The sequence below is a fragment of the Saccharibacillus sp. CPCC 101409 genome, from assembly GCF_030518235.1.
Classification (GTDB): Bacteria; Bacillota; Bacilli; order Paenibacillales; family Paenibacillaceae; genus Saccharibacillus.
The window spans coordinates 57,672-114,826 of sequence record NZ_JAULSA010000007.1 but is presented as its reverse complement, the minus strand read 5'-3'; the positions used below and the strand labels follow the sequence as shown (position 1 = coordinate 114,826).

Below are 57,155 nucleotides of genomic sequence, written 5' to 3'. Positions count from 1 at the left end.
GTGACTTTGGCCCAGAACGGATCGTTCAGCCACGGCAGCCCGCCGAGTCCCATCCAGCGCAAATACTGGTTGATCGGCCCGAACTGGTCGTTGAGCAGGTTCTTCATCACAAGCAGCGAGATAAACTGCGGAATCGCATACGGGATAATGAACACGGTGCGCCAGAACGCTTTGAAGCGGATGCCGTGCTGCTCGATCAGGAGCGCGACGAAGATGCCGCCGAAGTATGTGGTGATCGTCGCCAGAATCGCCCAGATGACCGTCCATGTCAGCACGCCGAAGAACGTATGGCTCCACGCTTTGAGCGTCAGCAGGTTCTTGAACGTGGCGAAGCCGACCCAGTCGACGAGATTCTTCGGCGGGATATGATCGGGCGCCGCATAGTTGGTGAACGCGATCAGGACCATGAACAGGATCGGCAGCACCGTGAAAAAGAGCACCCCGACCGTCGGCAGCGACAGCATCAGATAAGGAAAACCTTTGTCCGAAGCATAGCGCAGCGTTTCGCGGACCGTCGGCGCGGCATTGCCCTGTTCGCGCAGCCGGCCCACTGTGTACGCGTCGCGTACGTTCAAGATGTAGAACGCGATGAACAGCGCGAGAAACAGAAATGCGACAAGCCCGTAAATCATCATAAAAATCGAGTGGTCGCCCGGCACGTTTTTGTACAACCGGCCGACTTTCTCCAGATGCGCCGGCGTGTCCCCGAGCGTAATCAGTCCCGCCAGGTTGGCAGACAAACGCGTAACGATAAAATAAATGCCGAGCGCTTCCGCCAGCAGGAACAGCGCGCCTTTGACGTACTGCCGGTTATACAGCTGGCCGAGCCCCATGCAGAGCACCGACAGCCAGGCCGCCGAGCGCGCGTGTCCGCCGCCGCGGGCGCCGCTTCCTCCTTCCGGAAGATCGGCCGTTTTGGATGGGTTCATCGGATAGTCCGTCCTTTCCCCGCCGAACATCCGGCAGACCACCGGCGGTCCGCCCAAGGCGTCCGCGCGGTGGTCTCAAGCCGGCCGGCGTTATGCTTATAAATGGTTATTGTCCGGTCGTGATATTGCTCTTCATCTGTTTGACCATGTTGTCCATCGCTTCTTTCGGATCTTTGCCGTCGTTCCAGATCGTGGAGATGGCGGCTTCCATCGGCGACCAGTACTGCGCGATCGCCGGAATGGACGGCATCGGCACGGATTTCTCGAACTGCTGCAGGAATACGCTGGACAGCGGATCGTTCTTCACCGCGTCGGACGAAGCGGCTTCGGTGTTGGACGGCAGCGAGCCGGTCATTTCGAAGTTCTTCTGCTGGCTTTCCGCCGACGAAGCGAAGTTCGCCCACAGCTTGGCGGCGTTCGGGTATTTGGTGTCCGCGCTGACGTAATACGCTTTGACGCCGGAGAACGGAGTCATGTCTTTGCCGTTTGGCAGCTTCGGATACATCGCCACCGCCAGGTTCGGCGTGGATTCCTTGAGCGACGCGATATCCCACGGGCCGCTGATGTTCATGGCGAGTTTCTTGTCGGCGAACAGCGATTTCTTGATGTCGCCGTTGATGTCGGACGTCTTGAGCGGCAGAATATCATGCAGCCCCTGGATAAACGCCGCCGCTTCGATGCCCTGCTCGTTGTTCAGACCGATATCGGTCGGGTCGGTGCCGTCCTGGCCGAAGATGTACGAGCCGAAGCCTCCGAAGAACGGGAACGCGTAGTAGCCGTTGGCGACTTCCCACATGATGGCGTACTTGTTCGCGGCTTTGTCGGTAAACGTGCCGGAGAATTCTTTGACGCCGTCCCAATCGGCCGGAACACTGTCGATCAGGTCTTTATTGTAGAACACGGCGGTCGTTTCGACCGACTTCGGATAGCCGTACAGGATGCCGTCGTACGTCAGCGCATTGACGGCCAATTCGCTGTTGTCCGCGCGCGTTTCTTCTTCGAACCAGTCGTTCGGCATCAGGATGCCGGCCGACGCGCCCTGACCGACCTGGTCGTGCAGGCCGGCGAATACGTCGGCGCCCACACCCGCCGGACCGTCCGTCACCATCTGGGCCATCGCTTTATCGGCGCCTACTTCGCTGAACTGGACTTCCACGTTGTATTTTTCTTTAAAAGCGGCCGCCCGGTCTTCGATAAACGCTTTCTGGTCGCCGCTGTCCCAGACTTTGAGCACCGCGCCTTCTTCCGGCAGCAGTTCTTCGTCTTCCGCCGGCTGCGCCGCCGGATCGTCCGTCGTGCCGTTATCCGTCGTCGCGGCCGTGCCGCCCGTGTTGGGCGAGTCCGTGCCCGTAGTCTGCGACCCGCTTCCTCCGCATGCCGTCACCATCAGCGCCAGAATCAGCGCAACGACCAAAATCCCCCATTTTCTCGTACCCCGCATTTGACTGCCACCTTTCCGTTTTGTTTGGACGCTTCGCGCCCCGTTCTGTCCGCAGACCGATCCGGCAGATTCACATCGCGTTAGTGCAAACGTTTGTCCCAAAGACCGCAGAACTTCCCCTTGGTTCGGCTATGTATTGCGGTCGTTCGAATTCTCGCGCCTATTTCGTATGTATTTCCGCTTACCGCCTGCTCTGAAACTGCTCTGCGACTGCTTCCAACCTGTGTCCACGCCTTCGACCCCTTGTAAAAATTTGAAGAAAGCGCTTTTATTCCTTCCACATCATAGCCGATTGTTTGTCATTGTTAAAACGTTTGCACAACTTGTATTTCCTCGTTTTGTCCGCTTTCTTGCTTTGTTTCTTTTCCCTGCTTCCTTTTTCTCGTCCATGCTGACTTTTTCGCGACCGCTCAGGAAAGATTTTCAACCTTTTGCAAATCTTCCGGGAAATGTCCTTCTGCTTCACTCGGCGCCGGCGCGGGTTGTAAATTGGAAAAGCGCATTTACAAGGTTCGCGCTTTGAATTAACATGAAGGCACACCGAAAGCGCCTTCCCGCCCGGAAAAGCGCGGCAAGCGGCACCGAAAAAGGAGGCTGTCCATTGTCCGTCACCATCAAGGACGTCGCCAGAAGAGCGGGCGTTTCGCCGTCCACCGTGTCCCGGGTTCTCTCCAATCATCCGCGCATCAGCGCCGCAACGGCGCGCAAAGTGCGGGAGATCATGGAGGAAATGGGTTATCATCCGAACCTGATGGCGAAAAGCCTTGTCTCGAAGACGACAAAAAGTATTTGCGTGATTCTGCCGAAGCCGGCGGAAGAACTGTTTTTGAATTTGTTTTTCATGGAGCTGATCCGCGGGATCGTCGCCCAGGCGGCGCGTTCCGGCTACGACGTGCTCATCAGTTCCGGCGCGAACGAAAGCGAGGAAGTCGAAGCGGTCGCGCGGCTGGTCAACGGCCGCCGCGTCGACGGCGCGGTGCTGCTGTATTCGCGCAAAGACGATCCGGTCGTGGAATTCCTGCAGGAGCGGAAATTCCCGTTCGTGCTGGTGGGGCGCAGCGAGCGCCATCCGGATATCCTGTCGGTCGATACCGACAACGTCCAGGCGGCGTACGACGCGGCGCGGCACCTGATCTCGCTCGGGCACGAGCGGATCGGCTTCGTCGGCGGGCCGCCGAACATGGTCGTGTCCATCGACCGGATGGAAGGCTACCGGCGCGCGCTCGAAGAAGCGGGGCTGCCGTTTCGCCGCGACTGGGTCGTCGAAGGCGAGTTCCTCCAGGACAGCGGCTACCGCGCCATGTCCCTGCTGATGAACCTGCCCGAGCGGCCCAGCGGCATGCTGGTTGTGGACGACTTCGTCACGTTCGGCGTGATCCGCGGCCTGAACGAGCTGGGCTACAAGATTCCCGGCGATCTCAGCATCGTCAGCTTCAACAACCTGGCGCTGGCCGAGCTGTCCAGCCCGCCGATCAGCAGCGTCGATATCGGCATCTATCACCTGGGCTACACCGCGTCGCAGACGCTGATCCGCTGGATCGAGGCTTCGCCCGAAGAGCGGACGCCGGTGCGGCATATCATCCCGCACCGGCTGATCGTGCGCGAATCTTCGCTGTACGCGCCCGGCGGCAAAGCCTGATGGCGCGATCGCCGCGCGTATCGCCGCGCCGAACAAGCCCGCTCGAGCAGCGGACGCCGCTATGCGGTTCGCCGGACCGAAAAGGCCGGCGAACCGCAATCGCCGCAGCGCGAGCCGGTTAACCCGGCTCGTTCCGTACGCTTTGCTTTATCCGTTTAATCCGTTCGGCTGTACCGCCCGGCCGGAAGCGGAAGCCCTGGCGCTCCCGCTTCCGGTCAGGTTTTTAATAAATCGTTCAAACGTTTGCACATCTTCATCGACAAGGAGAGATCACCGCACATGAAACCCTATCTGAAAGTCAACGAATGGCGCATCGTGGAAGAAGGCTTCGATCCGGCTTTGAACGAGGTTTCGGAAAGTGTATTCAGCATCGGCAACGGTTATATGGGCCAGCGGGCCAACTTCGAGGAGCAGTACGGCGGTCCGTCGCTTCAAGGCAGCTATATGGCGGGCGTGTACTATCCGGACAAAACGCGGGTCGGCTGGTGGAAAAACGGCTATCCCGAGTATTTTGCCAAAGTGCTGAACTCCGTCAACTGGATCGGCATCGACGTCGAAGTGGACGGCGTGCAGCTGGATCTGTCGCAGTGCGAGGTGCAGAACTTCACCCGCACGCTGGATATGCGCGAAGGCACGCTGAGCCGTTCGTTTACGGCCGTGCTGCCGGGCGGGCGCCGGCTGCGCGTGGAATCGCTGCGCTTCGTCAGCGTGCCGTTCAAGGAAATCGGCGCGATCCGCTACGCCGTAACGCCGCTCGACGGACCGGCGCAGCTCAAGCTGACGCCGTATCTCGACGCGGACGTCGTCAACAAGGACTCCAACTACGAGGAGAAATTCTGGGAAGAGATTGCGCAGGAAGCCGGCGTGGATTACGCGCGGGTCGAAGTGAAGACCCGAAAGCTCGATTTCCGCGTCGCTTCGCATATGCGCTACGATCTGGAAGCGGCGGATGTGCGAAGCGGCGGCGCCGGACAAGCGGACGCGGACAGCGCGGACGGTTCCGATCAGCCCGAAGGCGAGATGCACGTCGAAGCCGACACGCATACGCGCGGCAAGTTCGCCGGCCTGTCGCTTTCGCTGCGCGCCGAAGCGGATCAGACGATCACGCTGTATAAATATGCGGCGCACGTCACTTCGCGCGACCATGCGCCGGAGACGCTCGCGGACAAAGCACGCGAGTTCGCCGAAGACGCTCAGGAACGCGGCTTCGACGCGCTGCTTGCCGCCCAGCGCGAAGCCTGGGCCGAGAAATGGCGCGACGGCGATATCGCCATCGAAGGCGACGCCAAAGCGCAGCAGGCGATCCGCTTCAACATTTTCCAGCTTCACCAGACGTACACGGGCGAAGACGACCGGCTCAATATCGGGCCCAAAGGCTTCACGGGCGAGAAATACGGCGGCAGCACCTACTGGGACACGGAAGCGTACTGTTTGCCGTTCTATCTCAGCACCGCCGATTCGAGCGTCGCGCGCAATCTGCTGATCTACCGCTACAAACACCTCGGCAAAGCCAAGGAAAACGCGGCCAAGCTGGGCTTTTCCAAAGGCGCGCTCTACCCGATGGTCACCATGAACGGCGAAGAATGCCACAACGAATGGGAGATCACGTTCGAAGAGATCCACCGCAACGGCGCGATCGCCTACGCCATTTACAACTATGTCGAGTACACCGGCGACACGTCCTACCTCGGCGAATACGGATTCGAAGTGCTGGCGGAGCTGTCGCGTTTCTGGGAAGAGCGGGTCAACCATTCCGAGCGCAAAGGCTATATGATCCTCGGCGTCACCGGCCCGAACGAGTACGAGAACAATGTGAGCAACAACTGGTACACCAACCGCATGGCCGCCTGGACGCTGGAATATACCGGACAGGTCGCCGCCGAGCTGAGAAAAAACGAGCCGGAAGCGTACGAGGCGCTCATTAACCGCATTTCGCTGAGCGAAGCCGAACTCGGCAAGTGGGCGGATATTTCGAAAAATATGTATCTGCCGCAGGACGACGAACTGGGCGTGTTCCTCCAGCAGGACGGTTTTCTCGACAAAGAAATCCTGCCGGTGTCCAAGCTCGACGCCCACAATCTGCCGCTGAATCAGAAATGGTCGTGGGACCGCATCCTGCGTTCGTGCTACATCAAGCAGGCGGACGTGCTCCAGGGTCTCTTTTTCCTGGGCGACCGCTACGATCTCGATACGAAAAAGCGCAACTTCGACTTCTACGAGCCGATCACCGTGCACGAATCGTCGCTGTCGCCGTGCGTGCACGCCATCCTGGCGGGCGAACTGGGCTATACGGACAAAGCGTACGAGATGTATCTGCGCACCTCGCGGCTCGATCTGGACAACTACAACAACGACACCGAAGACGGCTGTCATACGACCAGCATGGCCGGCACGTGGATGTCCGTCGTGCACGGCTTCGGCGGCCTGCGGGTGCGCGGCGGACGCCTCGTGCTGAACCCGTTCAGCCCGGAAGAATGGACGTCGCTGTCGTTCAAAGTCGGCTTCCGCGGCGCGCGTCTCAAAGTCACCGTAACCGGCGGCAGTACCGTCGTCGAGAACGAAAGCGAGTCGCCGGCTTCGCTGACGCTGTACGGTCGTGAGGTCGAAGTGCCGGCCGGCGGCAGCGTTTCGGGCGAGCGCGAAGCTTAAGCCGTTCCCGGGACCGGCGATGCAGGCGGTTTGAACGGTAAAACCAGGCGGGAAAACCGGGCGGGCGAAACCGAACATCCGACGGAGGGGATAGAGGCCGGTCACCCGTTCCGTGTTTGCCGGCCGGCCAGGGCGTCCCTTTTGCGGGGACGTCCTTTTTGGCGCGGCTGCCTTCTCCGTTCAACCCAACGCGCTCTTCTTCTCTAACACGCTCCTCTTCGCCAACGCACTCTCCTTCGCTAACGCGCCGCTCTTCGCTAACGGAAATCAGCGACGTTAATCGAGGGTTTGAGCCTGCTTTTCCAACCTGACGGAAGCCAGCGACGTTAATCGGCCCGCGACCCGGCATAAACCGCCTATTTTGCTCAAATAAGTGCGCCTCGTTCCGTTAGAAATTTATACGAGCCTAAAAACCGCAAATAACGTTTCCTGTTTCCGTTAGCGGCCAGCCCGCTTGTTTGGGCACCGACCCGCTTTCATTTTCCATCCTCGTTCCACGCTCTCTTTCTGCTTTCTTTCCGCTCTCATGCCGATTTCGTTCTGCTTACTCGCCAATTCTCCGCCGATTCCTCCCGCCGACGTTTTTTCTTCGCGTTCCCGCGTCTTTTCCTTGCTAATTTCCCCGCTTCCTTTTATCATGTAACCGTTAACATCCATCCTTTTACAGCCGATACATATATCAAGCGATTCAGCATCTTCTCTGGGATGAAAGAATATGCTTGTTTTTGCAGAAAAAATGATTGATTTGTCGCTGATTGGAGTAATAATTGAATGGAAATCTTTTGGAAAGTGACAAGAGTATCGGGGGGACGATGCGCCGTTCTTCGGCTTTGTCACCGGTTGACTCGGGACAAAGTCCGGCATCTTTCCTTTGCTATTCGGAAGCGGGGTGCTTAAAATTTGAGAAGAGGACGAGATCAAGTGAGCGGTGCCACCGGCTGCTTTTCGTCTAAACCCCGTTTCCGGGGAAATGGTATCGTTTTCAAAAATGTGGGGTTGCAAAAGGAGGAATCCGCGTGGACAAACCTACCGGGCGACTGCTGCCGATTCTGAAGCTTCTTCTCGCTTCGAAAGGCCGGTTCGTTACGGTAAGGGATCTGTCGGATGAACTGGACGTCAGTGAAAGAACGGTCAAACGCGAACTTCCCGGTGTGGAACACTGGCTCTCGGCAAGAGGAGCCCGGTTGATCCGCAAACCCGGGGCCGGAGTCAAACTCGAAGCCGCGCCGGAACAACTCGATTCTCTTATAGAAGAAATGAGCGCGGTAAGTACCATCAGGGAGTACAGCCGTGACGAACGGCATTACTTTCTGATCAGCGAGCTGCTGCTCGCGGACGAGCCCGTCAAGTCGTACCGTTTCGCCTCGCAGTTCAAAGTTACCGAAAGCACGCTGAGCACCGATCTCGACCGGGCGGAAGAATGGCTGGAGCCGTTCGGCCTGCGGCTGGTCCGCAAGCCGGGATACGGCGTTTACGTCGAAGGCAGCGAAAGCCGTATCCGTTCGGCGCTGATCCAGCTGGTTTACGAAAGTATCGCCGAAGACCAGCTGGCCGGGCTGCTGAGCAGTCCGCCGAGCGCCGCCGCTTCCGACCCGGCCAGAGTGAGGAGCCACATCCGAAGCCGGCTGCTCAATCTGATCGACGAAGGAGCCGCCGAACGGCTGCAGCTGCTGGTCGAAGAGCTGGAAAGCAGCCTCGACCTGAAGCTGACCGACAGCGCCTACGTCGGACTCGCTGTCCATCTGGCGCTCGCCCTTCAGCGAATCCGCTCCGGACAGCGAATCGTGATCGACTCGCGCGTGCTTGCAGATCTGAAGACGCTCGGCGAATTCGACAAAGCCCGCCGGCTTGCCGGCAGGCTCGAAGAAATGCTGGGCATCGACATTCCGGAAGACGAGATCGGCTACATCACGATGCACCTCAAAGGCGCCGAGACCCGGTTGGACGGCGAAGCGGACAATTATTACGACCATGTCAGCTTCGAACTGGTCCGCCTGGCCCGCAACATGCTCAAAGCCGCCGAAGCGGAGTTCGGCTACGAACTGAAGGGCAGCAGCAAACTTTTTGCCGGATTCGTCCATCACCTGGGCCCGGCCGTCGAACGGCTGAGGCTCGGACTGGATATCCGCAATCCGCTGCTGCGGCAGATTCGCGAACAGTACGAAGACGTATTCGGCATCGCGGCCAAGTGCTCGGAGATTCTCGCCGCTTACGTCGACCGAAGCGTTCCCGATTCGGAAGTCGGTTATATCGCGATGCATCTCGGCGCGATGAGCGAGTACGCGAGAGCCGAACGCCCTTCGCCCAAAGTGCTGATCGCCTGCGCAAGCGGGATGGGCACTTCGGGACTGCTGCTGGCGAGGGTCCGCAAGGAATTCCCCGTCTTCAACCTGATCGGCCTCGCTTCCGCTTCGGAAGCGGCCGTCAGCAGGGAAGCGGATTTCATTATCTCGACCGTCGACGTCGAGACCGATACGCCCGTCGTGCGAGTGTCGGCCCTGCTGTCCTTCCAGGACGTCGAGCAGATCCGGCGCTTCGCGGACGAGACGCAGCGCAAATCCGTCAAGAAGAAACGCCGGACGGAGCTGCATACCGATCTCGTCGGCACGCTGGAAGAGCATCGCCAGACGCTCGAAGGCATTCTGGATCTGGTCAAGCATGTCGATATCGACAGCGATCTTCCTTCCCGCGACGTGGACGAACTGATCGGCGCGATCGCCAAACGCTTCACCGGAAACACGGCCGACGCCGCCGTGCTCGAGCGCGAACTGCACGAGCGCGAACGGCTCGGCGAGACCGTCCTGTCGCAGGACGGACTCATCCTGCTTCACTGCCGCTCCGAAGTGGTGGCCAAACTTACGCTCGGCATTTTCCGGTTCCCGGAAGGAATCGCCGCCGAGTCGGAAGACAAACAGCCCGTTCGGCTCAAAGCGGCCCTGCTGCTGCTCGCTCCCAAGAGCAGCGGCAAGTCCTACCTCCAGGCGGCCGGCGAGATCAGCAAATCGCTGATCGACAGACCCGGATTCGCCGCCCGGCTCGCTTTGTCCGAACCGGACAAGCTCAAAAGCGAGATCGCGGACATGATGCGAGAGCTTTATGCAAGAAAAATAGAACAATATACATTGGAGGTTGAACAACTATGAGCAGCATTTCCACGCCAGCCAAAGCCGGCGGCGCAAGACAGGGCGTCCAGAAATTCGGCCGTTTCCTGAGCGCAATGGTTATGCCGAATATCGGCGCGTTTATCGCATGGGGCCTGATCACCGCCCTCTTTATCCCGACGGGCTGGTGGCCGAACGCCGATCTGGCCAAACTCGTCGGTCCGATGATCAACTATCTGCTGCCGCTTCTGATCGCATACAGCGGCGGTAAAATGGTCGCCGACCACCGCGGCGGCGTACTCGGCGCCATCGCCGTTATGGGTGTTATTATCGGCGCGGACGGAACCCCGATGTTCCTGGGCGCCATGATTATGGGGCCTCTCGCCGGCTGGGTCATCAAACAGTTCGACCGTGCCGTCGAAGGCAAGATTCCGGCCGGTTTCGAAATGCTGATCAACAACTTCTCGGCCGGTATCATCGGCGCGGCGCTGGCAATCGGCGGTTTCTACGGAGTAGGTCCGGTTATCAGCGGATTTACGCACCTGCTGGAATCCGGCGTGCAAACGATCGTAAACTGGGGCCTGCTGCCGCTCGTTTCGATCTTCGTCGAGCCCGGCAAGATTCTGTTCCTGAACAACGCGATCAACCACGGGATCTTCACTCCGCTGGGCACCGATCAGGCGCTGTCTACCGGCAAGTCGATCTTCTTCCTGCTCGAAGCCAACCCGGGTCCGGGTCTGGGCGTCCTGCTGGCGTACTGGGTATTCGCCAAAGGCTCGATCAAAAGCTCCGCTCCGGGCGCGATTATCATCCAGTTCCTGGGCGGTATCCATGAAATCTACTTCCCTTACGTGCTGATGAGACCGGTTCTGATCCTGGCCGTTATCCTGGGCGGAATGTCCGGCGTATTCACGCTCAACCTGCTGAACGCGGGTCTGGTATCGGCCGCTTCCCCGGGCAGTATCCTGGCAATCATGGCCGTAGCGCCTAAAGGCGGACACCTTGTCGTTCTGGCCGGCGTAGCCGTAGCCGCTATCGTATCGTTCCTGGTCTCCGCGTTCTTCCTGCGCAACTACAAAGCGGACGACGAAGATCTGGCTAAAGCGCGCGAAGCTTCGCAGGCTATGAAAGGCAGCAATGCCGGCGTTGCCGCTTCCTCGACAGCGGGCACAACCGTGCGCGTAAACGGCAAAGTAGAAAAAATCGTCTTCGCCTGCGACGCGGGCATGGGTTCGAGCGCAATGGGCGCTTCGTCTTTCCGCAAAAAAGTCAAAGCGGCGGGCCTGCCGATCAACGTAACCAATACTGCGATCGATAATATTCCGTCGGACGCGGATATCGTCGTCACCCAGCAAACGCTGACCGACCGCGCCAGAGCGAAAGCTCCGAACGCGCATCACGTTTCGATCGACAACTTTATCAACAATCCGGTTTACGAAGACCTGATCGAAGAGTTGAAAGCTTCCCAGGCCGGCGGATCGCCGGCAGAACGCAACACGACGGCGACTACGCCGGACGCGCAGTGGGATATCGACAACGCGCTGGACAAAGCCGCTCCGGGCGCCGGAAGCAGCGTCGTTCACTCGGATATCCTGCGTAAAGAAAACATCCGCCTCGGCCTGCCGAGCGTCAGCAAAGAAGAAGCGATCCGCGAAGCGGGCAGACTGCTTTCCGCATCCGGCTACGTTAGACCGGGTTACGTGGACGCCATGATCGAACGCGAAGGCGTGGCTTCGACTTACATCGGCAACGGCGTGGCGATCCCTCACGGCGTCGGCACGGCGAAGAACGAGATCGAGAACTCCGGCATCATCGTGCTCCAGTATCCGAACGGCGTCGAATTCGAAGCCGGTACGGCTTACCTGGTTGTCGGCATTGCCGGCGCGCGCGGCGAACACCTGAAGATTCTGACGAAGATCGCCGAAGCGATCGAGGACGAATCGACGGTGCAGCGCCTGGCCAAGACCAACGATGTCGACGATATCTACAACACGCTGAGCGTACAACCCGAATAAGCTCGACCCCCGCCAACAAGCCGGAAAGAGAACCCCTCTCTTTCCGGCTGCGGCGTTTGGAACCGCTGTGCGAACAACCTTTCTTTTCTTGCCTGTCGGGAAGAAATACAATGCGATTCAAATCCGTATTTCCCGTCTTCCCGTTTCCCAACCGGCGAAACGGGTTGATATTTTTTTGTGGACTTTCTGTGTTTGACGGGAAGGACAATCCTTCCCCCAATAGGCGGTCGTATTTCGATCGGAGCGACCTTTGGCTTCCCGAAGGGAAACAACCCGAGCGACGGGCGAAATACGATCGTACTTATGATGGAGGTATTTGATTATGTCTAAAAAAGCGATTCAATTCGGAGCGGGCAATATCGGCAGAGGATTTATCGGAGCGCTGCTCGTCGAAGCGGGCTACGAGCTGGTCTTCGCCGACGTTAACGAAGCCATGATCAACGAACTGAACGAGAAGCACGGCTATACCATCCATATCCTCGACCTGGACAAGCGCGAGATTCCGGTTACCGGCGTATCCGGCGTTCTCTCGAACAGCCCGGAGCTGTCGCGGCATATCGCCCAAGCCGAGATTATCACCACGGCCGTAGGCCCGAACGTACTTAAATTTATCGCCGTCAATATCGCGGCCGGGCTCGAAGAGCGCGTCAAAGCCGGAGCCGGCCCGCTGAACATCATCGCCTGCGAGAACATGGTCGGCGCAAGTTCGCACCTCAAAGAACAGGTGTACACGCACCTCTCCGACGAAGCGAAAGCTTATGCGGACGAGCATGTGGGCTTCCCGAACTGCTCCGTCGACCGCATCGTGCCTCCGTTCAAAGGCGATACCCTGCTCGACGTGGGCGTGGAATCGTTCTTCGAATGGATCGTCGAAGAGCCGGCGTTCAAAGGCGGCGTGCCGAATATCGAAGGCATGAAGCTGACCGATACGCTGATCGCCTACGTACAGCGCAAACTCTACACCCTGAACACGGGCCATGCGATCACGGCTTACCTGGGCTATCTCAAAGGCCTGCCGACCGTCGACAAAGCGATCGAAGACGAGTCCGTGCACGCGGTCGTTCGCGGCGCAATGGAAGAAAGCGGCGCGGCGCTGGTCAAGGAGCACGGCTTCGACGCCGGCGAACACGCCAAATACATCGACAAGATCGAGAAGCGTTTCCGCAACCCGTATCTCAACGACGATGTCAGCCGCGTCGGCCGCGAACCGCTGCGCAAGCTGGGGCCGAACGACCGCCTGAGCGGTCCGGCGCGCATGGCGCTGGGACTGGACCTTCCGATCGACAACCTGCTGACCGGCATCGCCGCCGCCCTGCACTACGACAACCCGGAAGACAAGCAGTCCGTCGAACTCCAGGCTTCCATCAAGGAAAAAGGCCTGGAAAGCGCGATTGCCGAAGCGACCGGCTTTACCGAAGACAGCGGCGAGAACGCGAAGATTGCGGAAGCTTACGAGACGCTGAAGAAGTAAAAGCAATAACGGATCCGCACTTATATCACGCCAATCCAAAAGAAGCCCGTATTTATTTACGGCTTCTTTTTTTATGTTTTCTCAGAAAATAATCCGATAATGCTCATGACTTTCACATAAGTGGATAAACAGCGCCGTACCTACAACATGCTCATGGAAACCGGTTGTTCGATCAGGATGCAATGAAACATATTGGGAGGATTTCGGATTGGGGCGCAGCGCGACAAGATCGTCGACATTGAGCAGCCCCCTTTTTACCGATTCGTATAGCGTAACGTCAGTAGTCAGGAATGAAACGGAAGAAAAATCGCTAATGGAAAGCGGTATAACTTTGAGGTTTTTAAGAATTCTATTTTTCAAGTCGATCATACCGAAGTCGCTTGTAGCTATCGAGATATTTCCAATCTCAAGCGAATAGTGGGCAAGCAAAAACATAAAGAAATAATTGAAACTTCGCCGGCATTCTTTTTAGTCGTGGAGGTCTCCGTATTTCTCGTAAAGAACCCTTCTTCATAAAAGCGCTCAATCCAGTCATCGGGAAGTTCGTCGGATTCAAACTTTCTATACCGATTGAAAAACCGCTGTGATTCCTGAAAAGGAGAGGCCACCCGCAGCAGTTCGAATAAAGTTCGATCCCGATATTCCAGCATAGGCAAATAATCCTCGTTTTCGCGTACGACAATCGTCCGGTTGGGAATATCATTGACGTATTCTCTTTTCCCGCTGTGATGTTCGTATTCGTTTTGAACCCATTCCGGAATCAGGATCAGGTCGTATGGAGCAAAAATGAATTCGGCGGTCAGCTTGTCGCGATGTTGAAAATAAAACTGAATATTGTTTGTGTCCAGAATCAGCACATTAGCCTGGCTCCGTTTTCTCAATATGGATTCAATCTCGTCATAACCGCTCATCATACCGCTCCTTCATTTGTGCTCGTACTGCTTTATATTTATTCTCCCAATGCAGGATCACCTCCAAATTGTCTTTGTACATGTCCACATCCGGATGCTTGTCAATCGATTTCATGATTGCATTTTTGATTGAAGAGAGATTGACCACTAGAGAAGGCTTAATCAGCGTATCATCCAACGCATGTTCCTGAAATAATGCCGACCATTCATTTATTGTTAACCTTTGGTCGAAGAAGCTTTTTACCTCAATTTGCAAAAGGTGGTTTCGATTACGCCTCGCAAGCTGATACAGCTCTATGAGTATGGCTTTGTAAGGAGCTTTGAAAGATTTGATGCAGTGAGCGATCTTCACAAAAAAATCACTATGCTTCAAAGAAAGATAATAATCGTACAAATCCGAGTTTCTGAAAAGCATTTGGCTTGCAAAATAATCTGCTTTTCGCTCATTCAGATCGAATTCCGTAGAAATCTCATAATTGCTTTTTTTAGGCTCGTTCATCTCCGCGTATTCGGTCAGATGGAAAACTTCATGCCAGTAAATAAAATATTGATAGACTCGGGGTTGGGCGGTATTGATGATGGGAACCGCTTTGCCGTCACCAAACTGTCGGATCGCGCCGCCCAGATTCTCGTCGGGGATAGGAACTTCGATCAGATGATACTCTTTCAAAATTTCCAGCGCCTGCTGTTCAACTGAAAGAGACGTCCACTTGATGATTCTCTGCTCGATGTAAGCGATATGAGAAGCAACCGTTTTGGAAATACGTTCATTCGCTTCGATAGTCTCATCCAAGTTCTCGCCGGTAATCCGCATACAACTCAACCTCTCCTTATTTCATATGCATAGAAAAGATATCCAACATATTATCCAGACCGTCCAGCAATTCGCCTGCCTGCCAGCTTCGCTCAACTTGCGTTCCGTGGTCCGAAAAGGCATAAGCGGGAGCGGATGAATAGAATGCGCTTGTCTGCGCGGTTAAAAAGTATTTTTCGTTCAGATTGAAAGCTGTATTGATTCTGTCGATTTGATCGTTGTAAACTGTCGGATTCGGACTTTCCGCTCTCAAGATCCGATCGATGGTCGGGCGCGAAATGCCGGTAAGCTTTGAAAACGAAAGTTTGGAATAACCGTTTAAGCGGATAAAATCTAGTAAATTCTTCGCAATGCTATCTTGATATTCAAAGTAGTTAATCATAGAAATACACCTCCGCACACACTTTATACTTTCATTTTAACATCCGATTCAAAGATTGTAAAAATAGTTTTTACAATCATTAAAAATGAGACTGGCATATAAGCCAATCTCACCGGAAAAGAACCCATTCACTTAAAGCTCACATCAATCACCACAAGCTCCGACCGTGTCCCGATCCGAAAAGGCAGTCCCCAGAAGCCGTAGCCGGACGTCACGATCGAATCCATCTTTCCTTTTTGCAGATAACCCCAGTCGTTCTCGTAAATCCGGTTCGTAATGAAATTCGCCGGGAAGATCTGGCCGCGGTGCGTGTGCCCCGATACTTCCAGATCGATGCCGGCCTGCGCCGCCAGCTCCAGCTCGTACGGCTGATGATCCAGCAGGATGAGCGGCGACGCCGGATCGGCCTGCCGCGCCAGCTCCGCGACGGACAGCCTCGCCGCATCGGTCCGGTCTTTGCGCCCGATCAGCGTGACCGGCAGCCCTTCGCTCGTGACTTCGTCGTACAGCAAAGTCATCCCGCTGTCTTCCAATGTGCGGATCAGCGTCGTATCGCCCGCTTCCAGCCGGTCGTGGTTGCCGAGCGAAGCGTACACCGGCGCTTCGATGCCGCGCAGAATCTCCGGGATGCCCTGCTTGACGTACTGGACGATATCGTCGTCCACCAGGTCGCCGGGAAACAGCACCAGGTCCGGCTGCTGTTCGTTAATCAGGCGCACCAGCCGCTTCGCGTGCGAAGGGCCGGACAGCGCGCCGAAATGCGTATCGGCCGCCATGACGATCTTCATCTCTGTGCGCCCGTCCAGCGCCGGCTTGTCGATCCGGACGTCATACGCGCGTACAACCGGGCTGTAGGCGCTGTAGACGCCGTAAGCACCCGCCAACAGCGTCAGTACCGCCGCCGTGAGCGTTGCGCGCCGGGTCAATCTGCGTCGGTCGATCCTGCTGAATATTCTAAACAGCAGCACCACAATGTTCGTAAGCGGCAAAATAAACACCATCAGGTAAGCGAAGGTCAGCCAGACGCCCGCCGCCCAGTGCGGCCAGGCATACTCGCTGAACCGGAAACGGGCAAACATCGACCAGGCCGCAAGCAGCAGTGCAGCGGACAGCGCGACCAGCCAGCGCCGCCGAAGATCCGGACGAAACGCTTTGATTCCTTTCCATACATTCCATCCGATATAGAGTACGAACGCGTGATACACAAGCAGAAAGATGATCAAGCCTACAGCCACCGGACGGTCTCCTCTCCCCGGAGCGGCAGTTTCATTGCGCAAGCCGTCCGTTTTCTCTCCATTATACGAAGCGGGCAAGCCGAAAGCCAAATACCCGGGAAACGGAGTACGCTTTGCGCAAAGGGGTAATACTATACAGGGAACGCCGCCCGTTCGCATGGACGAGCCCTGTCCGGATCGGGCCGACAAACCATCCGCTGAACGGACAAAACGGAGGAATACGACGGATTATTGAGGATTTGTGTAAAAACCATGTTAAAATCCCGGGCCGATTCCGAAAACCGCCGTTTTTTTCACGTTTTTCTTGTGTTTTTGCGGAATAGTTTGTATAATCCTTCTTGTTGATTTTTTAAACGGACTAACTAAGGGGGGACTGATTTTGGGAAAAGCATTGATTATCGGAGCCGGCGGCGTAGCAAGCGTTGTCGTGCACAAGTGTGTCCAGAATCCGGATGTATTTGAGGAAATTTGTATCGCGAGCCGGACACTGTCGAAATGTGAAGCTTTGAAGAATAAGTTGGACGGAGGCCGCACGAAGATTTCAATCGCGCAGGTCGACGCCGACCGCACGGAAGAGGTTGTGGAGCTGATCAAAAGCTTCGGGCCGGACATCGTAATCAACGTCGCGCTCCCTTATCAGGACCTGACGATTATGGACGCGTGTCTCGAAACGGGCGTTCATTACCTCGACACGGCCAACTACGAGCCGCTCGACAATCCGAAATTCGAATATAAATGGCAGTGGGCTTATCGCGAGAAGTTCGAGAAAGCCGGCCTGACGGCGGTTCTGGGCAGCGGCTTCGACCCGGGCGTCACCGGCGTATTCAGTGCCTATGCGCTCAAGCACTACTTCGACGAGATTCACCAGATCGATATCGTCGACGCCAACGCGGGCGATCACGGCTATCCGTTCGCGACCAACTTCAACCCGGAGATCAATATCCGCGAGATCACGGCGAAGGGCCGCTACTGGGAAAAAGGCGAATGGATCGAGACTCCTCCCCTGTCGGAGAAAAAAGTCTACGATCTGCCGGAGATCGGACCGAAAGATATCTACCTCCTCTATCATGAAGAGCTGGAATCCCTTGCCGAGAACATGCCGGGCCTGCAAAAAATCCGTTTCTGGATGACGTTCTCGCAGAACTACCTGAACCACCTGAAAGTGCTGGAGAACGTCGGCATGACTTCCATCGAGCCGATCGAGTTCGAAGGCCAAAAAATCGCGCCGCTTCAGTTCCTGAAAGCCGTTCTGCCGGACCCGGCATCGCTCGGACCGCGCACGAAAGGCAAAACGAACATCGGCTGTATTTTCCAGGGCACCAAGAACGGCGAACCGAAAACGTACTACGTGTACAACGTATGCGATCACGAAGAATGCTACCGCGAAGTCGGTTCCCAGGCGATCTCCTACACGACGGGCGTTCCTGCCATGATCGGCGCCATGATGGTCCTCAAAGGCCTCTGGAAAAAGCCGGGCGTCTACAACGTGGAAGAGTTCGATCCGGACCCGTTCATGGAAGAACTGAACAAACAAGGCCTGCCGTGGGTAGAGGACTTCTCGCCGACCCTGCTGGACTAAGGCGTAGGAGGACATACTCATCATGACAGACATCGATTTCAGCGCCGTCCCTTCTCCCTGCTACGTGGTGGACGAGCGCCTGCTCACCAATAACCTGGAGCTGCTCGGCTCCGTTCAGGAGCGCACCGGCGCCAAGATCCTGCTCGCCCAGAAAGGCTTCTCCATGTTCGCGGAGTATCCCCTGGTCGGCAAATATCTGGCGGGCGTGACGTCCAGTTCGCTGTTCGAAGCGCGTCTGGGTTACGAGAAAATGGGCAAAGAAGTGCATGTGTACGCGCCGGCTTACGTGGATCGCGAGTTCGACGAGCTGCTGAGCTATACCGACCACATCGTGTTCAACTCGTTCGCCCAGTGGCGCAAGTTCAAAGACAAAGTCCTGAACTACCCGGGCCGCAAGATCGAAGTGGGCCTGCGCATCAACCCGGAATATTCGGAGCTTGAAGTGCCGCTGTACGATCCCTGCTCGCCGTACTCCCGCATGGGCATCACGCTGGAGAACTTCGACGAATCGGATCTCGAAGGCATCGACGGCCTGCATTTCCACACGATGTGCGAGCAGAACTCCGACACGCTGGAGAACACGCTCAAGGTTGTCGACGAGAAGTTCGGTCATCTTATTTCGAAAATGAAATGGCTGAACTTCGGCGGCGGGCACCATATCACGCGTCCCGACTACGACGTCGAGCGCCTGATCCGCTGCATCGAATTCGCGCGCGACAAGTACGACGTGCAGGTGTATCTGGAGCCGGGCGAAGCGATCGCGCTGAACACGGGCTACCTGGTGGCGACCGTGCTCGACACGATCAAAAACGGCATGGACATCGCCATCCTCGACACATCGGCGGAATGCCATATGCCGGACGTACTGGCGATGCCTTACCGCCCGAACATCGCGGGCGCCGGCATGCCGGGCGAGAAAGCGATCACGTACCGCCTCGGCGGCATGACCTGCCTGGCCGGCGACGTGATCGGCGACTACTCGTTCGACCGTCCGCTGGAAGTCGGCGACAAGCTGGTCTTCGGCGATATGGCGCATTACACGATGGTCAAGAACCATATGTTCAACGGCGTCAACCTCCCTTCGATCGCGTCTTACAATGACGAAGAAGGGATTAAGGTGATTCGCGAGTTTAAGTTCGAGGATTACAGTTCGCGGTTGTCTTAAAGGTTATGCAAAAAAAGTCCGGCTCCTTTTGGAGGATGCCGGACTTTTTTTGCTGCTCGGAACCTTTTGTCGCATCAGGCCCCGTTCTTGCTTCTATGCGCCAAATGCGATCTCAAACGAATCAGCCGCGGCCGGTTGTACCTCTGAATCAAGCAAAACGGGATCTGAACGATCAGATTGATTCCCGCACACATGAACGCCATAAGCGCGTAATCGCCCGGATTCACTCCTATGCAGGCAAAGCCCAGGATCGCCATGGCCAAATGCCCGACTTCCCCGTATTTCGTTTCTAAAATGAATTTATCCGCATACTCCAACGTGATTTTCTCATGGAGCGTTTTCTTTTGAAATTTCCATAATCCCCCGCCTTCCGGAAGCCTGTCTTTCCACCGATCGATGCGGACCTTTTTATATAATTTCCTTTCAAAAGAACGCTCCGCGAAGAACCAATCGTTTTTCTCATACCAGGACCCGGGCAGGAAACGAACCGCATGGGCTGTCCCAAGACAGCAGACCAGCCAATATAACGTATTGATGACGATCATCCATACAATGAATCCGTTCATGTTCCACCGCCCTTGTGTGAGTAAGCAGGACTGGCATCTTTATCGCCCGCTTCTATACGAACATACTATACCCAAATCGAATGTCCAGGCAGCGGACTCTTGCATTTAGGACAATGAACTAACGGTATTTCAAAAGCTTCATCCAGTGCTCTCCATCTATCCGGACAGCCATAATACAATTCCGGAATTGTCGGATTTGCAATTTGTACTCTGTACATAGTTACCGGCTGCGTCTTGGCGTCCGATCGGGCCTAGGCCATACATGTACAAGGACTGCGGCGTTCCGGAGGCGTTCGTTTCCATAAGCACCTGCGACAGCGCGGCGTGCGCGTTGTTTTGCGTGACTTTTCGGCGACAAATTGGTAAAAAAAAGAAGACTCCTCCTTCCCGCTTTGCTGCCGGCAGCAAAGCGGGGCAAGATCCCAAACGAAAAATAGCGGCATACGTACACTTATTTGGTCCAAAATGCTTCCGTTTCTTCAAATAGCGACGCAGGTGCAGCTATTCGGGAGCTAGAGGCCGAATCGAAGTGAAAAAGCTCGAAATAATGGTATGAGCGTAGTTATTTTCTCGAAAGAGTAAGATTAAGCCTGAATAAGGACCTATACGCAGCTATTTTAGATTCGTCTTAGGTTTACATCAAATCGTTTCTCGACAATCTGACCGAATACAAAAGTATCCTGTTTTTTTATCGCGAAAATACTTAAAACGGAAAGGAATCTGCCCCATGGAAATCCTATTTTTCTTTGTCGTTCTGTTCTGCCTCGTTATTCTGCTTGCCGTGCTGCTGCAAAGCGAGCATAAGCTTCAAGACGCTTTGCTGATTCTGATTTTCCTGTCTCTGGGCAACGCCCTACTGCTGCTTCGCGTCTATACGGGCGGCGGGGCGAACGAATATCTGTTTTGGTTTGCGCTGAGTTCCGAGCAGGCTTACAACGGCATCACGATTTCCGCCGCTATCGCCCTGATCTGCTTCACGATATTCATGACGAAAAAGATGACGGCTTCGGACTGAACGTTATCCGTCCTCCATGCCTGCTTCGGTCCGCACCGGTCCAGACAATGCCGGCCTTCCGCGCTTAATACCGCTCTCCCTGCACCGCCTCCCGCGGCATCGCTTCTTCGATGCGGCGCAGATCCTGCGGTGTCAGCTCGATATGGACGGCGCCCGCATTCTCCTCCAGATAAGACACGCGCTTCGTTCCCGGGATCGGCAGGGCGCCCTGTTCGAGCGTCCAGGCGATCGCCAGTTGGGACGGCGTGCAGTGTTTCTCCGCGGCGATTTCTTTGACCCGGTCCGCCAATTCCAGATTTCTGCCGAAGTTGTCGCCCTGGAAGCGCGGCAGCATCCGGCGGTAATCCGACGCGTCGAAATCTTCGAACGTCCGCACCGCTCCGGACAGGAATCCTCTGCTCAGCGGACTGTAGGCGACGAAGGTAATGCCCAGCTCGCTTACGGTCGGCAGAATATCGGCTTCGACTTCCCGGCTCCACAGGGAATACTCGGTTTGCAGCGCGGTGATCGGATGCACGGCATGCGCCCGGCGGATCTGGTCCGCGGAAGCTTCCGACAGCCCGATATAGCGAACTTTGCCCACCCGCACCAGCTCGGCCATCGCGCCCACGGTTTCTTCGATTGGCACCTCGGGGTCGATCCGGTGGTAGTAGTACAGGTCGATATGGTCCATGTTCAATCGCGACAGGCTGCGGTCGATCGCCGCCCGCACATATTCCGGCCGGCCGTTCACGCCTTGAAAATTGGGCCCGACCGCAAACTTCGAAGCCACGACGGCCTGCTCGCGGCGTCCTTGCAGCGCGCGGCCCAGCAGCTCCTCGTTATGCCCGTTGCCGTAGCAGTCGGCGGTGTCCAGCAGCGTGACGTCCAGTTCCAGCGCGCGGTGAATCGTCCGAATCGATTCCCGGTCGTCGGCTTTTCCGTACAGCTCCGACATCCCCATCAGTCCCAGTCCGATCGCCGAAGTTTGCAAATCGCTTTGACCCAAAGTTCTCGTTTTCATATCCAATCCGTCCTCTCGGTTCTATGATTTCCGTTCTGTACACAGCATAAGCAATCAAGTAAACTTGAAGTCAAGCTTCTATTTTCGTTCATGCAATGATCTATTAATCATAGAGAAATAGCGAAATTCACTGTAAAACGGCTAAAAATTCGCGCTTCTTTTGGCCGTAATCTCAATACGTCCGCTATCCGATATTAAAGTGCACTTTAATCAAAAGAAAGAAGGAACCGCAAAATGATCAGCATCAAAGAAGTTACCGAAATAACGGGACTGCCCGCTCCCACGCTGCGTTATTACGAGAAAGAAGGACTGCTTCCGCATGTAAAAAGGGACGAAGGAGGCAAGCGGCTGTACGACGACGAAGATCTCAGCTGGGTGCAGTTTGTGACCGCGCTGCGGGCTACCGGCATGCCGATCGCCCAGATCCAGCAATACGTTTACCTCTACAAAGAAGGAGATACCACGATCCCCGAGCGCAAACAAATGATGCTGCAGCACAAAAAAGAGATTGAGCGCAGCATCAAAGAGCTGTACCTCAATCTCGATAAAATCAATTATAAACTGGCTTTGTACGACGTGATGGAAACGCAGCTCAACCGGGAAGAACTCAAGTTCTAGGGCGTGTCCCGCTTGCGCGCCGCAAGCTGCTGCGCCGCCCGGGCGCGGCCTACAGCAGCACCAGCAGCAGAATCCCCGCCACAAAGCAGTAATACGCGAAGTACTTCAGATTGCCTTTCGCCATAATGCCCATAAACCATCTCATCGCAAAGTAGGTCACGATCAGGGTCGCGGCGAACGCCAGGACGTAAGGCCACAGCATACCCGGCGCTTCGGACGTGCTGATAATGTCCGGCAGCCCCAGCACGATCGCGCCGAGGCTGACCGGGATATACAGCATAAACGAGAATCGCAGCGCCGTGTCCTGCTTCATGCCCGTCGCGATCGACGCGATCACCGTCGAGCCGGAGCGGCTGACGCCGGGAATCAGCGCGACCGCCTGGGCGAGACCGACCAGCAGCGCATCGCGCGCTTTGAGGTCGCCGTCCTGCTTGCGGCCGCGCATATTGCGGATCAGCCACAGGGCGACGCCCGTGAACAGCAGCGCGATCGCGACGGTCTTGACCGACGAGAACGTGTCTTCGATCCAGTCTTTGAACAGCAGCCCGACGACCACCGCCGGGATCGTGCCGATAATCACGTAAACCACGAACATAAAGTCCGACCGGTATACCTGCTCGCGCGTGCGCAGGTAATTCCACGTTCCCGAGACGAGCCGTCCGATATCGTGCCGATAAATAAAAGCGATTGCCAGCAGCGAAGCCGTATTGGTCAGAATTTCAAACGTCAGTCCGGCCTGCTCCACCCCGAGCAGCCGCTGCGCGATAATCAGGTGTCCGCTGGACGAGACCGGGATCGGCTCGGTTACGCCCTGCACAATGCCCAGAATCAGATATTTCAGCCACAGCCATGCGTCTTCCATCGTTCTCCCACTTTCCATGCAAATTCTATGTATAACACTCTACACATTTCTCTAACTTAACATAGGCCGCGGCTATTTGAAACCCGAACCGCTTCTTGCAAACCCGCCCGGACGGCCCGGGCAAGCGCCAAAAAAAGACTTCGCCTTCCCCCAAGCGCATGTCTTCAAACCAAATCTGCTTCCTTCGAGGTTTGAAGACACGCCCTGAACGGCGGATAGCGAAGTCCCGAATTTCAAACGTTCCGTATATCGCGGAATTCCCGGACGCGAATCGGCGGCGTTTATAAAGCCTGATGTCCGACCGGACCGGCCGCCGCCGGCTCGGCCTGCGGACGTCCGAACAAATAGCCCTGCGCAAGCGGGATTCCGCTGCTCAGGCAGTATTCGTACTCTCCGCGCCGCTCGATGCCTTCCGCCAGCACGCGGCCGCCGAATTCTTCCGAACGCTCGACGATCTCGCGAATCTTGCGCTGTTTCTCCGGCGACTCGTCGCACCGGTCGATCAGGCCGCGGTCGATCTTGACGTAATCCGGCTTCAGCAGGCTGAGCAGCTCGGGCGTCGAATAGCCGGAGCCCACATCGTCCAGCGCAACCGAGATGCCGCGCGAACGGTACACGTTGAAGATGCGCTGAAGATGGGCCATATCGTTGATTTTTTCCGTTTCCACCACTTCGAACACAAAGTCCTGCGGGTCCAGGTCGTAGCGCTGAATCGCGGCGAAGGTGTGCGTCAGGCAGTATTCGGGATTATAGATCGACGACGGCAGGAAGTTGATAAACCGCTTGATCCCTTTGGGCAGCACTTCCGAACTTCGTCGGATCGCCGAGATTCGCGCGGAGCGGTCCAGAAACGAGTGCATCCCGGTGCGGCGCGCCACGTCGAACAGTTCGAACGGATTGAACGAAGCTTCGCCCGGCGCGGGACGCAGCAGGAATTCGTAAGCGACGATATTTTCGCCATGATCGACGATCGGCTGCAGAAAGCTCGTAAACCGCTCCCGCGTAATAATCCCGACCATGTCCATATGCTGGAATCTTGCGGCCAACTGCGTAAACGGAAGCCACGGCAGCAGTTCCGGACGGCTGTTCTCCCCTGCGATCTTCACTTCCAGCGCATCGGTCCACTCGACCGGCAGGCTGTTCAGCCATTCCGCCATGTCCAGAAATTGTTCCTTGCTCGTATACGAAAAAAACAGACTGTTCTTGTTCCCCTGTTCACGTCCGCATGCCCAGCCTTGTTCTTCGATCAGCCGGCCCAGCATCTGACCGATCGGACGCAAGTATACGGTACCCCAATCTTCGATCGGTCTGACAGGCATGCAGGTGCTGCATATATGGTTCATCCCTGAGGAAACCCCCTCGTATATCTTAAAATGCCACTCTAATTTTATGATTCTTTGGACCCAGAAAGCAAGCGAGCGATTTTCGGGTTATTACCCATACCAAATGAATTAGAAACAGGGTTTTTATATCTATTTTTATTTCGCGTCTTATTTGTATATCGGCATTTTTCGATTTTATTCGCAGCTTTTTCCGCATACAAAAAAAGCTCCCGCCGGAACTTTTCATCCGGTCGGGAGCTTTCGGCGTTCTATATGAGACGTTCCGATGCTTTAAAAAAAGAAAAAGCGATCAGCCTTCCCAGACTTCGACTTCATGCTTGTTCTTGGCGTACTCGGCGCGCTTCGGCGTAATCTTCAGCACGACATAGTTCGGGTCTTCCGGTCCTTCGAGCCACTGCTCGAACGCGTCGTTCCACAGCTTTTTGCGCAGATCGTCGTCTTTGGTAATCTCGGCCGTGCCTTCGATCTGCACTTCGTCCTGCGTCCCGCCCTGTTCGAAGCCCAGCAGCAGCGCGACGCGCGGATTCTGTTCGAGTTCTTCGACTTTATGCGTTTTGGCGCTGGTCACCAGATAAACGGTCAGTCCTTCGTTAAACACGGTCATATAACGCACTTTCGGCTGCCCGCCTTCGACCGTGGCGAAAGAGCCGAAACGGTTGCGCTCCAGCGTTTCCGTAATTTTTTGTTCAAGTTGTTGTTGGTCCATGTTCGAAAAGCCTCCTAATAAGTAAGATAAGTTGGATGCAGCGGCGTTTCTGGTTCATGGTGCATAATAGTAAGTACCCGAATAGAGGAAAGTGAACCGTACCGCTTCGGCGGCGCGGCTTCATGCTGGACAGTGCGCGCTTTAAGGACTATAATGACACCGAAGCAGCTCGAAAACTTCATAACCCCGGGGGGTGCCGGATAATGGCCGGCTGAGATTGTATCCCGCAAGATACTGACCCTTATACCTGATCTGGGTAATGCCAGCGTAGGAACGTTAGAGCGACGACCGCTTTTTCCGTAAAAGGAACAGCCGCGCCGCCCATATCATCGACGTGACGCGTCCCGGAATCCGGGACGCTTTTTTCGTGCGTTTCGGCGGGCATGGACAGATGGGCGGCATGAACGGACGGGCGGACGCTTCGCATAACTAACCATAACTAATATAGAAGCGTTTCCGGCAGCTTGTCTCGCTCAGGAAACGCAAACAAAGGGGATTGAAACCGCAATGAAATTATGGACACGCACCGGCAAAACGATTAAACCGCTCCGCCTGCTCGCTCCGGCGGCCGCGCTGCTGCTGGCGCTGACCGCCTGCTCGGGCGGCGGCTCAAACGGCGGCTCAAACGCGGAAACGGGCGATTCGGCCGAAACCGGCGGCGAAACGCAGCAGCTGCGCGATGTGAGCGTCGTGCTCGACTGGACGCCGAATACGAACCACACCGGCCTGTATGCCGCGGTGGATCAAGGCTTTTATAAAGAAGAAGGGCTGAACGTGCAGATTCTCCAGCCGGGCGCGGGCGGCGCCGACCAGATGGTCGCCTCCGGCGAAGTGCCGTTCGGCGTCAGCTACCAGGAAAGCATCACCCAGGCGCGGGCGCAGAACGTTCCGCTCGTATCGATCGCGGCGGTGATCCAGCATAACACGTCGGGCTTCGCCGCTCCGGCGGACCGGAATATCGAATCGCCCAAAGACTTCGAAGGCAAGCGCTACGGCGGCTGGGGTTCCCCGGTCGAAGAAGCGGTCATGAAGTCGATTATGGACCGGGAAGGCGCGGACGTGGGCAAAGTGGAGTTTATCAATATGGGCGACGCCGACTTCTTCACCGCGGTCAAACGCGATATCGACTTTGCCTGGATCTTCTACGCGTGGACGGGGATCGAAGCGGAGCTGCGCAATGAACCAATCGATATGCTGTACGTCAAAGATTACTCCGACAGCCTCGACTACTACACGCCGGTCATCGCCACGAACGAGAAGCAGATCGCGGACGATCCGGAGCTGGTCAAAGCGTTTATGAAAGCGACGGCCGAAGGTTACGAATACGCGATCGACCATCCGGAAGAAGCCGCCGATATCCTGATCAAAGCGGTGCCGGACCTCGATCCCGAACTGGTCAAAGCCAGCCAGAAATGGCTCAGCCCGAAATATCAAGACGACGCGGCCCAGTGGGGCTGGCAGAAGCCGGAAGTGTGGAAGAACTACGGCGAGTGGATGAGTTCGCAGCAGCTGCTCGAAGGCGACTTCGATCCGGCCAAGGCGTTCACGAACGATTATCTGCCGGCGGCCGACGCCAAGTAAGTTCACTTCATTTTGCGAAAAAGAAAGGATGATTCATCATGGCTACGACCCTGCTCAGCATTCAGGTGATCCCCAAAACGCCGAACGGCGAAGATTCCATTCCTTACGTGGATAAAGCGATCGAAGTGATCCAGCGCTCCGGCGTCAAACACGAGGTGCACGCGCTGGAAACGACGCTCGAAGGCGAGCTGCCCGAACTGCTGGAGATCGTGCGGCAGATGCACGAAGCGCTGACCGAAGCCGGCGCGCCGAGCGTGATTTCGCAGATCAAGATCGCGCATTACCCGAGCCCGGACGGCATCAGCATGGAGCGTCTGACCGCCAAATACCGTCCATGAGCCTGCGCTTAACGTTACGGCAGTGGTTTCGCTCCGCATGGCCGCCCTTTGTGGCGGTCCTCTTGTTTGTAGGGACGTGGGAGGCGGCGGTGCGATACTTTCATGTCGAAGCATGGATTCTGCCGCCGCCGTCGGCTATCGCGCAGGAAGCTTCGCGCAGCGCGGGTTCGCTCTGGATGCACACGCTGTCCACGCTCCGGCTGACGCTGCTCGGTTTCGTCATCGGCTCGGCGGTCGGCTTGATCGTCGCGTGCGCGCTGCATCTGGTCCCTCTGCTCAAATCGGCTCTGTATCCGCTGCTGATCCTGAGCCAGAACGTGCCGACGATCGCGCTCGCTCCGCTGCTGATGATCTGGTTCGGCTTCGGCCTGCTGCCCAAGATCATCGTGATTACGCTCGTCTGCTTCTTCCCCGTCGCCGTGTCGGCGATGGACGGCTTCGCGCAGACCGACCGCACGATGCTGAATTATATGCGCATGATCGGGGCGAACCGGATGCAGATCTTCCGCAAGCTGGAGTTTCCGCACGCTCTGCCTTCGCTGTTCTCGGGCCTGCGCATTGCCGCGACGTACAGCGTGATGGGCGCGGTGATCGCGGAGTGGATCGGCGCGCAGAAAGGCATCGGCTATTATATGATTCTGCAAAAATCGGCGTTTCGCACCGACCGCATCTTCGCCGCGATCGTCATCGTCGTCGCGCTCAGCCTGCTGCTGTTCCTGCTGGTCACGCTGATCGAGAAACTGGCGGTGCGCGGCGGACGGCGAAGCGGGGAAGTTCGGGAAGGAGGGGAACGAAGATGAATACGGAGAACGAACGGGAAAAAGAACGGCGGGCAGCGGGATCGGGGACGGTCGGCGGAAGCGGCGCGGACGAAGCCGGGCAGAAGGGGCAGACGGCGCAAAGGAGCGCCGCGTACAGCGGCGCCGGAGCGGAAGCCCCCGCGCAAGAGCGCTCTACATACGGCGCCGGCAAAGCGGAGACCCCCGGGCGGCGGGGGCAGACGGCGCCGCGCGAAGCCGGTGCGGCGCACGCGAGCGGCCGGCTGGAACAAGCCGGCGGAAGCGGCGCTCCCGTGAAGCTGGAGCTGACCGGCGTGCATAAATCGTTCGGCGGCCGGAAGCGGCCGCTGCCGGTGATCGGCGGCGTCTCGCTCCAGGTGCGGGAAGGCGAATTCGTCAGCCTGATCGGCCCGTCGGGCTCGGGCAAGAGCACGCTGTTTCACCTGATCGGCGGGCTGCTGCAGCCCGATTCGGGGCAAATCACCCTGGACGGCCGCGTCATCAACGGCGAGCGCGGCCACATCGGGTATATGCCGCAGCAGCCGGCGCTGTTCCCTTGGCGCACGATCGAAGACAACGTCGTGCTGGACCGCGAGGTCGGCGGCTCGCCGCGCCGCGAAGCGCTGGACGAAGCGCGGCGCTGGATGGAGCGAGCCGGGCTGGGCGGCTTCGAGCGGGCTTACCCGCACATGCTGTCGGGCGGCATGCAGCAGCGCGCGGCGTTCGTGCGCGCGCTGCTCAGCCCGCAGGAGCTGATGTGCCTGGACGAGCCGTTCAGCGCGCTGGACGCTTTTACCCGCAGCGAGATGCAGAGCTGGCTGCTGGATATCTGGGAGGAGACGCGCCGCTCCGTCCTGTTCGTCACGCACCATATCGAAGAAGCGCTGCTTCTGTCCGATACGGTGTACGTCCTGTCCGGCCGCCCTTCCGCCGTGCTGCGGCGGATCGAGGTCCCCTTCCCCCGGCCCCGCCGCGAGGAAATCGCGGAATCGGCCGAATTTCTCGCGCTGCGCCGCGAGCTGACCGGACTGATGAAAGAGGAGCAGCGCCGGGCGCGCGCCGCGGACAGCGCAGCGGGATCGCGCAGGTAAGGGGCGGATAGGGCGTAGGCCACCAAGGCGCGGGGGTAAAGGCGCGGGCCGGGGCGTAGGCCAGGACGCACGCGGATAGGACGAGTGCCCTGGCGCGCGGGTAAAGGCGCGGGGCAGGGCGCACGCTGGCACGTGGAGGCTGGAGCATGAATGCCGGAGAGCGGATGCCGCTGCATCCGGGCAGGACGAGCGCACATGCGGCGGCTGCGCGCCGCTGGAGCGCGGATGCCCAACCAGACTGCTGCCGGAGCCCGGTTAATCGGCTGTAAGCAGCATTTTGGACCGCGGATCGGTCATTCGGAGCGGCTACGTTGCATTTTTTGCAATGAAAAATGCTTGTTTGGAGCATTTACCAGGCCTACGTTGCACAAAATGCAATGTAAAACCTATTTTTTTGCTTTTGGCGCCTGTTTTTCGACTTTACGTTGCATAAAATGCAATGTAACTCCGGGGATAGGGGCGATTTGGGGCTTTACGTTGCAGAAAGTGCAACGTAGCTGCGCGCGAACAGGTAATTGCCCTGTCAGCATCCACTCCAAATAGCGGGGCTTGGGCAGAACCGGCCTCGCATCCTTCCGCGGCGAAAGATTCAATTCGGAATTTGCATGAAAACACTCCGCACAAAAATGAGCGATGCTCAGGACTGCTCGCTGCTCTTCTTCTACATCTATGCTGTGCAAGCCTCATTCTGAGTCCTGCCAAAAATGTGCGAGTAAGAGCAATATTTCCGGCAAAAAAAGAAGCTCGGCGGCAAAATGTTGACGGTTGGAACACACTTTATAGGTAAATCTTCGTTTTTATCGGTTTTGGCGCCAAAATGTGATCACAGGAGCAGCATTCGAAGGAATGGCCTGGATTTTTTCGATAAATACTGCTCTACCGACAACAATCTCTGCTGACCTACGAAACCGCCCCGACAATCTTGAATGACGGAATCGCCATCAAGCGTCGCAAGGAGGCGGTTCAATTGGTTTGGACACACTTGAACCGGCAGGAAGCGCCGGGAAGGAGGAATGCTCATGCGCGCCAATCTTAAACTGGCCGACACGCATATTCATCTGGACAAATATCCGCCGGAGGAAGCGGCGCGGATGCTGCGGGAGTTTCGGGAAGAAGACGGCGAGTTCGTCGTCGCCGTCTCGATGGATCTGGAGTCCGCCCGCCGGATCGAGCGGCTGGCGCGGCAGTATCCGGGCCTGGTGCGCCCGGCTTACGGGTTTCACCCCGAGCAGCCTCTGCCGGATTCCGAGGCGGAGGAAGCGCTGTTCGCCTGGATGGAGGCGCGGGCCGGGGCCGTGGAGACGTCGGCCGGAATGAAGGCCGACGGCCCAGAGCCGCCCGAGGGCACGCGGGCGGGCATTCCGCCGGGCGCGGCCGGCGCAGCCGACGCGGCGAGCGGCGGTTCGCCCCGGCCGCGCATGGCGGCGGTGGGCGAGGTCGGCCTGCCGTATTACAGCAGGCTGGAGGCGGCGGAGCGCGGCGAAGCGCTGGACGAGGCAGGGTATGTGCGCCTGCTGGAGCGTTTTGTGCAGTTTGCCGCGCGGCACGGGCTGCCGATCGTGCTGCATGCGGTATACGAGGATGCCGAGACCGCGTGCGGCCTGCTGGAGCGGTATGGAGTCGCGCGGGCGCATTTTCACTGGTTCAAGGGCTCCGCGGCTGCGGCGGAGCGGATGATCGGGAACGGATATTATATTTCGTTCACACCGGATCTGCTGTACGAGGACGAGATCCGCGAACTCGCCCTGCGCTACCCGGAATCGCTCGTCATGAGCGAAACGGACGGCCCCTGGCCGTTCGAAGGGCCGTTCGCGGAGCGGCCGACGCATCCGTCCATGACGGCGGACGTGTGCCGGGAGTGGGCCCGGCTGCGCGGGCTGGGCGAAGACGAAGCGCGCGCGATACTGCTCGCCAACGCCCGGCGTTTCTACGGCTGACGGATCGAAGAACGCCGGGCGCGGCGGACGGAGATTCGGCCCGGCTCCCGCGCAAACTTCCCGGCCGAGGGCCGCCGCCGCTTGCGCGTTCCCGCCCCTTTTCCCAAACCGAACAAATCCCTGAAGACGCCTTCCCGCCGGCAAAGTTCGGCAAAGCGTCTTTTTCTCATGAGATTCTAATGTTCCGACTCGCGCGGAGCGGGTAACTTTCCGTATGGACGGCCGCAGCGGGCAGCGCGAAATATTCGCCGAAACCGCCGCGCGTCCCGTTCGTATTACGGACAAACCCAATCACAAGGAGGCTGTTATCATGTTCAAGAAAATCGTCGACAAGATCGCGCATTCCGCCGGCTACTCTTCCCATTCCAATTCCAGGCGAGGGTCCGGCAGCAAACGGCCCAAATATTCGCGCTCCTCGTCTTCCGATTACCGGCACGGCGGACAGGGACGCTACGGACACTCGTACTACAAGAACAAATCCCGCAGCTCCAGTTGACGGATATGCGCAGCCCGCAGGCCGGCACGCGCAAAAGGCCGTTCCCCTCGTCTTCACAGACTTTGGGAACGGCTTTTTTGCTGCGCTTCGCGCTCCTCCCGCCGCAATCGCTCCAGGCTGCCGCGAATCGCTTCGGCCGCTTCCTTCGCGTCGGTAAAAGGCTTGTCCAGCCGCAGCAGCCGGCGCAGCAGCGCGGCGGTCGGCCCGGACAGCGTCAGTTCTTCTTCCCAGGAGAGTTCGCTCTCATGCGCGGCGGCTTCAACCGGGCTTTCGCCTTCGGCCCCGATTTCGGCGGCTTCGGCGCTTTTCCCCTGCGCTTCCGGCGCGCCGCCCGCTTTGTCGCTCCCGCCCGCTTCCCCGCCCTGCGGGGCGTACCCGGAATACAGCATATACAGCAGCAGATGCCCGGCATCTTCCAGATCGGACGCAATCTCGGCCGGCATGCGGCCTGGCAGCGGAGCGCCGTCCGGCGCAAGCGCCTCGTGCTCGCCGATGCGCCGCGCCAGCCCGAAGTCGATCAGGTGCAGACCGTCGTCGTCCATCATCACGTTCGGGATGCGGATATCCAGATGGACGTAGCCCCGCTCGTGCACATGGTCGACCCGGTCCAACAGCTCCAGCGCCCACGCCAGGCAGTCGTCTTCGCCGAACACCCGCCCTTCCTCGAAAATCAGGTCTTCCAGCGTCCGTCCGCGCACATAATCGGCGGCCAGCCACTCGCTGCGCCGGTCGCCGAAAAAGTCCCGGCAGCGCGGGATAAACGGATGGTCCATCGCCAGCAGCGCATCCCGTTCCCGGCGCAGCAGCGCCCCGGCCGTCCGCCGGCGGCTCGGCTTGGCCTGCTTGAGCGCCGCTTCGCGGCCGGTCTGCCGGTCTGTGCAGCGGTAGCTCAAGCCGTAGCTGCCCATGCCGAGCCACTCGGCGATCTCGTAGCGTCCGCCGATCGTCTCGCCCGGCCGCAGCGGATAATCGCGCCAGGCGCGGATAAACCGTTTAACGGATTCCAACATTCGCGTTTCCACGTCCTTTCGCGTTGTTCTCGCCGGCGGCGCGGCCGAACGAACGAATTCCCCGGCCGCCGGTCCGGTCGTGCTCGCGCGCGCCGCGCGGGTCCGGTTCAAGCTTCGGTTTCGCGCACCGCGGCCGGTGCCGTGTCCGACCCTGACGCCTCGCAGCAGCGCGCGCGTTCGCTCTCGATTCCCTGGGCGTCGGCGTACGAACCCCCACTCGCACATCGCGTTCAGCACGGGCACAAACGTCCCGCCCAGCTCGCTCAGGCTGTACTCCACCCTCGGCGGCACTTCGGCAAACAGCTCGCGCACGACCAGTCCGTCTTTTTCAAGCTGCTTCAGCTGATCGGTCAGCACTTTCTGGGTAAGCCCGGGAATCAGCGTGTAGAAATCTTTGGTGCGCACGGAGCCGCGGCTGAGGTGAAACAGGATCAAGCCTTTCCATTTCCCGCCCACGGTGTTCATAAAAATATTGATGCCGGTATTGGGAACGCCCATCGGCTTCTCCTCCTTTTCCGTACCTATTTCCGATAGCTCCCTTTAATAGATACTTTAAAGTGGCCGAGCCACTTTATTGTGCGTTATTTTCGCCTCGGCCTCCCTGCCCTATAATCGGGAATGCGACGCCCTACAGGCTGGTCTCGAGTCGAGACAAGCCGCTAAGACGATTATAGGAGGCACGATCAACGATGAATGTACAAGAACTTTTGGCAAAAAGACGATCCGTCCGTTACTTCGATCCGGCTCACGACCTCGATCCCGGGCTGCTGAACTCCTGGATCGACGGCGCGAGCCGTTCGCCCAACGGCAACAATATCCAGGCCGTGCGGTATCTGCATATCCGGGACCGGAAGCTGCGCGAAGAACTGCTGCCGGCCGCCGCGATGCAAAAACCGGTCACCGAAGCGTCCGCGCTGCTGCTCGTGCTCGGCGACTACCGGGCTTTCGAAGCGGACAATATCCGGCGCATCCAGGCGGAAGGAGCCGCGAAGGGCTGCTTTGACGAGGGTACCCGGCAGATGCTGGAACATGCGGCACTCGGCTATTACGGCGGCAAATCGCGCGCGGAACTGGGCATCGAGCTGACGCGGGACGCCGCCCTGGCTTCGATGTCGCTGCTGCTGCTCGCGGCCGAAGCCGGTTACGACGCGCTTACCATGTCCGGCTACGATTCCCGTCGGCTCCGTTCGATCCTCAAACTTCCGGACCGTTACATGGATATTATGCTGATCGCGATCGGAAAAAGAATCCGCGCAGGCCATCGCACCGTCCGGCATCCGGTCGAGCGGATTCTGTTTACCGACCGGATCGAGTAAAGCGTCCGGCGGGAAGGAACGGTACGCCTACTCTTTGTTGAAGCCTTTGCTTTCCAGAAAAGACTTCATATGCAGCCGAGAAGGCGCGGTCAGCTTGTCGGCCATCAGCTTGGACCACGGCGCGGTGCGCCGGCCGCCGGTGCGGTCGCTGATATAGCGGACCGTCGTTTCGTCGTACGTTTGCACGCCGCGCCCGCTTTGCTCCGCGCTGTAGCCGTTCATGTGCAGCACCGTTTCCAGCGGCAGACGCGGCCGGATGCCGGCTCCGTGCTCCGGATCGGGATAACCGACGCACATGCCGAACACCGGGTACACGTAATCCGGCAGGTTCAGCGCTTCGGACACAGCGGCGATATCGTTGCGCACCCCGCCGATATACACGATGCCGAGGCCGAGCGATTCCGCCGCCACGGCCGCGTTCTGCGAAGCCAGCGCGGCGTCGACGGTGGCGACGACGAAGTTTTCGGCCGCGCCTTCGTACGACGGCTTGTCCGACGCGTGCCGTTCCGCGGCCGCTTTGAGCCGCGATAAGTCGGCGCACCAGACGAGGAATACCGGGCATTCGCGGATATACGGCTGATCGCCGGCGAGTCCGGCCAGCTTGTCTTTGAGCTGCGGATCGGTCACCGCGATCGCCGTGTACGCCTGCACGTTGCTGGAGCTGGAAGCCATCTGCGCGGCGGAGATAATCGTTTCGAGCCGCTCGCGTTCGACGGGCCGGGACGTATATTTGCGCACCGAGCGGTGGTTCATCAATCGGGCGATCGTTTCGTTCATGGAGACATCCTTCTTTCTGCATGGGATTCATTTCGCGCTGCCGCTTCCCTCGCCGCGGTTCGGACGGCCGGACAAGCGCACGCTTATCAAAAACCTTCCTTTCCTATTATGAAACCCGGAAACGGGCCATGCAAGCGGTGCGGACACGCGGGCCGACGACGCAGGAGATCGGAAAGAGGCCCGGCCAGGAGCGGTTCGCCGGTTTATGCTTGCCGGCATGTAAAAAGGCCTTCGGCCGCGGGGACGCTGGGTCCGCACGGCCGAGGGCCGTTTTGTCGGTGTTCGTTGCAGACGCTCCATCCGGCGGTTCGTCCATCGCGCCGCCCGCTCAGCCGTCTCCCGTTCCGCTCGCGAATCCGGGATGCGGCCCGCAGCCGCGCCCGCCGCTTCCTTCGTGCCGGTCCGGTAACGGTTTCGGAGAGAGCGTGTTCATAAAGTCGGTTTGAAAAACATCGGGCGCACCCGCTTTAGTACTCGCTTTAAACGAAAAAACGTCCGCTTCCCGCGGTCTGGCGACCGAATTCGGGTAAGCGCTCTCTTTTTCCGCCGCGCGTTTGGAACTTGTGCCGGCTTCCCCGGACGCGCGTTCGCGAACCGGTCTCTCGCCGCAGGCGCCGGACAGGGCCTGAACGAGCGCAAAAGCGGCGGTAAACGGTAAATTCTGCTGCAATCCCCGGCGGCTTCGGCTCATTGTTCTCTCTCCTTTCGCAGCGGTGTTACCTTACATATCGGCCAAGCTTTTTGTATATTTAACATTGCGATAGCGGTTTGACTCACTTCTTTTGGAAATTTAATGGGAAGTTTGTTCGCAAGCGGACATATTTCGTTCACAATCTCGGCGGATCTATTTTTTGCACGCTTTTTGCATACCTTTTGATTCGTTTATTTGTTCGTTTGGCGCGCCTATTGAATACGATTTCATTTCTTTGCTGCACGCTACTGCGAAGTGCGTTCGTTCTCCGCTTCGCCGCGCCCGGCTGCCGGCATTCCGCGCTCCGCCCGGGCGGCCGAGCCTGTCAGCACGGTCATCAGCGCCATGGCGGCGATGGCCGAAATCTTCTTGTTTGCCCTGCTTCTCGCTGCGTTCATTCCGTTTCCTCCCCGGAGCCGCATTCGTCCATTGGATACGGCGTTTTCTGTATATACGCGGCGAAAACGCATTCGGCTCAATAAAACGGAACTTTTTCGCAAAAAAAATTCCGGATCGCCGGGCGGCCGTTTGTTTGGCCCGGCGCCGAACGCTGCCGGGAACGCGAAAACGGAAGCAAACGGCTTCCGGCTCGCGCGGGGATATAAACATGAAAAGCCGGCATGCCCGAGGGGATGCCGGCTTTCGAACTTCGCTTTACAGCTTGACCCGCTGCAGCCGCAGCGCGTTCAGCACGACCGAGACCGAGCTGAACGCCATCGCGGCGCCGGCCAGCCACGGCGCCAGGAAACCGGCGGCCGCGATCGGGATGCCGATCACATTGTACGCCAGCGCCCAGAACAGGTTCTGGCGGATATTGCGCATGGTGCGGCGGCTCATCAGGATCGCGTCGGCGATCCCGTTCAGGTCGCCGCGCATCAGCGTAATATCGGCGGCTTCCATCGCCACGTCGGTGCCGGTGCCGATCGCCATGCCGGTATCGGCCGTCGCCAGCGCCGGCGCGTCGTTGATGCCGTCGCCGACCATGGCGACTTTGCAGCCGGATTCCTGGAGCTTGCGGACTTCTTCCGCTTTGCCCTCCGGCAGCACTTCGGCCCGTACGTCGGACGGGTCGATACCGGCCTGCGCCGCGATCGCGCGCGCCGTCGCCAGATTGTCGCCGGTCATCATGACGACGTTCAGCCCCATATCGCGCAGCCGGCGGATCGCCTGCGGCGACGATTCCTTGAGCGTATCGGCGACCGCGACCACGCCCGCCAGGCGGCCGTTCGCGGCGGCGAGCATCGCCGTCTTGCCTTCGCTTTCCAGCCGCTCCATATCCGCGAGCGCGGCCGACGCGTCGATCCCGCGCTCCTGCAGCAGGCGGCGCGTGCCGACCAGCACTTCCGCGCCGTTCACCACGGCGCAAATCCCGTAGCCCGGCAGCGATTCGAAGCCTTCCGCCTGCGGCAGCTCGATGCCGCGCTCGCCGGCCCCGCGCACCAGCGCTTCGGCCAGCGGGTGCTCGGACGCGCTCTCCGCCGCGCCGACCAGCGCCAGCAGGTCGGCTTCGGCGAAGCCGTCGCCGTCGCTGTACGCAACGGCATCCGTCAGCTCCGGTTTGCCTTTGGTTACCGTGCCGGTCTTGTCCAGCACGACCGTGTCGATCCGCTGGGCGGCTTCGAGATGCTCGCCGCCCTTGAACAGGATGCCGAATTCCGCCGCCCGGCCGGAACCGGCCATGATCGAAGTCGGCGTCGCAAGACCCAGCGCGCACGGACAGGCGATCACCAGCACCGCGATCGCTTTCTCCAGCGCTTCGGAGAAAGCGCCCGGCTGGACGCCGAAGTACCAGACCAGGAACGTGATCGCCGCGATACCGACCACGATCGGCACGAAAATGCCGGAGATCACGTCGGCCAGGCGCTGGATCGGCGCTTTGGAGCCCTGCGCTTCTTCGACGACGCGCACGATCTGCGCGAGCGCCGTATCGCGGCCGACTTTGGTGGCGCGCATCAGCAGCGCGCCGTTCTTGTTGATCGTCGCCCCGGTGACGGCCGATCCCGGTTCTTTGTCGACCGGCAGGCTCTCGCCGGTCAGCATCGACTCGTCGACGGAGGAGCGCCCTTCGGTCACGACGCCGTCGACGGGAATCTTCTCGCCCGGGCGCACCCGCACGATATCGCCGGGCGATACTTCTTCCACGGCGACTTCAAGCTCGGCGCCGTCCTTCACTACGATCGCGCGCTTCGCCTGAAGGCCCATCAGGCTGCGGATCGCTTCGGACGAGCGGCCTTTGGCGCGGGCCTCGAACCATTTGCCGACGAGGATCAGCGTAATGAGCACCGCGCTCGTCTCGAAATACAGCTCCGGCATGCCGTGTCCGGCCATGCCCGGCATTCCGTCCATGCCGCCGGCGCTTCCGCCGTCCGCCGCCCAGCGGATCGTCAGATACAGGCTGTAGAAAAAAGCGGCCGACGTCCCCAGCGCGACCAGCACGTCCATATTGGCGCTGGCGCTGCGCAGCGCTTTGTACGCGCCGACGTAGAACTGCCAGCCGATGACAAGCTGCACCGGCGTCGCCAGCGCCAGCTGGAACCACGGGTTCATCAGCAGTTCCGGCACGTAGACAAACGACGTGAACGAGAAATGTCCCGCCATCGCCCACAGCAGCGGGAGCGACAGCAGCGCGGCGATCGTCAGTTTGACGACGCGTTTGCGTTCCTCGCCGCCGCGGTCGCGGCTTTGTCCTTCCTGCTTGAGCTTCGCGCCGTAGCCGAGCTGCTGCACTTTGCGCATGATGTCGCCCGGCTCGACCGCACCCGGCGAGTATTCCACGTGCGCCGTTTCCAGCGCCAGGTTTACATTGGCGTTCAGAATGCCCGGCATCCGGCTCAATCCTTTCTCGATCCGCGCCGAGCAGGCCGCGCAGGTCATGCCGGTAATATCGAAGTCCGACGATTCTTTGACCGCGGCGTAACCGAGCGATTCGATCTTGCGCTCGATCTCGTCCAGTCCCGTTTCTTTCGGATCGTAGTCGACCGATGCTTTCTCCAGCGCCAGATTGACGTTGGCCGAAGCGATACCGGGCAGCCGGTTCAGTCCTTTTTCGATCCGGTTCGCGCACGCCGCGCAGGTCATCCCACTGATTTGCAGCGTGGCCTGCCGCGTGCGTCCGCGTTCGTTCGCGGGGCGGTTTTGGGTTTGCGTCTCCATCCTCGCAGCCTCCTGTCCATACCCCTTGGGGGTATCTAATTATCCAAATAAAAAGCCTTTGCAGGCTGTTGGCGTTCATTGTCGAGCAGCGAATCCGAATGGCGCTCCAGTGTTCGGCCGGCGGCAAACGCACGGTCGGTCCGGCTAACGGAAGTCAGAGCCGTTATCCGCCTTTTTTCGCTGACGCTTTATTTTAACGGAACCCGGAAACGTTATTGCGCGTTTTCGGCATCGCCGTGTGCAAATTTCGGGGCGACAGCGTCGCTGAGTTCCGTTAGAATATTCGGGAAGTTCGGAGGGAAAGAAAAAGACCGGGCCGAAGCGGCTTAAACCCGGCCCGAACCCCTTCCTTGTTCCCCGCCCGCGTCAGACGACGTCGTAGCCCTGATCTTCGATCGCGGCTTTGATGGCGTCGAGGCTGACTTTGCTTTCGTCGTACGAGATGTCCACCGTTTTGGCGCCCAGATCGACTTTGCCCGCGGCTCCGGCTTCCTGGACGGCTCCTTCGACGGCTTTGACGCAGTGGTTGCAGGACATTCCTTCGACGTTAAGGGTTGTGGTTTGCATGGGTTGTTCCTCCTTGGGGGATTGGGATTTATGGGTTTTAAAAAAATGATTATAGGGAGTTACTGCGCACGTACGCGGACTTCCCGGTCTTGATTGAAGCCGCTCCCGGGATACCTTTCGCTGCGAGTTGAATCGTTTCGCACCGAAAGTTTTTGACTAAAAGTCGCTGAAAGACGACCGGGAAGTCTATGACTTTGAACATTCGATTGGAATCGCTCCTCGGATACCTTTCGCTGCGAGTTGAACCGTCTCGCACCGAAAGCTTTGACCAAAGTCGCTTCGGGGATTGTTCAAAGTCATCGCATAAGTTTATTAACCGTAATCAGCAGTTCGTCGATCACTTCGGTTTCTCCCGCTTCGATCCGTTCGACGACGCAGCTCTTCATATGGCCTTCGAGCAGGAGCTTGCCGACGCCGTTGAGCGCGGACTGGACGGCGGCGATCTGGTTCAGCACGTCGTCGCAGTAGGTATCTTTTTCGATCATGCCCTTGATGCCGCGGATCTGGCCTTCGATGCGGTTCAGGCGGGAAACGAGGTTGTTCTTGGTCTGCTCGGAATGATGGCTTTTTCTCGGCAGTTTGCCGTCTTCTCCGGGAACGTGGCAGCTTTCGTGCGCCGCTTCGGCTTCGGTGTTTTTCTGAATCGCCATTCGTCCACTCCCTTCTTTGCGGTTGGGGTTTGCGTTTCCATACCGGTATGCTTCCATTCTAATATACCCCCAAGGGGTATGTAAAGACTTAAATGATTTTTTTTCGAATTCCTTTTTCCCGCCTGCTTATTCCTGCTACAATGAAAGTCGGACTTCAGAGTTAAGGAGCGAATCTATGGCACAGTTATTTTTTAAATACGGGGCGATGAACAGCGGGAAATCGATCGAGATCCTCAAGGTCGCCCATAACTACGAAGAACAGAACAAGAACGTCCTCATCTTCACTTCGGGAATCGACGACCGCGACGAGGTAGGCCACGTGTCTTCGCGGATCGGGATGAAGCGCGAAGCGATTCCGGTTTATCCCGCCACCAATCTGTACGAAGAAGTGAAGAATTACCACGAGAAAAAAATCAGCTGCGTGCTGTTCGACGAAGTGCAGTTCGTGACCAAAGAGCAGGTGCTCCAGATGACGCGCATCGTGGACGAGCTGAATATCCCGGTGATGGGCTTCGGTCTCAAAAACGATTTTCGCAACGAACTGTTCGAAGGCAGTCAGTATATGCTGCTGTACGCGGACAAGATCGAGGAAATGAAAACGATCTGCTGGTTCTGCGAGCGCAAAGCGACGATGGCCCTGCGCGTCGACGAGAACCGCAAACCGCTGTATACGGGCGAGCAGATCCAGATCGGGGGCAACGACCGCTACTTCCCCGTCTGCCGCAAGTGCCACGCCAACCCGCCGCTGTAACCGGGGAACGCGCGCGGCGCTTTTCGAACGAAGCAAGCGAAACTTTCCATCTCTCCATGCAGCAAAAAATCTTCCGGAAGCGGAGGGGAGCGGCGCTCGCGAGGCGCGCACTCCCGGTCTGCTCCGGAAGATTTTTTTATGGGACGGTCCGCCTAAACTTCAATCGCTTCGCGCTTCGCCCCGCTTTATCTCCAGCCCCAGCGCCGCCATCATCCAGAGCAGAACGCCCACATGGACGTATACGATAAACAATCCGCCCGCCGCATGAATGTTCCCGGCCTGCACCATCCACAGATTGGCGGTGACGCTGAAGCTGAGCACCAGCGCGGGCAGCCGCCAGCGGTGGTCGTACAAGCAGACGAAGATCGCCAGCACCAGCGCCGGGATGCTGTAGCGCTCGTGCATCTCGGTCGGCAGCATGAAAAAACCGAAGTTGACGAGCGCCGCCGCTTTGAGCAGCGCGGGCGCGTCCATCCGGCTTCGCCACAGATACAGCGCGGCGAAAGCCGTGCAGAGCGCCAGCAGCAGAAAACCGGCGCCGCGCAGCGTCAGCAGACCGAGAATCTTCGTCGTATCCGGCGTGGCCGGAGCGGTGCCGACGAAGTAGAACCAGATATTCATCGCGTTCATCGTGACCTGCGGATACATGCCGACCGCGCTCAGGTACGCGCCCGCGATCATCGCCCGCAGGCCGCCGAACAGGGCGAAGAAGCCCGCGCAGACGGCGACCGTGCCGGCAAAACCGCCCAGAAACAGCGCGGCCGGACGCCATTCCTTTTTGCGGATCAGCGAATGCAGGAACTTCATGCCGAAGACCGCCAGCAGCGTCACGGCCTGAAACTTGGTCAGCAGCGCCAGCGCGAACAGCACGCCGGATACGGCGGGCAAGGGCGGCAGCAGAATGAGGGAAGCCGCCATCAGGAAGCTGTGCGGCAGATCGACCTGTCCCCAGACCGAGCCGACGAAGATCAGCGCCGGATTGAGGGCCAGCAGGCCCAGCACGGCCAGGCGGCGGCGCGGCGATCCGGTATTTCGGGTCAGCCGGGCGGCCGCCGCGAATACCGCCATATCCAGCGCGACCAGCACGCCTTTGAACGAAAGCTCGCCCGGTGCGGGCACCGCGCCGAACCATCCGATCACGCGGCGGTACAGATCCATAATCAGCAGAAACAGCGGCGGATAATTGATATTCGTCGATTCGATATAAACGCCGCCCAGTCCCCGGGCGCTCACCTGCCGCATCCAGTCCACGAACAGCTCCTGATCGCTCATGAAGCCTCCGGGCCGGGAAGCCAGCGCCAGACGGACGATCAGCGCCGCGGCGGCGAGGATCGGCAGCCAGAGCCCTACCTGGCGGCGATAACCGGTCCCGAAGCGTCTTTTATCCGAATTCATAGCCGTGTCCCTCCCGTGCCGGAATCCGGGGGATTCCGCTTCAAATTTCTTCCGCTTCGCTTACGCGCAGGCCGCGCGCGGCCTGCGTTCGCTCGAACAACTGCGCCCATCATAGCACGCCCCCGCGCCGCCCTCAACCGGCCGCTTTCCGATTCGAGGCGATTGCGCTTTTCTTCCGATTCGCCTTGTGTCATCCCGCCCCAAAGCGGGTAAAACAGGGCAACTTCAAAACGGAGGTGCAATCCTCATGCAACCTTATTCGAATTCCGGCTCCCCGGATGCAAGCAGGCCCGAGGACAGGCTGCCGGGCGACGTCACTTATCTGCGCACCATGATCGTCAACGTCGTGATGATCGGCGCGCCGGGCAGCGGCGAGTGGGTGCTCGTCGACACCGGCATGCCCGGTTCCTCGTCCAAGATCGTCAAGGCGGCCCGCGAAAGATTCGGAACCGACAAGCCGAAAGCGATCCTGCTGACGCACGGCCATTTCGATCATACGGGTTCGGTCAAAGACCTGATGGAGCTGTTTCCCGACGTCCCGGTGTACGCCCACGAACTGGAACTGCCGTTTCTGACCGGCCGCGCCGATTATCCGCCCGGCGATCCGACGGTCGGCGGAGGATTGATGGCCGCTTCCGCCCCGCTGTTTCCGAACAAAGGCATCGATCTCGGCGGACGCGCGCAGCCGCTTCCCGCGGACGGCAGCGTTCCGTATCTGCCGGACTGGCACTGGCTGCATACGCCGGGCCATTCCGAAGGCCATGTGTCTTTCTTCCGCAATCTGGACGGCACGCTCGTTGCGGGAGACGCGTTTATTACGGTCAAGCAGGAATCGGCGCTGGCCGTGCTGACCCAGCGGCGCGAGATCCACGGACCTCCGACTTACTTCACGCCCAACTGGGAAGCCGCGCGCACTTCGGTCGCCCGTCTGGTCGCGCTGCGTCCGGCGGCGGCCGTTACCGGACACGGCGAGCCGATGGCCGGCGACGAGCTGGTGCAGGGACTGGAGCACTTGAGCAGCCATTTCGACGAAGTGGCGGTGCCGGCCAGCGGGCGCTATGTCGATTCGGCGCGCATCAAGCCCGAACCTTGAAGCTCCGGCCTGTCTTTTTGAACGTACCGAACACACGCCTTCCCGGCCCGCTTTCCGTTTAACGGAAAAGCGGGCCGGTTTTTTGTTGTGCATCGGCGCTTTAAACGGCTTTCGGCGGTTCTGCCCGGGGAAAGCGGAAACGGAAAACCGGATTCGGGAATTTTTCCCAGGCTTTATCTATTTTTTATTTCCATTTCAGCTTCAGTTCAGCTTTCGACTATAAACTAAGTCTATCGAACCAGAAGGAAGCAAGAAAAAACGTCGGGAAAAACGCGATCAGAAGTCTTTTTTTGTCGAATGAAAGTATACCTTTTTACAGATCGTTTCATTGGGTCCTACGTTTTGCCGATCGAAAAGCTGAAAATCATCGTCAAAAGTCCTCCAAAAAATTCAAAAAAAGGTCTAAACTTTATTCGATTTTTGTCGATATAATTTTCAACGACTCTTATTCGACAAAATAAGACTTTGTTTTCGGTAATCAAACAAGACTTTGGAACTACCATCTTACTCAATCAAAATTGGGAGGCTATCACCATGAAAAACCTGAATGTCCGCTGGAAGATCATGATCCTGACTTTCGTTTCCGCAGTACTGCTCGTTGCTGTAGGTTACAGCGGTTACGACGCCACCAAAAAAGTCTCGGACGCTTCGCTCCAGATGTACGAAGAAAACGTCCAGACCATCGCCCTGCTCGACTCCGTTCGCGCCAACAACCTGTCCATGCAGTCCATCGTGCTCGAAATGGCGCTGACTTCCGACGATGCCAAAGTGGAACAGCTCAGCGACGCGCTGGCCAAAGCCAAAGAATCCAACAACGCCTTGTACGAGCAGCTCGATGCCATCACGATGTCCGCGGAAATGAAAAAAGAATACGACGCTTTCCGCGCCGTCGTTCCGAACTACCGCAGCTCGCTCGACGAGGTCGTCGCGCTGGCCGAGAAAAATGAAAATGTGCAGGCTTACAACACCTTCAGCGAAGACGTTCAGCCGCTTCGTCAGCAAACGAACGAGATGCTTCAAACCATGACGACTCTCCAGGCCGACGAAGCGAAAGCCAGCAGCGAACAAAACGTCGCGCTCAAGAACGCTTCCATGATCGTGATTATCGCTCTGCTCGCCGGCGGCATCGCGCTCTCGCTCGGCGTCGGCTACTGGATCGCCCGCGCCGTATCGAGACCGCTGCGCCAGATTCAACAGCTGATGAAAAACGCCGAAAACGGCGACCTGACGGTCAAAGCGGATTATGCTTCCCGCGACGAAATCGGCCAGCTGTCCACTTCCTTCAACGGCATGATCGGCGGTCTGCGCGGCATTATTCAAAAAGTCGACGAAAGCGCCATGACGCTGTCCGCTTCTTCCGAGCAGCTGACCGCAAGCGCCGAACAAACCGCCGTGGCTTCGGGCCATATCGCCTCCTCGTCCAGCCAACTGGCGGACGGATTCGAATCGCAGGCTCATACGGTATTCGAAGTCACGGCCTCCGCCGAACATCTGGCCGAAAGCATGACCAGCATCAAAGTCGGCAGCGAATCGATCTCCGCTCTGGCTTCCCATGCGGAAGACGCGGCTCGCAGCGGACAAACCGAAGTAAGCGCCGTAATGCGCCAGATCCACGATATCGACAACAGCGTCGAGCAAACCGGCGGCGTGATTCAGGAACTGGAGCGCAAGATCGAAGACATCGACCAGCTCGTCGCCGCCATCCAGCAGGTAGCCAAACAAACCAACCTGCTCGCCCTGAACGCTTCGATCGAAGCGGCCCGCGCCGGCGAAGCCGGCAGAGGCTTCGACGTCGTCGCCCAGGAGATCCGCAAACTGGCGGAATCGGCCGCGGAATCCGCTTCGCAGATCACCGAAACCGTCCATGCCGTGCAGGGCGAAAGCAAGAAAGCCGTCGCTTCGATGCAGGAAGCTTCCGTGCTGGTCAAACAGGGCGTGGAAGGCGCGGGACGCGTCTCCGAATCGTTCTCCCTGATCCAGGAATCGGTCTCCGACGTTTCCGGCCGCATCTCGGAAATCTCGCACTCCATCTCCTCCGCTTCGGTTCAATCCGAAGAGATCGGAACGGCGATGAAGAGCATCAACCACGTGACGGAAATGGGCGCCGCCGGCCTGCAGGAAGTCAGCGCGGCCAGCGAAGAACAGCTGTCCACGATGGAAGAAGTCAACGGCTCCGCCCGCTATCTGTCGCAGCTGGCCGAAGATCTGCAGCACGAGCTGACCAAGTTCAATCTGTAAGCCGCTTCCGGCAGCCGGCAGTATCGTCTTAAAGTTTCAAGATCCTGCAAATCCTCGGCCAAAGCCGCTTTGTCAGCGTCCGTGAATGAGGGTTCCTCCCCGCATTCGGGCCGATTTGATTCCATAATAAGAAAGGGTCGCCCCTGTTATCCCAACGAGGATAACCGGGCGGCCCTTTCTCGCTTTGTCCGGCGCGGCGAAGCCTCAGAACTCCTGCCGCAGGATCGAGTACAGCTCCGAATCGTGGAAGCCGCCTTTGAAAAACAAATGCTCGCGCAGCCGGCCTTCGCGCTTCATGCCGAGCCGCTTCAGCACGCCCGCCGAAGGCGCATTGTCCGGCCGGCAGGTCGCGCAGATCCGGTGCGCGTCCAGCTCTTCGAAGCCGAACCGGAGCAGCGCGAACGCCGATTCGGTCGCGTATCCGCTGCCCCAGTAAGCCGGATTGAACGTATATCCCAGCTCGGCGTTGTAACCGGCTTTATGAATGCCGCAGCCGCCGATCAGCGTCCCCGATTCTTTGAGCGTCGCCACCAGCTCGAACCCCAGACGCGGCGATTCTTTCTGCATCTCGATGATCTGCGCTACATATTCCTTCGTCTGCTGCTCCGTATTCGGTCCCCACATCGAATAACGGACCACATCGGGCCGGGAAGCATACACGTGAATCGCTTCCCAGTCCTCCGGCACGGCATCCCTCAAGATCAAACGTTCCGTTTCCAACCGCATCTCGCTCGCCCCTTTTTGCCTTCGATTATGAACCTCGCGCAAAAGGCTTGGCAAGGAAACGCCTTCCAGCCGTCCGGCTGACAGCGAATCCCGGCCAAAAAGGCGCTTTCCCCCTTCCGGGAAAGCGCCTTGGATTGTCGAGAAACGATTGGATGTAAACCTAATTTAGGCGGGTTCGATTGGAAGGAAAGGTCGGGAAAGGGCTGGAGAAATAAAGCCAGCGGCAAGAAGAATCCAAATAGCTGCGTATAGGCCCTTATTCCGGCTTTATCTTACGTTTTCGAGCAAATAACTGCACTCATACATCTATTTCGAGCTTTTACGCTTCAATTCGGCCTTTGGGCCCCGAATAGCTGCACCTGCGTCGCTATTTGGAGAAATCGAAGAATTTCGCTCTAAATAAGTGTACCTGTGCTGCTATTTTCCGTTTGGAACAATACCCGGCTTTCTCGACAGCCTGAGGCGCTTTCCCCCTTCCGGGAAAGCGCCTCATCATTATCGGACAAGATCGGCCGCGGCCCGGTTTATTTCGAAGCTTCGTAAGCCGCCAGGGATTCTTTGACCTTGGCCGGGTCGGCGGTCAGTACGTTGCCCGTATCGACGAGCGGGCTGACGGTGGACGCCGCTTTGAGCTTGTTGCCTTCGTAGAACTGGAGGATTTCGTCCTGGTTGATCGAATACAGCACGGCTTTGCGCAGGTCCGCGCTTGTGCCGACCGGACGGTTGTCCGCGGTGTTGAACAGCAGATAACTTACGCCGTTGCTCGGGATCTTCTGGAGCTGGAGTTTGGCATCGCCTTCCACGACGGAGTATTTCGTTTCCGGAACGCTGTAGTACGAATAGATTTCGCCGCTGCGCAGAGCCGCGAGGCCGCTGTCGGCGTCGGCGATAAAGCGGACGGAAATATTCGAGATGTTCGGCTCGTTCTCCGTGCCCGGCTGATATGCCGGATTCTTCGCGAATTTGGCTTCGTAATCGTTCTTGGTAATCAGGATGTACGGTCCGCTGGCGTACAGCGTGTTATCGTACGAAGCGCCTTCCGTTACGGTGTTCTGGTCGCCGTAAGGAATGTCTTTGGTGACGTCGAACTTGGCCACGTCGTACGTGTTGATGCTTTCGACCTGTTTCTTCGACACGATGCCCGCCGACTGGTGGCCGAGATAGTTCAGCACCTGCGGGAAAGGCTCGGTGGTCGTCAGCTTGACGACCTGGTATTTGCCGGCCGCGTTGTCGGCCTGCTTCTTATCCGCGACCAGTTCGGAGATCGGCGCGTCCAGTCCTTTCTCGAGCGCTTCTCGCACGGTTCCGCCGTCGGACGTTTTGACCGAATCGAGCGCCGACAGGTCGGTCACTTCTTCGACCGTCTTGATATGCTCGTGCAGCGAGTACGTGCGGTGATCCGGCACGGAATCTTTGTTCTTCGCGCGGTCGAGCGCGAAGATAACATCGTCGGCGCCGACACGTTCGCCCGTATCGACGGCTTTGCCGTCTTCGACTTTGGCGAAGTTGATATCGTCGCGCAGAATGAAGTAGTACTCCGAGTTGCCGTCGGCGATCGTAAAGTTGCGCGACAGCGAGCCGTCGGACGTAATCTTGTCGTCGTCGGTCAGGTTGATCAGGCGCACATACATATTCGTATTGAGCGTGTTGATCGAACCGTCGTTGCCTTTGATCGGATCGAGCGAAGTCAGCGTGGAAGTAGTCTGCGTCAACACCAGCGGATCTTTCGCATTTTTGGAGGCGTCGTTAAATTCGATGTCTTCCCAGGCCAGGGCGCGGGATTTCGACAGGCGGACGGAGTCCGGCTTGAGAATGTCTTTATTGATCGCCTGGCTCTTGTACGAAATATACAGCGGCGCGATGTACGCATTGTCGAACACGAGCTTCTGTTCCAGCTGCTTGTACGTGTCCACGTAATCTTCCGGCGATTGGGCCGCGGCTTTGTCGATCAGCTCGTCGATCTCCGGATCGGACATAATGCTGTAGTCGCCGCCGGTCTTGAACAGCGAGCGCACCGCGTAATCCGGGTTGCCGGTAACGGTGGTCCAGCCCGACAGCGCGATATCGTAGTTGCCCGCGTCTTCCTGCGCTTTGAAGCTGCCGTAATCCGGCTGCAGGTTGAGCTTGACGTTGAAGCCGTTCTTGGTCAGCTGGTCGCGGATGATATTGACGTCCGATTCCTGCGAAGTTTGCGCCAGCAGCTCGATGTCCACCGGAGCCGACGGCGTCGTCGTTTCGGCCGTCGTTTCTTCGCCTTCCGTCTTCGTTTCGGCGGCCGGGGCCGCGGTGTCGGACTTTGTCGTAACCGACGAGCAGCCCGCCAGGACCAACAGAAGAGCCAGCAGCAGGACAGTCAGCGTTTTGGTGAATTTGAAAGTTTGACGCATATTTTTTCTCCCCCTCCATAATTTGAAGCTTTATATTTGCTCCAAAGCCCCTCAGGCGTACGGCAATCGATCTCTTGGTCCCGGCTTTAGTCCAGCTTCGGATCGAGCGCGTCGCGCAGCCCGTCGCCCAGGAAGTTGAACGACAGGACCAGCGCGATAATCGCCAGACCCGGATAAACGGCCAGATAAGAGTTCGTTTCCAGATACGCGCTGCCGAGCTTCAGAATGTTGCCCCATTCCGGAATGTGCGGTTCCACGCCGAGTCCCAGATAGCTGAGACTGCTGGTGGAGATCACGGCGGTGCCGATGGTCAGCGTCGCTTTGACGATCATCGGCGCCATCGAGTTCGGCACGATATGCTTGAAAATGATCGACAGGCTGCCGGACCCGAACGCCCGCGCCGCATCGACGAATTCGTAGGTGGACACCATCATCACGTTGGCCCGCATGGTGCGCGCATACGTCGGGATGGCGCCTACGCTGAGCGCGAGGATCAGATTGACCGTGTTCGCGCCGAACGCCGCGATAATCGCGATCGCCAGCAGGATGCCGGGAATCGAATACAGGATATCGAGCGCCCGCATGATGATATTGTCCGTGCGCCGTCCGTAGTAGCCGGATATCGCGCCCAGCACGCCCCCGATGATAAAAGGAACCAGGGTGGACAGCGCGCCGACGATCAGCGAGATGCGGGCGCCGAACACGATGCGCGAGAACAGATCGCGCCCGAAATTGTCGGTGCCCAGCGGATAAGCCAGGCTCGGCGTTTGCAAAATGGCGCTGTAATTGTTCTCGGTCGCCATGCCGTAGTCGAACGTGAACAGACTGCAAACCGACAGCGAGAACAGGAAGAATACGAAAAACATGCCCAGCATCGACGTCGTCCCCCGCGACAGGCGGTCGATCGCGTCTTCCCATCTCGGGGAAGCCGGCGACTTCGCGCCGCGGATCTTCGCCAGCAGCACGATGCCGAGCAGCAGGGCGAACAGATTGCCCGTCGCCGCCGTCAGGATCAGCGGCAGCGCCAGCCAGACCATCCCGAGCGGCACCGAATGCCGCTTGACGAACGCGGCGATCAGCAGCATGGCGGCGAACTGGAATGCGGCCACGACGAGGAGCGCCAGCATGCCGAGCGGGAACGTATCCGCCACGTAAGGCTTGAACAAATTGAGCGAGGACACGGCGATGACGACGATCTGCGTCAGCAGCATGTATCCGGCAAATATGTATTCCGGCGTTTTCACTTTCTTCACAAGCTGGAACGCCGCCGATACGGCGAAGATATTGCCGACGGCCAGGCTGAGCAGCTGCACCCAGCCGAGCGTGCGCGTCCGGCCGCGGATCACGCCGGCGGTTCGAAGATCGCGCCGGATCAGCAGCGCGATAACGATCTGCACGAGCGTGAAGAACGCGTACGCGCCGGCGATGCCGAGCACGACCGGCTTGACCGCGCCGGAGCGGTAATCGAACGCGTTGGCCAGCAGGATCAGCGCCAGCAGCAGCGAAGCGATCCAGGCAAAGCCGGCCTGCGCGTACTCGGACGAGGATCGCGCTCCGCCCCCGATGCCCGCGTCGAGCCCCGACGCGGAAGCGGAACCCGCGGCCGAAGGCTCGGTAACCGATAATTCGGACATGTTCGCATGTCCCCCTTTCTCTAATGCGGCTTTCTAAGCACGTTCTCTAATACTGCTTCATCTTCGTCCGGATTCTCGGATCGATAAACGCGTACAGCACGTCGATCACGACATTGACCAGCGAGATCACGATCGCCGTATAGACGACGCCGCCCATCACGGCGGGAATATCCGGCACGAACTGCTTGTCGACGATATAGCTGCCGAGGCCGCTGATATTGAATACTTTCTCCGTAATGGCCGCGCCGCCCAGCATGCCGCCGAACTGGAGTCCCACTACGGTCACGATCGGAATCAGCGCGTTGCGCACCGTGTGCTTCATCAATACCGTGCGCCGCCCCAGCCCTTTGGCTTTGGCGGTCAGGATGTAGTCTTCGTTCATGACTTCGAGCGTCGAGGAGCGGGTCATCCGCGCCACCGCCGCCGTCAGTCCGGTGCCGAGCACGATCACCGGCATCAGCAGCGACAGGAAGCTGCCCGGCGTATACGTGGCCGGCAGCCAGCCGAGCTTGATCGAGAAGCCGAGGATAAAGATCAGGCCCTGCCAGAAGCTCGGGATCGACAATCCGATCAGCGCGATAAACATAAAGCTGTAATCGAGCCAGGAACCTCTGCGCGCCGCCGACAGAATGCCGATCGGCAGCGCCACCAGCAGCGCCAGCAGCAAAGAAAACGAAGCCAGCGTCAGCGTGACCGGGAATTTGCGGAAGATGGTGCTCGCCACGTCTTCGTTGCCAGCGAACGATTTGCCCAGATCCAGCGACAGAATACCGCGAATATTGTCCCAGAGCTGAACGAGATACGGCCGGTCGAGCCCGTAAATATGGTTGAACGAAGCAATCTGCTCTTCGGTGGCGGTCTCCCCGAGAATATTGGCCGCCGGATTCATCGGCGACAGATGCAGGATCGTGAACACGAGGGCGGCGACCCCCACGACGACGAACAGCGTCATGAGCAGGCGCTCGAATATGTATTTGGAATAAGGGTTCGCATAGAGCAGCATCAGCAGCGCCATCGGCAGCCCGGCAACCGCCGCGAATATCGCGAATACCGGGTTTGCGATCAGTGATTCGAACGCGGCCGCATAGTCGTTTCTCGGGATGCGCTGACGGCGCGCCCGTTCGGCGGCAATCTCTTCGGCTTCGGCGCGCAATCGATCCTCCGCCCGCCGATCGACTTCCCGTTCGGTTTCTTTCGCGTTTTCACCCTGGTTGAAAAACCGTCTTTTCTCCGTCAGCTGCTTCGCGAACTCTTCTTTCAATTCGCGCTCGCGGCCGTTCTCCCGCAGTTCTTCCAGCGCCGAAGCCAGCAGAGCGGCATAGCCTCCGCTGCGGCGCCGGATGAGCCAGACGACAAGCACAATCAGATTGACGGGCGCTCCGAGCAGCAGCATCCAGAAACGGTAGCCGGGAGTCGCCAGCATTTTGCGATATAGGCGTCCGATCGGCTCGTGCCGGGACGCATGTTGTTTTTTCTCAGCCGCTTTCATAAAAAACTTGCCTCCCAAAACCCTGCAAATGTATAATTCCGTTAACAGCCGGCTAAATTCCGATAAAATTACTTGTATTTATAAGTCGTATTTTATTTGTCCACATAATGGAAAGTCAAGACCTGGCGAAAACATTTTTGAGATTCGATTGGATAACGGAGGCCCGGGGAATGAAAAAACTGTTGCAAGTCAGCAATCTGCGCGTGTCGTTCTCGGCCCGCGAAACCGAAACGGAAGCGGTGCGCGGCGTCAGCTTCGAACTGAACAAAGGAGAAACGCTCGGCATCGTCGGCGAGTCGGGCAGCGGCAAAAGTGTCACGGCCCGGGCAATCATGCGGCTGCTGCCGGAAGCTTCGGCCCGGGTCAAAAGCGGCGAAGTGATGTTTCTGGGGCAAAATCTGGCGCAGAAAACGCGCAAAGAAATGGAGGCCATCCGCGGACGCGATATCGGCATGATCTTCCAGGACCCGATGACCTCGCTCAACCCGACGCTGCGCATCGGCGAGCAGATCGCCGAAACGCTGCGCAAGCACCGCCGGATGTCCAAGCGCGAAGCGCGCGCCGAAGCGGTCGAGATGCTGAAGCTGGTCGGCATCCGCGATCCGGAAACGCGCTTCGCCCAGTATCCGCACGAATTCTCAGGCGGCATGCGCCAGCGCGCGATGATCGCGATCGCTCTCGCCTGCCGGCCGTCGCTGCTGATCGCCGACGAACCGACGACCGCGCTCGACGTCACGATCCAGGCGCAGATCCTGAACGTCATGAAGCAGATGCAGGAACAGCTCGGCACCGCGATCGTGCTGATTACCCACGATCTCGGCGTCGTCGCCGGCATGTGCGACCGCGTGGTCGTGATGAAAAGCGGCGAGATCGTCGAAGAAGGCAAAACGGAGGATATCTTCGCCCGGCCGCAGCATCCGTACACGCGCAGACTGCTGAGCGCGCTGCCGCGGCTCGACGAGCCGAAGAAGCCGAAGGCGGCCCCGGGCTTTGCGACGCACGCATCCGGAACCGGGCCGGACGCCGAAGCGAATGCCGCTGCGCCGCCCGCCGCCCGCGCCGGGCAGACGGCTTCCCGTCCGCTGCTCGAAGTCCGCTCGCTCCAGCAGCATTTCAATCTCGGCAAAGGCCGCACGCTGCGCGCGGTCAACGATATCAGCTTTTTTATCCGCGAAGGCGAAACGCTGGGCATGGTCGGCGAATCCGGCAGCGGCAAATCGACGACCGGACGCGCGATTCTGCGGCTGCACGAGCCGACGAGCGGCGACGTGCTATACCGGGGACTCGCCGTCAACCGGCTGTCGCCCAAAGAAATGAAAGCGATGCGCCGCGAGATGCAGATGATCTTCCAGGACCCTTACGCTTCGCTCAATCCGAGGCTCAAAGTGCTCGATATTATCGGCGAAGCGATGGATGTGCACGGGCTGTCGCAGAATCCGGTCCAGCGGCGGAGGCGCGTCGAAGAGCTGTTGGACATGGTCGGCCTCGATCCGTCCATGGCGCTGCGCTATCCGCACGAATTCTCCGGCGGCCAGCGCCAGCGGATCGGCATCGCCCGCGCGCTTGCGGTCGAACCGAAATTCATCGTCTGCGACGAACCGCTGTCCGCGCTCGACGTGTCGATCCAGTCGCAGATCGTGTCGCTGCTCGAAGATCTCCAGCAGCGGCTGGGCCTGACGTATCTCTTCATCGCGCACGACCTGTCGATGGTCAAGCACATCAGCGACCGCGTAGCGGTTATGTATTCGGGCAAGATCGTCGAACTGGCCGAAAGCGAAGAACTGTACCGCAACCCGCAGCATCCGTACACCCGCTCCCTGCTGTCCGCCATCCCCGTCCCCGACCCGGCGATCGAGTCGAAAAAGAAGCGGACGCTGCTGGAGGAGAATTTCGAGGAAGACCGGTACGGACTGGAACGGTCGGAACTGGTCGAGGTGTCTGAGGGGCACTGGGTGGCGGTGCCGCAGGAGAATAAGGTCTTCGCGTAAAGCGGTTGAAGCAAAGCGGCGGGGGAAAGAAAAATTTCACCGGGCGCAGAGCGAGAATTCGGCGCGGATTGCACGGAATTCTCGGGAAGAGCGGATTGTCGAGCGGACAACCGGAAGATTCGCTCCAACTCCCCTCCGTTTTTTGGGGTCCTTTTTCAAACCGAATGCAGACATCCACTTTATACGCCCGTTCCGTATTCATCGGAAGCAGTGAAATGCAAAAATCCACTTTAATCCCGCGCCTGCCGCCGAATCGGCCGCTGTCGCGAAATCGAAGTGGATTTTTGCATGTTATATGTCCGAATTCGGCTCAATGCCGATTTTGTAGTGGATATTTGCACGTTAACCGGGCCGGCTGCATCCGCATATGCGGCGCGGCAAGCCCGCCGCCCTTTACGCCAGCGTCCGCTCAACCGCCGGACGCTCCGCCGCGCCGGCTTTGCGCACCATGCCGCGGGCGATATGCACGCCCGCCGCGCCGGCCTGCGCCAGACCGCGCGTGATGCCCGCGCCGTCGCCGCCGCAGTAGAGACCGCGGATCTCGGTCTCCAGCGACTCGTCCAGCTTCGGACGAGCCGAGTAGAACTTCGCTTCCACGCCGTAGAACAGCGTATGCTCGGAAGCGATGCCCGGCGTGACTTTTTCCAGCGCCTCGACCATCTCGATCAGGCTCTTCATCGTGTTGTACGGCAGCACGAGGCCCAGGTCGCCCGGCACGGCTTCCTTGAGCGTCGGCTCCAGAAAGCCTTCGCGGATGCGCTCCGGCGTGGAGCGGCGGCCGCGCAGGATATCGCCGTATTTCTGCACGATCACGCCGCCGCTGGACAGATCGTTGGCGCGCTCGCAGATCTCGCGGGCGTATTCGTTCGGCTTGTCGAACGGCTCGGTGAACTTGTGCGAAACGAGCAGCGCGAAGTTCGTATTCTGCGAACCGAGCGCCGGGTCTTTGTACGAGTGGCCGTTGGCCGCCATCACGCCGCTGTGGTTCTCGACCACCACATGCCCCGACGGATTGCTGCAAAACGTGCGGACTCTCGTGCCGACCGACGTGTTAAACACAAATTTGCCTTCGTACAGATGCTCGTTGATCTGACGCATGACCACGTCGGACGTTTCCACCCGCACGCCTACGTCCACCTGGTTGTTGGTCAGCTTGAGGCGGCGCTTTTTGAAAACGTCCGCCAGCCAGGCCGAGCCGTCGCGTCCCGGGGCGATCATCACGCGCGGCGCTTCGTATTCTTCGCCGTTCTTCAACCGGATGCCGGTCACGACATGCTCCCCGCCTTCTTTGACCGTGATCAGATCGTCCACTTCGGCTTTGTACTTCATTTCCACGCGCGGCTTCAGGTATTCGAAGATCGATTTCAGAATCTCCAGATTCTGCTCCGTGCCGAGGTGGCGCACCTGCGCCCGCAGCAGCTTGAGGCCGGCGGCATACGCGTTCTGCTCGATATCGCGGATCGTGTCCGTCGTCGGATCGGTGATCGACTCCGTCGCGCCGTGCTCCAGGTTGATCGAATCGACGTATTGGATCAGCTCCAGCACCTGCGACGGCGCCAGGTAATCGGTCATCCAGCCGCCGAACTCCGTCGTGATATTGAACTTGCCGTCGCTGTACGCGCCCGCGCCGCCGAAGCCGGCCGTGATCGAGCACGCCGGCAGGCAGCCCGCGAATTCTTTGCGGCCGGCGGCCGGCGGACAGAACTGGATCTTGTTCTCCAGGATCGGGCAGCGGCGCTTATAGATATCGTGGCCTTTGTCCACCAGCAGCACTTTCCAGTCCGGCGCTTTGCGCGTCAGCTCGTAGCAGGCAAAGATGCCCGCCGGGCCCGCGCCGACCACGATGCAGTCGTACTGCGCGGCGTTCTCGGCATTGTGTTCGCGTTGCTCAAGCAGGGTGGAATCGGTCATGATTGGGGTCTCCTCCTCTTATATGGGCGCAAAAAAAGCCCGGCTCCCGGCAGGTATGCGAAAAGCATCCTATCCGTAGCCGGGACTTTACGGTTCCCTGGTAGAGACTCCCGGACCTTATTTCCGGGAATATACGAATGATCGATTGAATGTGATTGTAATTGTTCGCCTTTTAACAAAACACATCATACCGGATCATTCGCAAAGAGTCAAGTTTGTTAACCGGAATTATTCGATTTCAGCGTAAAATTTATTCCGAATCGACTCTTTTCCACTGAAATAACATTCTTTTTCCGAACATTACTCCACTAGCCTATCTTTTTCGTAAACTTTCGTTGATGTCCCGGTCGATCCGTCCTTTATTTCCCCGATCCTGTCCCCGAATCCGTCTGCGAACCGGTTTCCGCTCCCTTCACGGCGCCGCGCACGCTTTCCAGCAGCGAATCCTGCCACTTCCCGAGCGCATCCGGCTGGTCGTCTCGGCGCAGAAACTGTACGATCAGCATCGCGCGCTCCCCGCTGCGATCCAGCGTGTACAGCAGTCCCCCGCTTTCCGACATGCGGTAGCCGCCCGCGCGTTCATAGTCGCGAAAACGCAGCTGGTCCAGCACTTTTGCCCGCTCGGTTTCGCTCAGTTCCGGCTGAAACACGGTCGTCACGAAGCGCAGCAGCGCCGCCTCCGACTCGTCCTGCCCCTGTCCGACGGCCGGCGATCCCAGGCGAAAATCGATCTCCCGCAGTTCTTCGTCCTCGTTGTCGGTCCAGGCCGTATACCCGTATCCCAGAGCGGGGTCGCCGAATGCCTGAAGCGTCTCGTCGAGCCGGGGCAGGCTGCTGCCGAGCGTCAGTTCCTCTCCTTCGAGCGACGTCAGCTTTTGCGTATCCTCGTCGGCGTCCGCCGCGTTCTGCTGCCAGCGTCCGCGAAATTCGTCGTACGTCAATCCGTTCAGCGTATCGGCGATTCCTTCCGGCATCTCGGCGCCGTCCGCGCTCAGAGCCGACAGTTCGTGCGGCGCCCGCGGCAGATCGAGAAAGCCCGGTTCCGAAGAAGCCGCCGCCCCGCCGTCCGCTTCCGTTCCGTTCGCCCCCGTGCCGCTTTCTTCTACGCTCCCCGCCGCCGTGTCCGCCGCCTGCGGCGCGCCGCCCGAAGCCGCAGGCCCGCTCAGCCCGTCCGTCTGCACCAGTACGACCGCCAGCGCGGCGGCGGCGAACCCCGCGCCGATTCCTCCGGCGATCATTCCGCGGCGGCGGCCGTTCCCTTTGGCGCGCTGCGGCTCGTCCGCTTCTTTTTTCCAGGAACGAATGCCCGTCAAAATGCCGCTGCGAATCTGCTCCTTGCGCTGCTCGTCCAGCTTCGGAATATCGATCAGACCGCTTCGCGGCTCCCGTCCGTTTCCCCGTCCGTCCGTGCGTCCGTTAGTCCCCATTGCTCAGCTCTCCCCCGATCCATTCCTCAAATTCGCCGCTTTTGCGCAAAGCCCTCAGCGCCCGGTGCTTCATCGTTCTGATCTTCGCTTCCGTGCAGTCCAGCATTTCCGCCGTTTCCTTGATGCTCAATTCTTTCTGGTACAGGAAAAAGATCACTTCCCGCTGCGCCGGCTTCAGCACATCGAGCAGTTCCAGCATTTTCTCCCGCCGCTCTTCCGTCAGCAGCACGCGTTCCGGTTCTTCCGCCGACGGCGCTTTCTCCTCGCGGCCCGCCAGCAGATCGTT

General features: G+C 58.7%; 49 protein-coding genes and 2 riboswitches (2 of these 51 cut by a window edge). Of the genes, 21 read left to right on the top strand and 28 right to left on the bottom strand.

The features are described from left to right. Together QWJ34_RS16335 and QWJ34_RS16330 are read right to left on the bottom strand one after the other, a co-directional pair. Positions 1-929, bottom strand: the 5' portion of a protein-coding gene (locus QWJ34_RS16335) for a sugar ABC transporter permease (RefSeq protein WP_483314280.1). 436 nt of this gene lie to the left of the window's left edge; the window shows 929 of its 1,365 coding nt (coding positions 1-929); it begins with the start codon at positions 927-929; its stop codon lies off the left edge, out of view. Between the two features lie 106 nt (positions 930-1,035). Further along, positions 1,036-2,370 carry a sugar ABC transporter substrate-binding protein gene (locus QWJ34_RS16330; RefSeq protein WP_302729429.1) on the bottom strand — a complete coding sequence of 445 codons (1,335 nt, stop codon included), beginning with the start codon at positions 2,368-2,370 and terminating at the stop codon, positions 1,036-1,038. Positions 2,371-2,971: 601 nt separating this feature from the next. Between QWJ34_RS16330 and QWJ34_RS16325 the strand changes: the two genes are divergently transcribed. Together QWJ34_RS16325 and QWJ34_RS16320 are read left to right on the top strand one after the other, a co-directional pair. Further along, entirely contained in the window at positions 2,972-4,009 is a 1,038-nt protein-coding gene (locus tag QWJ34_RS16325; protein WP_302729427.1) for a LacI family DNA-binding transcriptional regulator, read from the top strand. A gap of 279 nt (positions 4,010-4,288) precedes the next feature. Beyond that, on the top strand, positions 4,289-6,658 hold the full coding sequence (locus QWJ34_RS16320; protein ID WP_302729425.1) for a glycoside hydrolase family 65 protein: 2,370 nt from the start codon (positions 4,289-4,291) through the stop codon (positions 6,656-6,658). Positions 6,659-7,096: 438 nt separating this feature from the next. Here QWJ34_RS16320 and QWJ34_RS16315 read toward each other — a convergent pair whose 3' ends face one another. Beyond that, the gene (locus tag QWJ34_RS16315; RefSeq protein WP_302729423.1) at positions 7,097-7,660 is read right to left on the bottom strand and encodes a hypothetical protein; all 564 of its coding nucleotides are present in this window, start codon (positions 7,658-7,660) and stop codon (positions 7,097-7,099) included. A 14-nt stretch (positions 7,661-7,674) separates the two neighbouring features. On the opposite strand from QWJ34_RS16315, the gene QWJ34_RS16310 reads away from it, so the two are divergent. The 3 genes from QWJ34_RS16310 (at position 7,675) to QWJ34_RS16300 (ending at position 13,245) form a co-directional block, all read left to right on the top strand. Next, positions 7,675-9,801: a BglG family transcription antiterminator gene (locus QWJ34_RS16310; RefSeq protein WP_302729421.1), complete on the top strand. Its 2,127-nt coding sequence runs from the start codon at positions 7,675-7,677 to the stop codon at positions 9,799-9,801. Continuing rightward, positions 9,798-11,774: a PTS mannitol transporter subunit IICBA gene (locus QWJ34_RS16305; protein ID WP_302729419.1), complete on the top strand. Its 1,977-nt coding sequence runs from the start codon at positions 9,798-9,800 to the stop codon at positions 11,772-11,774. Before QWJ34_RS16310 ends, QWJ34_RS16305 begins: the two co-directional genes overlap by 4 nt. Before the next feature lie 322 nt (positions 11,775-12,096). Further along, positions 12,097-13,245: a mannitol-1-phosphate 5-dehydrogenase gene (locus QWJ34_RS16300; RefSeq protein WP_302729418.1), complete on the top strand. Its 1,149-nt coding sequence runs from the start codon at positions 12,097-12,099 to the stop codon at positions 13,243-13,245. A gap of 81 nt (positions 13,246-13,326) precedes the next feature. On the opposite strand, the gene QWJ34_RS16295 is transcribed toward QWJ34_RS16300, so the two are convergent. The 5 genes from QWJ34_RS16295 to QWJ34_RS16275 all read right to left on the bottom strand — a co-directional run bounded on the left by QWJ34_RS16295 (position 13,327) and on the right by QWJ34_RS16275 (position 16,587). Further along, the gene (locus QWJ34_RS16295; protein WP_302729416.1) at positions 13,327-13,614 is read right to left on the bottom strand and encodes a hypothetical protein; all 288 of its coding nucleotides are present in this window, start codon (positions 13,612-13,614) and stop codon (positions 13,327-13,329) included. A 17-nt stretch (positions 13,615-13,631) separates the two neighbouring features. Next, a complete protein-coding gene (locus tag QWJ34_RS16290; protein WP_302729414.1) occupies positions 13,632-14,156 on the bottom strand; it encodes a hypothetical protein in 525 nt (174 codons plus the stop codon). Then, entirely contained in the window at positions 14,143-14,970 is an 828-nt protein-coding gene (locus QWJ34_RS16285; RefSeq protein WP_302729412.1) for a hypothetical protein, read from the bottom strand. The genes QWJ34_RS16290 and QWJ34_RS16285 overlap by 14 nt, the downstream gene beginning before the upstream one ends. A 16-nt stretch (positions 14,971-14,986) precedes the next feature. Next, the gene (locus QWJ34_RS16280) at positions 14,987-15,352 is read right to left on the bottom strand and encodes a helix-turn-helix domain-containing protein (protein WP_302729411.1); all 366 of its coding nucleotides are present in this window, start codon (positions 15,350-15,352) and stop codon (positions 14,987-14,989) included. 128 nt (positions 15,353-15,480) lie between these two features. Next, on the bottom strand, positions 15,481-16,587 hold the full coding sequence (locus QWJ34_RS16275; RefSeq protein WP_302729410.1) for a metallophosphoesterase: 1,107 nt from the start codon (positions 16,585-16,587) through the stop codon (positions 15,481-15,483). Between the two features lie 379 nt (positions 16,588-16,966). Here QWJ34_RS16275 and QWJ34_RS16270 point away from each other — a divergent pair, with 379 nt between their 5' ends. Beyond that, on the top strand, positions 16,967-18,166 hold the full coding sequence (locus QWJ34_RS16270) for a saccharopine dehydrogenase family protein (protein WP_302729408.1): 1,200 nt from the start codon (positions 16,967-16,969) through the stop codon (positions 18,164-18,166). A gap of 22 nt (positions 18,167-18,188) precedes the next feature. Next, on the top strand, positions 18,189-19,331 hold the full coding sequence (gene nspC, locus QWJ34_RS16265; protein WP_302729406.1) for a carboxynorspermidine decarboxylase: 1,143 nt from the start codon (positions 18,189-18,191) through the stop codon (positions 19,329-19,331). A 74-nt stretch (positions 19,332-19,405) separates the two neighbouring features. On the opposite strand, the gene QWJ34_RS16260 is transcribed toward nspC, so the two are convergent. Further along, positions 19,406-19,897, bottom strand: a complete 492-nt coding sequence (locus QWJ34_RS16260) for a glycosyl-4,4'-diaponeurosporenoate acyltransferase CrtO family protein (RefSeq protein ID WP_302729404.1) — start codon at positions 19,895-19,897, stop codon at positions 19,406-19,408. 727 nt (positions 19,898-20,624) lie between these two features. Between QWJ34_RS16260 and QWJ34_RS16255 the strand changes: the two genes are divergently transcribed. Continuing rightward, positions 20,625-20,912: a hypothetical protein gene (locus tag QWJ34_RS16255; protein WP_302729402.1), complete on the top strand. Its 288-nt coding sequence runs from the start codon at positions 20,625-20,627 to the stop codon at positions 20,910-20,912. A gap of 64 nt (positions 20,913-20,976) precedes the next feature. Here QWJ34_RS16255 and QWJ34_RS16250 read toward each other — a convergent pair whose 3' ends face one another. Then, positions 20,977-21,915, bottom strand: coding sequence for an aldo/keto reductase (locus QWJ34_RS16250; RefSeq protein ID WP_302729401.1), 939 nt, complete (start codon positions 21,913-21,915; stop codon positions 20,977-20,979). Positions 21,916-22,149: 234 nt separating this feature from the next. Between QWJ34_RS16250 and QWJ34_RS16245 the strand changes: the two genes are divergently transcribed. Beyond that, positions 22,150-22,533, top strand: coding sequence for a MerR family transcriptional regulator (locus QWJ34_RS16245; protein ID WP_302729399.1), 384 nt, complete (start codon positions 22,150-22,152; stop codon positions 22,531-22,533). Between the two features lie 49 nt (positions 22,534-22,582). On the opposite strand, the gene QWJ34_RS16240 is transcribed toward QWJ34_RS16245, so the two are convergent. The 3 genes from QWJ34_RS16240 to QWJ34_RS16230 all read right to left on the bottom strand — a co-directional run bounded on the left by QWJ34_RS16240 (position 22,583) and on the right by QWJ34_RS16230 (position 25,444). After that, positions 22,583-23,395, bottom strand: coding sequence for an undecaprenyl-diphosphate phosphatase (locus QWJ34_RS16240; RefSeq protein WP_302729398.1), 813 nt, complete (start codon positions 23,393-23,395; stop codon positions 22,583-22,585). A 281-nt stretch (positions 23,396-23,676) separates the two neighbouring features. Further along, positions 23,677-24,738, bottom strand: a complete 1,062-nt coding sequence (locus tag QWJ34_RS16235) for an EAL domain-containing protein (RefSeq protein WP_302729396.1) — start codon at positions 24,736-24,738, stop codon at positions 23,677-23,679. A gap of 289 nt (positions 24,739-25,027) precedes the next feature. Beyond that, the gene (locus QWJ34_RS16230; RefSeq protein ID WP_302729394.1) at positions 25,028-25,444 is read right to left on the bottom strand and encodes a pyridoxamine 5'-phosphate oxidase family protein; all 417 of its coding nucleotides are present in this window, start codon (positions 25,442-25,444) and stop codon (positions 25,028-25,030) included. Between the two features lie 179 nt (positions 25,445-25,623). Beyond that, a riboswitch (TPP riboswitch) is annotated at positions 25,624-25,735 on the top strand. Between the two features lie 216 nt (positions 25,736-25,951). Between QWJ34_RS16230 and QWJ34_RS16225 the strand changes: the two genes are divergently transcribed. The 7 genes from QWJ34_RS16225 (at position 25,952) to QWJ34_RS16195 (ending at position 31,666) form a co-directional block, all read left to right on the top strand. Next, the gene (locus tag QWJ34_RS16225) at positions 25,952-27,025 is read left to right on the top strand and encodes an ABC transporter substrate-binding protein (protein WP_302729392.1); all 1,074 of its coding nucleotides are present in this window, start codon (positions 25,952-25,954) and stop codon (positions 27,023-27,025) included. Between the two features lie 38 nt (positions 27,026-27,063). Continuing rightward, positions 27,064-27,363, top strand: coding sequence for a thiamine-binding protein (locus QWJ34_RS16220; RefSeq protein WP_087799058.1), 300 nt, complete (start codon positions 27,064-27,066; stop codon positions 27,361-27,363). After that, on the top strand, positions 27,360-28,163 hold the full coding sequence (locus tag QWJ34_RS16215; RefSeq protein ID WP_302729388.1) for an ABC transporter permease: 804 nt from the start codon (positions 27,360-27,362) through the stop codon (positions 28,161-28,163). The genes QWJ34_RS16220 and QWJ34_RS16215 overlap by 4 nt, the downstream gene beginning before the upstream one ends. Then, a complete protein-coding gene (locus QWJ34_RS16210) occupies positions 28,160-29,233 on the top strand; it encodes an ATP-binding cassette domain-containing protein (protein ID WP_368046720.1) in 1,074 nt (357 codons plus the stop codon). Before QWJ34_RS16215 ends, QWJ34_RS16210 begins: the two co-directional genes overlap by 4 nt. 146 nt (positions 29,234-29,379) lie before the next feature. Then, positions 29,380-29,502, top strand: a complete 123-nt coding sequence (locus tag QWJ34_RS16205; protein WP_302729386.1) for a hypothetical protein — start codon at positions 29,380-29,382, stop codon at positions 29,500-29,502. A gap of 750 nt (positions 29,503-30,252) precedes the next feature. Next, on the top strand, positions 30,253-31,170 hold the full coding sequence (locus QWJ34_RS16200; protein ID WP_302729384.1) for a TatD family hydrolase: 918 nt from the start codon (positions 30,253-30,255) through the stop codon (positions 31,168-31,170). A 310-nt stretch (positions 31,171-31,480) separates the two neighbouring features. Further along, positions 31,481-31,666: a hypothetical protein gene (locus QWJ34_RS16195; protein ID WP_302729382.1), complete on the top strand. Its 186-nt coding sequence runs from the start codon at positions 31,481-31,483 to the stop codon at positions 31,664-31,666. 53 nt (positions 31,667-31,719) lie between these two features. Here the strand turns inward: QWJ34_RS16195 and QWJ34_RS16190 are convergent, their stop codons facing one another. Continuing rightward, a complete protein-coding gene (locus tag QWJ34_RS16190; RefSeq protein WP_302729380.1) occupies positions 31,720-33,174 on the bottom strand; it encodes a winged helix-turn-helix transcriptional regulator in 1,455 nt (484 codons plus the stop codon). A gap of 191 nt (positions 33,175-33,365) precedes the next feature. On the opposite strand from QWJ34_RS16190, the gene QWJ34_RS16185 reads away from it, so the two are divergent. After that, entirely contained in the window at positions 33,366-33,992 is a 627-nt protein-coding gene (locus QWJ34_RS16185; RefSeq protein WP_302729379.1) for a nitroreductase family protein, read from the top strand. Positions 33,993-34,019: 27 nt separating this feature from the next. Here the strand turns inward: QWJ34_RS16185 and nfsA are convergent, their stop codons facing one another. The 6 genes from nfsA to QWJ34_RS16155 form a co-directional block, all read right to left on the bottom strand. Continuing rightward, the gene (nfsA, locus tag QWJ34_RS16180) at positions 34,020-34,769 is read right to left on the bottom strand and encodes an oxygen-insensitive NADPH nitroreductase (protein ID WP_302729377.1); all 750 of its coding nucleotides are present in this window, start codon (positions 34,767-34,769) and stop codon (positions 34,020-34,022) included. 328 nt (positions 34,770-35,097) lie between these two features. Next, positions 35,098-35,460 (bottom strand): hypothetical protein, encoded by a 363-nt coding sequence (locus QWJ34_RS16175; protein WP_302729376.1) that lies wholly within the window; start codon positions 35,458-35,460, stop codon positions 35,098-35,100. Between the two features lie 245 nt (positions 35,461-35,705). After that, positions 35,706-35,858 carry a hypothetical protein gene (locus QWJ34_RS16170; RefSeq protein WP_302729374.1) on the bottom strand — a complete coding sequence of 51 codons (153 nt, stop codon included), beginning with the start codon at positions 35,856-35,858 and terminating at the stop codon, positions 35,706-35,708. Positions 35,859-36,114: 256 nt separating this feature from the next. Further along, complete coding sequence (locus QWJ34_RS16165; RefSeq protein ID WP_302729373.1) at positions 36,115-38,613, bottom strand: heavy metal translocating P-type ATPase; 2,499 nt, start codon at positions 38,611-38,613, stop codon at positions 36,115-36,117. A gap of 366 nt (positions 38,614-38,979) precedes the next feature. Continuing rightward, positions 38,980-39,180, bottom strand: coding sequence for a copper ion binding protein (locus QWJ34_RS16160; RefSeq protein ID WP_302729372.1), 201 nt, complete (start codon positions 39,178-39,180; stop codon positions 38,980-38,982). 296 nt (positions 39,181-39,476) lie between these two features. Continuing rightward, positions 39,477-39,830, bottom strand: coding sequence for a metal-sensitive transcriptional regulator (locus QWJ34_RS16155; RefSeq protein ID WP_302729370.1), 354 nt, complete (start codon positions 39,828-39,830; stop codon positions 39,477-39,479). A 175-nt stretch (positions 39,831-40,005) separates the two neighbouring features. On the opposite strand from QWJ34_RS16155, the gene QWJ34_RS16150 reads away from it, so the two are divergent. Continuing rightward, complete coding sequence (locus QWJ34_RS16150; RefSeq protein WP_302729368.1) at positions 40,006-40,581, top strand: thymidine kinase; 576 nt, start codon at positions 40,006-40,008, stop codon at positions 40,579-40,581. A 159-nt stretch (positions 40,582-40,740) separates the two neighbouring features. Here the strand turns inward: QWJ34_RS16150 and QWJ34_RS16145 are convergent, their stop codons facing one another. After that, on the bottom strand, positions 40,741-41,976 hold the full coding sequence (locus QWJ34_RS16145; protein WP_302729367.1) for a hypothetical protein: 1,236 nt from the start codon (positions 41,974-41,976) through the stop codon (positions 40,741-40,743). A gap of 247 nt (positions 41,977-42,223) precedes the next feature. Here QWJ34_RS16145 and QWJ34_RS16140 point away from each other — a divergent pair, with 247 nt between their 5' ends. After that, positions 42,224-43,069 carry an MBL fold metallo-hydrolase gene (locus QWJ34_RS16140; protein ID WP_302729365.1) on the top strand — a complete coding sequence of 282 codons (846 nt, stop codon included), beginning with the start codon at positions 42,224-42,226 and terminating at the stop codon, positions 43,067-43,069. A 534-nt stretch (positions 43,070-43,603) separates the two neighbouring features. Beyond that, positions 43,604-45,307 carry a methyl-accepting chemotaxis protein gene (locus tag QWJ34_RS16135; RefSeq protein WP_302729363.1) on the top strand — a complete coding sequence of 568 codons (1,704 nt, stop codon included), beginning with the start codon at positions 43,604-43,606 and terminating at the stop codon, positions 45,305-45,307. A 204-nt stretch (positions 45,308-45,511) separates the two neighbouring features. Here the strand turns inward: QWJ34_RS16135 and QWJ34_RS16130 are convergent, their stop codons facing one another. The 4 genes from QWJ34_RS16130 to QWJ34_RS16115 form a co-directional block, all read right to left on the bottom strand. Then, positions 45,512-46,033, bottom strand: coding sequence for a GNAT family N-acetyltransferase (locus tag QWJ34_RS16130; protein ID WP_302729361.1), 522 nt, complete (start codon positions 46,031-46,033; stop codon positions 45,512-45,514). Between the two features lie 524 nt (positions 46,034-46,557). Continuing rightward, a complete protein-coding gene (locus QWJ34_RS16125) occupies positions 46,558-48,420 on the bottom strand; it encodes an ABC transporter substrate-binding protein (protein ID WP_302729360.1) in 1,863 nt (620 codons plus the stop codon). 86 nt (positions 48,421-48,506) lie between these two features. Continuing rightward, the gene (locus QWJ34_RS16120) at positions 48,507-50,054 is read right to left on the bottom strand and encodes an ABC transporter permease (protein WP_302729358.1); all 1,548 of its coding nucleotides are present in this window, start codon (positions 50,052-50,054) and stop codon (positions 48,507-48,509) included. 46 nt (positions 50,055-50,100) lie between these two features. Next, positions 50,101-51,543 carry an ABC transporter permease gene (locus QWJ34_RS16115; RefSeq protein WP_302729356.1) on the bottom strand — a complete coding sequence of 481 codons (1,443 nt, stop codon included), beginning with the start codon at positions 51,541-51,543 and terminating at the stop codon, positions 50,101-50,103. A 170-nt stretch (positions 51,544-51,713) separates the two neighbouring features. On the opposite strand from QWJ34_RS16115, the gene QWJ34_RS16110 reads away from it, so the two are divergent. Then, positions 51,714-53,531, top strand: coding sequence for an ABC transporter ATP-binding protein (locus tag QWJ34_RS16110; protein WP_483314278.1), 1,818 nt, complete (start codon positions 51,714-51,716; stop codon positions 53,529-53,531). A gap of 393 nt (positions 53,532-53,924) precedes the next feature. Here QWJ34_RS16110 and QWJ34_RS16105 read toward each other — a convergent pair whose 3' ends face one another. From QWJ34_RS16105 to QWJ34_RS16095, 3 genes are all read right to left on the bottom strand, one after another. Beyond that, positions 53,925-55,442: an NAD(P)/FAD-dependent oxidoreductase gene (locus tag QWJ34_RS16105; RefSeq protein ID WP_302729352.1), complete on the bottom strand. Its 1,518-nt coding sequence runs from the start codon at positions 55,440-55,442 to the stop codon at positions 53,925-53,927. A 56-nt stretch (positions 55,443-55,498) separates the two neighbouring features. Continuing rightward, a riboswitch (purine riboswitch) is annotated at positions 55,499-55,599 on the bottom strand. Between the two features lie 202 nt (positions 55,600-55,801). Beyond that, positions 55,802-56,869: a hypothetical protein gene (locus QWJ34_RS16100; RefSeq protein WP_302729350.1), complete on the bottom strand. Its 1,068-nt coding sequence runs from the start codon at positions 56,867-56,869 to the stop codon at positions 55,802-55,804. Next, positions 56,859-57,155, bottom strand: the 3' portion of a protein-coding gene (locus QWJ34_RS16095; RefSeq protein WP_302729348.1) for an RNA polymerase sigma factor. 300 nt of this gene lie beyond the right edge of the window; only the last 297 of its 597 coding nucleotides appear in the window; its start codon lies beyond the right edge, outside the window; it ends in the stop codon at positions 56,859-56,861. Before QWJ34_RS16095 ends, QWJ34_RS16100 begins: the two co-directional genes overlap by 11 nt.

What these genes read in the sequence shown, in the direction of transcription:
- QWJ34_RS16330 (WP_302729429.1), bottom strand. Translation starts at nt 2,370, where the DNA reads ATGCGGGGTACGAGAAAATGGGGGATTTTGGTCGTTGCGCTGATTCTG.
- QWJ34_RS16320 (WP_302729425.1), top strand. Translation starts at nt 4,289, where the DNA reads ATGAAACCCTATCTGAAAGTCAACGAATGGCGCATCGTGGAAGAAGGC.
- QWJ34_RS16130 (WP_302729361.1), bottom strand. Translation starts at nt 46,033, where the DNA reads ATGCGGTTGGAAACGGAACGTTTGATCTTGAGGGATGCCGTGCCGGAG.
- QWJ34_RS16140 (WP_302729365.1), top strand. Translation starts at nt 42,224, where the DNA reads ATGCAACCTTATTCGAATTCCGGCTCCCCGGATGCAAGCAGGCCCGAG.
- QWJ34_RS16215 (WP_302729388.1), top strand. Translation starts at nt 27,360, where the DNA reads ATGAGCCTGCGCTTAACGTTACGGCAGTGGTTTCGCTCCGCATGGCCG.
- QWJ34_RS16245 (WP_302729399.1), top strand. Translation starts at nt 22,150, where the DNA reads ATGATCAGCATCAAAGAAGTTACCGAAATAACGGGACTGCCCGCTCCC.
- QWJ34_RS16285 (WP_302729412.1), bottom strand. Translation starts at nt 14,970, where the DNA reads ATGCGGATTACCGGCGAGAACTTGGATGAGACTATCGAAGCGAATGAA.
- QWJ34_RS16135 (WP_302729363.1), top strand. Translation starts at nt 43,604, where the DNA reads ATGAAAAACCTGAATGTCCGCTGGAAGATCATGATCCTGACTTTCGTT.
- QWJ34_RS16105 (WP_302729352.1), bottom strand. Translation starts at nt 55,442, where the DNA reads ATGACCGATTCCACCCTGCTTGAGCAACGCGAACACAATGCCGAGAAC.
- QWJ34_RS16175 (WP_302729376.1), bottom strand. Translation starts at nt 35,460, where the DNA reads ATGAGCCGAAGCCGCCGGGGATTGCAGCAGAATTTACCGTTTACCGCC.
- QWJ34_RS16255 (WP_302729402.1), top strand. Translation starts at nt 20,625, where the DNA reads ATGGAAATCCTATTTTTCTTTGTCGTTCTGTTCTGCCTCGTTATTCTG.
- nspC (WP_302729406.1), top strand. Translation starts at nt 18,189, where the DNA reads ATGACAGACATCGATTTCAGCGCCGTCCCTTCTCCCTGCTACGTGGTG.
- QWJ34_RS16110 (WP_483314278.1), top strand. Translation starts at nt 51,714, where the DNA reads ATGAAAAAACTGTTGCAAGTCAGCAATCTGCGCGTGTCGTTCTCGGCC.
- QWJ34_RS16250 (WP_302729401.1), bottom strand. Translation starts at nt 21,915, where the DNA reads ATGAAAACGAGAACTTTGGGTCAAAGCGATTTGCAAACTTCGGCGATC.
- QWJ34_RS16185 (WP_302729379.1), top strand. Translation starts at nt 33,366, where the DNA reads ATGAATGTACAAGAACTTTTGGCAAAAAGACGATCCGTCCGTTACTTC.
- QWJ34_RS16300 (WP_302729418.1), top strand. Translation starts at nt 12,097, where the DNA reads ATGTCTAAAAAAGCGATTCAATTCGGAGCGGGCAATATCGGCAGAGGA.
- QWJ34_RS16220 (WP_087799058.1), top strand. Translation starts at nt 27,064, where the DNA reads ATGGCTACGACCCTGCTCAGCATTCAGGTGATCCCCAAAACGCCGAAC.
- QWJ34_RS16195 (WP_302729382.1), top strand. Translation starts at nt 31,481, where the DNA reads ATGTTCAAGAAAATCGTCGACAAGATCGCGCATTCCGCCGGCTACTCT.
- QWJ34_RS16230 (WP_302729394.1), bottom strand. Translation starts at nt 25,444, where the DNA reads ATGGACCAACAACAACTTGAACAAAAAATTACGGAAACGCTGGAGCGC.
- QWJ34_RS16120 (WP_302729358.1), bottom strand. Translation starts at nt 50,054, where the DNA reads ATGTCCGAATTATCGGTTACCGAGCCTTCGGCCGCGGGTTCCGCTTCC.
- QWJ34_RS16290 (WP_302729414.1), bottom strand. Translation starts at nt 14,156, where the DNA reads ATGAGCGGTTATGACGAGATTGAATCCATATTGAGAAAACGGAGCCAG.
- QWJ34_RS16225 (WP_302729392.1), top strand. Translation starts at nt 25,952, where the DNA reads ATGAAATTATGGACACGCACCGGCAAAACGATTAAACCGCTCCGCCTG.
- QWJ34_RS16170 (WP_302729374.1), bottom strand. Translation starts at nt 35,858, where the DNA reads ATGAACGCAGCGAGAAGCAGGGCAAACAAGAAGATTTCGGCCATCGCC.
- QWJ34_RS16165 (WP_302729373.1), bottom strand. Translation starts at nt 38,613, where the DNA reads ATGGAGACGCAAACCCAAAACCGCCCCGCGAACGAACGCGGACGCACG.
- QWJ34_RS16295 (WP_302729416.1), bottom strand. Translation starts at nt 13,614, where the DNA reads ATGATCGACTTGAAAAATAGAATTCTTAAAAACCTCAAAGTTATACCG.
- QWJ34_RS16305 (WP_302729419.1), top strand. Translation starts at nt 9,798, where the DNA reads ATGAGCAGCATTTCCACGCCAGCCAAAGCCGGCGGCGCAAGACAGGGC.
- QWJ34_RS16280 (WP_302729411.1), bottom strand. Translation starts at nt 15,352, where the DNA reads ATGATTAACTACTTTGAATATCAAGATAGCATTGCGAAGAATTTACTA.
- QWJ34_RS16240 (WP_302729398.1), bottom strand. Translation starts at nt 23,395, where the DNA reads ATGGAAGACGCATGGCTGTGGCTGAAATATCTGATTCTGGGCATTGTG.
- QWJ34_RS16125 (WP_302729360.1), bottom strand. Translation starts at nt 48,420, where the DNA reads ATGCGTCAAACTTTCAAATTCACCAAAACGCTGACTGTCCTGCTGCTG.
- QWJ34_RS16115 (WP_302729356.1), bottom strand. Translation starts at nt 51,543, where the DNA reads ATGAAAGCGGCTGAGAAAAAACAACATGCGTCCCGGCACGAGCCGATC.
- QWJ34_RS16190 (WP_302729380.1), bottom strand. Translation starts at nt 33,174, where the DNA reads ATGGGCGTTCCCAATACCGGCATCAATATTTTTATGAACACCGTGGGC.
- QWJ34_RS16150 (WP_302729368.1), top strand. Translation starts at nt 40,006, where the DNA reads ATGGCACAGTTATTTTTTAAATACGGGGCGATGAACAGCGGGAAATCG.
- QWJ34_RS16210 (WP_368046720.1), top strand. Translation starts at nt 28,160, where the DNA reads ATGAATACGGAGAACGAACGGGAAAAAGAACGGCGGGCAGCGGGATCG.
- QWJ34_RS16100 (WP_302729350.1), bottom strand. Translation starts at nt 56,869, where the DNA reads ATGGGGACTAACGGACGCACGGACGGACGGGGAAACGGACGGGAGCCG.
- QWJ34_RS16205 (WP_302729386.1), top strand. Translation starts at nt 29,380, where the DNA reads ATGAATGCCGGAGAGCGGATGCCGCTGCATCCGGGCAGGACGAGCGCA.
- QWJ34_RS16200 (WP_302729384.1), top strand. Translation starts at nt 30,253, where the DNA reads ATGCGCGCCAATCTTAAACTGGCCGACACGCATATTCATCTGGACAAA.
- QWJ34_RS16260 (WP_302729404.1), bottom strand. Translation starts at nt 19,897, where the DNA reads ATGAACGGATTCATTGTATGGATGATCGTCATCAATACGTTATATTGG.
- QWJ34_RS16160 (WP_302729372.1), bottom strand. Translation starts at nt 39,180, where the DNA reads ATGCAAACCACAACCCTTAACGTCGAAGGAATGTCCTGCAACCACTGC.
- QWJ34_RS16145 (WP_302729367.1), bottom strand. Translation starts at nt 41,976, where the DNA reads ATGAATTCGGATAAAAGACGCTTCGGGACCGGTTATCGCCGCCAGGTA.
- nfsA (WP_302729377.1), bottom strand. Translation starts at nt 34,769, where the DNA reads ATGAACGAAACGATCGCCCGATTGATGAACCACCGCTCGGTGCGCAAA.
- QWJ34_RS16235 (WP_302729396.1), bottom strand. Translation starts at nt 24,738, where the DNA reads ATGAACCATATATGCAGCACCTGCATGCCTGTCAGACCGATCGAAGAT.
- QWJ34_RS16155 (WP_302729370.1), bottom strand. Translation starts at nt 39,830, where the DNA reads ATGGCGATTCAGAAAAACACCGAAGCCGAAGCGGCGCACGAAAGCTGC.